Source organism: Ruegeria halocynthiae (assembly GCF_900106805.1).
GTDB classification, from domain to species: domain Bacteria; phylum Pseudomonadota; class Alphaproteobacteria; order Rhodobacterales; family Rhodobacteraceae; genus Ruegeria; species Ruegeria halocynthiae.
This window is the reverse complement of the sequence record NZ_FNNP01000001.1, coordinates 1,301,377-1,358,441: the sequence shown is the minus strand read 5'-3', so window position 1 is coordinate 1,358,441 and position 57,065 is coordinate 1,301,377. Positions and strand designations below refer to the sequence as shown.

55 protein-coding genes and 2 tRNA genes (1 of these 57 running past the window's edge) are annotated in these 57,065 nt (G+C 58.2%); 35 read left to right on the top strand and 22 right to left on the bottom strand.

Going from position 1 to position 57,065, the window contains the following annotated elements:
• The first annotated feature begins 108 nt into the window (after positions 1–108).
• The 3 genes from BLU89_RS06845 to BLU89_RS06835 all read left to right on the top strand — a co-directional run bounded on the left by BLU89_RS06845 (position 109) and on the right by BLU89_RS06835 (position 1,776).
• Positions 109–477, top strand: coding sequence for a YHS domain-containing (seleno)protein (locus tag BLU89_RS06845; RefSeq protein WP_083347684.1), 369 nt, complete (start codon positions 109–111; stop codon positions 475–477).
• A gap of 291 nt (positions 478–768) precedes the next feature.
• Positions 769–1,239: a CoA-binding protein gene (locus BLU89_RS06840; RefSeq protein ID WP_074735492.1), complete on the top strand. Its 471-nt coding sequence runs from the start codon at positions 769–771 to the stop codon at positions 1,237–1,239.
• A gap of 84 nt (positions 1,240–1,323) precedes the next feature.
• Positions 1,324–1,776 (top strand): GFA family protein, encoded by a 453-nt coding sequence (locus BLU89_RS06835; RefSeq protein ID WP_074735490.1) that lies wholly within the window; start codon positions 1,324–1,326, stop codon positions 1,774–1,776.
• 17 nt (positions 1,777–1,793) lie between these two features.
• Here BLU89_RS06835 and BLU89_RS06830 read toward each other — a convergent pair whose 3' ends face one another.
• From BLU89_RS06830 to hisF, 3 genes are all read right to left on the bottom strand, one after another.
• Positions 1,794–2,360: a hypothetical protein gene (locus BLU89_RS06830; RefSeq protein ID WP_074736461.1), complete on the bottom strand. Its 567-nt coding sequence runs from the start codon at positions 2,358–2,360 to the stop codon at positions 1,794–1,796.
• 74 nt (positions 2,361–2,434) lie between these two features.
• The gene (locus BLU89_RS06825) at positions 2,435–2,752 is read right to left on the bottom strand and encodes a phosphoribosyl-ATP diphosphatase (RefSeq protein WP_074735489.1); all 318 of its coding nucleotides are present in this window, start codon (positions 2,750–2,752) and stop codon (positions 2,435–2,437) included.
• Positions 2,749–3,510 carry an imidazole glycerol phosphate synthase subunit HisF gene (gene hisF, locus BLU89_RS06820; protein ID WP_074735487.1) on the bottom strand — a complete coding sequence of 254 codons (762 nt, stop codon included), beginning with the start codon at positions 3,508–3,510 and terminating at the stop codon, positions 2,749–2,751. Before hisF ends, BLU89_RS06825 begins: the two co-directional genes overlap by 4 nt.
• A gap of 174 nt (positions 3,511–3,684) precedes the next feature.
• Between hisF and BLU89_RS06815 the strand changes: the two genes are divergently transcribed.
• Entirely contained in the window at positions 3,685–4,077 is a 393-nt protein-coding gene (locus BLU89_RS06815; RefSeq protein WP_176797683.1) for a DUF302 domain-containing protein, read from the top strand.
• Between the two features lies 1 nt (position 4,078).
• On the opposite strand, the gene hisA is transcribed toward BLU89_RS06815, so the two are convergent.
• Positions 4,079–4,798 (bottom strand): 1-(5-phosphoribosyl)-5-[(5-phosphoribosylamino)methylideneamino]imidazole-4-carboxamide isomerase, encoded by a 720-nt coding sequence (hisA, locus tag BLU89_RS06810; protein ID WP_074735484.1) that lies wholly within the window; start codon positions 4,796–4,798, stop codon positions 4,079–4,081.
• A 133-nt stretch (positions 4,799–4,931) separates the two neighbouring features.
• On the opposite strand from hisA, the gene BLU89_RS06805 reads away from it, so the two are divergent.
• On the top strand, positions 4,932–5,333 hold the full coding sequence (locus tag BLU89_RS06805; protein WP_074735483.1) for a DUF2147 domain-containing protein: 402 nt from the start codon (positions 4,932–4,934) through the stop codon (positions 5,331–5,333).
• A 4-nt stretch (positions 5,334–5,337) separates the two neighbouring features.
• Here the strand turns inward: BLU89_RS06805 and hisH are convergent, their stop codons facing one another.
• Together hisH and hisB are read right to left on the bottom strand one after the other, a co-directional pair.
• Positions 5,338–5,976, bottom strand: coding sequence for an imidazole glycerol phosphate synthase subunit HisH (hisH, locus tag BLU89_RS06800; RefSeq protein WP_074735481.1), 639 nt, complete (start codon positions 5,974–5,976; stop codon positions 5,338–5,340).
• A complete protein-coding gene (gene hisB / locus BLU89_RS06795; RefSeq protein WP_074736459.1) occupies positions 5,977–6,564 on the bottom strand; it encodes an imidazoleglycerol-phosphate dehydratase HisB in 588 nt (195 codons plus the stop codon).
• A gap of 154 nt (positions 6,565–6,718) precedes the next feature.
• Here hisB and BLU89_RS06790 point away from each other — a divergent pair, with 154 nt between their 5' ends.
• Positions 6,719–6,958: an Lrp/AsnC family transcriptional regulator gene (locus BLU89_RS06790; RefSeq protein WP_074735480.1), complete on the top strand. Its 240-nt coding sequence runs from the start codon at positions 6,719–6,721 to the stop codon at positions 6,956–6,958.
• Here BLU89_RS06790 and BLU89_RS06785 read toward each other — a convergent pair.
• The 4 genes from BLU89_RS06785 to BLU89_RS06770 form a co-directional block, all read right to left on the bottom strand.
• Entirely contained in the window at positions 6,955–7,821 is an 867-nt protein-coding gene (locus BLU89_RS06785) for a GNAT family N-acetyltransferase (RefSeq protein ID WP_074735478.1), read from the bottom strand. The two genes, BLU89_RS06790 and BLU89_RS06785, sit on opposite strands and share 4 nt — an antisense overlap.
• Before the next feature lie 104 nt (positions 7,822–7,925).
• Entirely contained in the window at positions 7,926–9,143 is a 1,218-nt protein-coding gene (locus BLU89_RS06780; RefSeq protein WP_176797663.1) for a RidA family protein, read from the bottom strand.
• 113 nt (positions 9,144–9,256) lie between these two features.
• A tRNA-Gly gene (locus BLU89_RS06775) sits at positions 9,257–9,331 on the bottom strand.
• Between the two features lie 33 nt (positions 9,332–9,364).
• Positions 9,365–9,439, bottom strand: a tRNA-Gly gene (locus tag BLU89_RS06770).
• Positions 9,440–9,588: 149 nt separating this feature from the next.
• On the opposite strand from BLU89_RS06770, the gene BLU89_RS21505 reads away from it, so the two are divergent.
• Positions 9,589–9,741 (top strand): hypothetical protein, encoded by a 153-nt coding sequence (locus BLU89_RS21505; protein WP_176797662.1) that lies wholly within the window; start codon positions 9,589–9,591, stop codon positions 9,739–9,741.
• Between the two features lie 28 nt (positions 9,742–9,769).
• Here the strand turns inward: BLU89_RS21505 and BLU89_RS06765 are convergent, their stop codons facing one another.
• The 3 genes from BLU89_RS06765 to BLU89_RS06755 all read right to left on the bottom strand — a co-directional run bounded on the left by BLU89_RS06765 (position 9,770) and on the right by BLU89_RS06755 (position 15,837).
• Positions 9,770–10,153 (bottom strand): MAPEG family protein, encoded by a 384-nt coding sequence (locus BLU89_RS06765; RefSeq protein ID WP_083347683.1) that lies wholly within the window; start codon positions 10,151–10,153, stop codon positions 9,770–9,772.
• 76 nt (positions 10,154–10,229) lie between these two features.
• Positions 10,230–13,667 carry a pyruvate carboxylase gene (locus tag BLU89_RS06760; protein ID WP_074735475.1) on the bottom strand — a complete coding sequence of 1,146 codons (3,438 nt, stop codon included), beginning with the start codon at positions 13,665–13,667 and terminating at the stop codon, positions 10,230–10,232.
• Positions 13,668–14,040: 373 nt separating this feature from the next.
• The gene (locus BLU89_RS06755; RefSeq protein ID WP_074735473.1) at positions 14,041–15,837 is read right to left on the bottom strand and encodes a sensor domain-containing diguanylate cyclase; all 1,797 of its coding nucleotides are present in this window, start codon (positions 15,835–15,837) and stop codon (positions 14,041–14,043) included.
• 168 nt (positions 15,838–16,005) lie between these two features.
• On the opposite strand from BLU89_RS06755, the gene BLU89_RS06750 reads away from it, so the two are divergent.
• Positions 16,006–18,459 (top strand): ATP-dependent helicase, encoded by a 2,454-nt coding sequence (locus BLU89_RS06750; RefSeq protein ID WP_074735472.1) that lies wholly within the window; start codon positions 16,006–16,008, stop codon positions 18,457–18,459.
• A gap of 3 nt (positions 18,460–18,462) precedes the next feature.
• Here BLU89_RS06750 and BLU89_RS06745 read toward each other — a convergent pair whose 3' ends face one another.
• Complete coding sequence (locus BLU89_RS06745; RefSeq protein ID WP_074735470.1) at positions 18,463–18,753, bottom strand: DUF1330 domain-containing protein; 291 nt, start codon at positions 18,751–18,753, stop codon at positions 18,463–18,465.
• Between the two features lie 371 nt (positions 18,754–19,124).
• Positions 19,125–19,349, bottom strand: a complete 225-nt coding sequence (locus BLU89_RS06740) for a DUF1127 domain-containing protein (protein WP_074736456.1) — start codon at positions 19,347–19,349, stop codon at positions 19,125–19,127.
• A 937-nt stretch (positions 19,350–20,286) separates the two neighbouring features.
• Between BLU89_RS06740 and mraZ the strand changes: the two genes are divergently transcribed.
• From mraZ to BLU89_RS06690, 10 genes are all read left to right on the top strand, one after another.
• The gene (gene mraZ, locus BLU89_RS06735; RefSeq protein ID WP_245709670.1) at positions 20,287–20,754 is read left to right on the top strand and encodes a division/cell wall cluster transcriptional repressor MraZ; all 468 of its coding nucleotides are present in this window, start codon (positions 20,287–20,289) and stop codon (positions 20,752–20,754) included.
• A 4-nt stretch (positions 20,755–20,758) separates the two neighbouring features.
• Positions 20,759–21,751 carry a 16S rRNA (cytosine(1402)-N(4))-methyltransferase RsmH gene (rsmH, locus tag BLU89_RS06730; RefSeq protein WP_074736454.1) on the top strand — a complete coding sequence of 331 codons (993 nt, stop codon included), beginning with the start codon at positions 20,759–20,761 and terminating at the stop codon, positions 21,749–21,751.
• Positions 21,748–22,116 carry a cell division protein FtsL gene (ftsL, locus tag BLU89_RS06725; protein ID WP_074735467.1) on the top strand — a complete coding sequence of 123 codons (369 nt, stop codon included), beginning with the start codon at positions 21,748–21,750 and terminating at the stop codon, positions 22,114–22,116. The genes rsmH and ftsL overlap by 4 nt, the downstream gene beginning before the upstream one ends.
• The gene (locus tag BLU89_RS06720) at positions 22,113–23,900 is read left to right on the top strand and encodes a peptidoglycan D,D-transpeptidase FtsI family protein (protein WP_074735465.1); all 1,788 of its coding nucleotides are present in this window, start codon (positions 22,113–22,115) and stop codon (positions 23,898–23,900) included. Before ftsL ends, BLU89_RS06720 begins: the two co-directional genes overlap by 4 nt.
• A gap of 22 nt (positions 23,901–23,922) precedes the next feature.
• Complete coding sequence (locus BLU89_RS06715) at positions 23,923–25,404, top strand: UDP-N-acetylmuramoyl-L-alanyl-D-glutamate--2,6-diaminopimelate ligase (protein WP_074735464.1); 1,482 nt, start codon at positions 23,923–23,925, stop codon at positions 25,402–25,404.
• On the top strand, positions 25,401–26,795 hold the full coding sequence (locus BLU89_RS06710) for a UDP-N-acetylmuramoyl-tripeptide--D-alanyl-D-alanine ligase (protein WP_074735462.1): 1,395 nt from the start codon (positions 25,401–25,403) through the stop codon (positions 26,793–26,795). The genes BLU89_RS06715 and BLU89_RS06710 overlap by 4 nt, the downstream gene beginning before the upstream one ends.
• A 34-nt stretch (positions 26,796–26,829) precedes the next feature.
• Complete coding sequence (gene mraY, locus BLU89_RS06705; protein WP_074735461.1) at positions 26,830–27,912, top strand: phospho-N-acetylmuramoyl-pentapeptide-transferase; 1,083 nt, start codon at positions 26,830–26,832, stop codon at positions 27,910–27,912.
• A complete protein-coding gene (locus BLU89_RS06700) occupies positions 27,909–28,439 on the top strand; it encodes an AAA family ATPase (protein ID WP_074735459.1) in 531 nt (176 codons plus the stop codon). The genes mraY and BLU89_RS06700 overlap by 4 nt, the downstream gene beginning before the upstream one ends.
• Positions 28,440–28,451: 12 nt before the next feature.
• On the top strand, positions 28,452–29,855 hold the full coding sequence (gene murD / locus BLU89_RS06695) for a UDP-N-acetylmuramoyl-L-alanine--D-glutamate ligase (protein ID WP_074735458.1): 1,404 nt from the start codon (positions 28,452–28,454) through the stop codon (positions 29,853–29,855).
• Between the two features lie 103 nt (positions 29,856–29,958).
• Complete coding sequence (locus BLU89_RS06690; RefSeq protein WP_074735456.1) at positions 29,959–30,333, top strand: glycine zipper family protein; 375 nt, start codon at positions 29,959–29,961, stop codon at positions 30,331–30,333.
• 23 nt (positions 30,334–30,356) lie between these two features.
• Here the strand turns inward: BLU89_RS06690 and BLU89_RS06685 are convergent, their stop codons facing one another.
• The gene (locus BLU89_RS06685; RefSeq protein WP_074735454.1) at positions 30,357–31,535 is read right to left on the bottom strand and encodes a BaiN/RdsA family NAD(P)/FAD-dependent oxidoreductase; all 1,179 of its coding nucleotides are present in this window, start codon (positions 31,533–31,535) and stop codon (positions 30,357–30,359) included.
• A 643-nt stretch (positions 31,536–32,178) separates the two neighbouring features.
• On the opposite strand from BLU89_RS06685, the gene ftsW reads away from it, so the two are divergent.
• The 16 genes from ftsW to BLU89_RS06605 all read left to right on the top strand — a co-directional run bounded on the left by ftsW (position 32,179) and on the right by BLU89_RS06605 (position 48,910).
• Positions 32,179–33,342, top strand: coding sequence for a putative lipid II flippase FtsW (gene ftsW, locus BLU89_RS06680; protein WP_074735453.1), 1,164 nt, complete (start codon positions 32,179–32,181; stop codon positions 33,340–33,342).
• On the top strand, positions 33,342–34,439 hold the full coding sequence (locus BLU89_RS06675) for a UDP-N-acetylglucosamine--N-acetylmuramyl-(pentapeptide) pyrophosphoryl-undecaprenol N-acetylglucosamine transferase (protein WP_074735451.1): 1,098 nt from the start codon (positions 33,342–33,344) through the stop codon (positions 34,437–34,439). The genes ftsW and BLU89_RS06675 overlap by 1 nt, the downstream gene beginning before the upstream one ends.
• Positions 34,436–35,842: a UDP-N-acetylmuramate--L-alanine ligase gene (gene murC / locus BLU89_RS06670; RefSeq protein WP_074735450.1), complete on the top strand. Its 1,407-nt coding sequence runs from the start codon at positions 34,436–34,438 to the stop codon at positions 35,840–35,842. The genes BLU89_RS06675 and murC overlap by 4 nt, the downstream gene beginning before the upstream one ends.
• Positions 35,826–36,095 carry a DUF2484 family protein gene (locus tag BLU89_RS06665; protein WP_425441366.1) on the top strand — a complete coding sequence of 90 codons (270 nt, stop codon included), beginning with the start codon at positions 35,826–35,828 and terminating at the stop codon, positions 36,093–36,095. The genes murC and BLU89_RS06665 overlap by 17 nt, the downstream gene beginning before the upstream one ends.
• Positions 36,092–36,358, top strand: coding sequence for a DUF2484 family protein (locus tag BLU89_RS06660; RefSeq protein WP_074735448.1), 267 nt, complete (start codon positions 36,092–36,094; stop codon positions 36,356–36,358). Before BLU89_RS06665 ends, BLU89_RS06660 begins: the two co-directional genes overlap by 4 nt.
• Before the next feature lie 22 nt (positions 36,359–36,380).
• Complete coding sequence (locus BLU89_RS06655; protein WP_074735447.1) at positions 36,381–36,674, top strand: hypothetical protein; 294 nt, start codon at positions 36,381–36,383, stop codon at positions 36,672–36,674.
• Positions 36,671–37,594: a UDP-N-acetylmuramate dehydrogenase gene (gene murB, locus BLU89_RS06650; RefSeq protein ID WP_074735445.1), complete on the top strand. Its 924-nt coding sequence runs from the start codon at positions 36,671–36,673 to the stop codon at positions 37,592–37,594. Before BLU89_RS06655 ends, murB begins: the two co-directional genes overlap by 4 nt.
• 111 nt (positions 37,595–37,705) lie before the next feature.
• Positions 37,706–38,623, top strand: coding sequence for a D-alanine--D-alanine ligase (locus BLU89_RS06645; RefSeq protein WP_074735443.1), 918 nt, complete (start codon positions 37,706–37,708; stop codon positions 38,621–38,623).
• On the top strand, positions 38,611–39,615 hold the full coding sequence (locus BLU89_RS06640; RefSeq protein ID WP_083347682.1) for a cell division protein FtsQ/DivIB: 1,005 nt from the start codon (positions 38,611–38,613) through the stop codon (positions 39,613–39,615). The genes BLU89_RS06645 and BLU89_RS06640 overlap by 13 nt, the downstream gene beginning before the upstream one ends.
• Before the next feature lie 8 nt (positions 39,616–39,623).
• A complete protein-coding gene (gene ftsA / locus BLU89_RS06635) occupies positions 39,624–40,958 on the top strand; it encodes a cell division protein FtsA (protein WP_074736449.1) in 1,335 nt (444 codons plus the stop codon).
• Between the two features lie 4 nt (positions 40,959–40,962).
• Entirely contained in the window at positions 40,963–41,364 is a 402-nt protein-coding gene (locus tag BLU89_RS06630; RefSeq protein WP_143030517.1) for a hypothetical protein, read from the top strand.
• A 349-nt stretch (positions 41,365–41,713) separates the two neighbouring features.
• Entirely contained in the window at positions 41,714–43,321 is a 1,608-nt protein-coding gene (ftsZ, locus tag BLU89_RS06625) for a cell division protein FtsZ (protein WP_074735440.1), read from the top strand.
• A 213-nt stretch (positions 43,322–43,534) separates the two neighbouring features.
• A complete protein-coding gene (lpxC, locus tag BLU89_RS06620; protein WP_074735438.1) occupies positions 43,535–44,455 on the top strand; it encodes a UDP-3-O-acyl-N-acetylglucosamine deacetylase in 921 nt (306 codons plus the stop codon).
• Between the two features lie 127 nt (positions 44,456–44,582).
• Entirely contained in the window at positions 44,583–45,446 is an 864-nt protein-coding gene (locus BLU89_RS06615) for an outer membrane protein assembly factor BamD (protein WP_074735437.1), read from the top strand.
• Positions 45,447–45,482: 36 nt separating this feature from the next.
• Positions 45,483–47,132 (top strand): DNA repair protein RecN, encoded by a 1,650-nt coding sequence (recN, locus tag BLU89_RS06610; protein ID WP_074735435.1) that lies wholly within the window; start codon positions 45,483–45,485, stop codon positions 47,130–47,132.
• 92 nt (positions 47,133–47,224) lie between these two features.
• Entirely contained in the window at positions 47,225–48,910 is a 1,686-nt protein-coding gene (locus BLU89_RS06605) for a chloride channel protein (RefSeq protein ID WP_074735433.1), read from the top strand.
• Here BLU89_RS06605 and BLU89_RS06600 read toward each other — a convergent pair whose 3' ends face one another.
• A complete protein-coding gene (locus BLU89_RS06600; protein WP_074735432.1) occupies positions 48,911–50,281 on the bottom strand; it encodes a DUF3179 domain-containing protein in 1,371 nt (456 codons plus the stop codon).
• A gap of 189 nt (positions 50,282–50,470) precedes the next feature.
• Between BLU89_RS06600 and speB the strand changes: the two genes are divergently transcribed.
• Positions 50,471–51,442 carry an agmatinase gene (gene speB / locus BLU89_RS06595; RefSeq protein WP_074735430.1) on the top strand — a complete coding sequence of 324 codons (972 nt, stop codon included), beginning with the start codon at positions 50,471–50,473 and terminating at the stop codon, positions 51,440–51,442.
• A 31-nt stretch (positions 51,443–51,473) separates the two neighbouring features.
• Here speB and BLU89_RS06590 read toward each other — a convergent pair whose 3' ends face one another.
• The 5 genes from BLU89_RS06590 to BLU89_RS06570 all read right to left on the bottom strand — a co-directional run.
• Positions 51,474–52,694, bottom strand: coding sequence for an aminopeptidase P family protein (locus tag BLU89_RS06590; protein ID WP_074735429.1), 1,221 nt, complete (start codon positions 52,692–52,694; stop codon positions 51,474–51,476).
• 162 nt (positions 52,695–52,856) lie between these two features.
• Positions 52,857–54,068 (bottom strand): ABC transporter permease, encoded by a 1,212-nt coding sequence (locus tag BLU89_RS06585; RefSeq protein WP_074735427.1) that lies wholly within the window; start codon positions 54,066–54,068, stop codon positions 52,857–52,859.
• A 5-nt stretch (positions 54,069–54,073) separates the two neighbouring features.
• The gene (locus BLU89_RS06580) at positions 54,074–55,348 is read right to left on the bottom strand and encodes an ABC transporter permease (protein ID WP_074735426.1); all 1,275 of its coding nucleotides are present in this window, start codon (positions 55,346–55,348) and stop codon (positions 54,074–54,076) included.
• Between the two features lie 70 nt (positions 55,349–55,418).
• Entirely contained in the window at positions 55,419–56,510 is a 1,092-nt protein-coding gene (locus tag BLU89_RS06575; protein ID WP_074735424.1) for an extracellular solute-binding protein, read from the bottom strand.
• 102 nt (positions 56,511–56,612) lie between these two features.
• Positions 56,613–57,065, bottom strand: partial view of an ABC transporter ATP-binding protein gene (locus BLU89_RS06570; protein WP_074736447.1) — the end only. 648 nt of this gene lie beyond the right edge of the window; the window shows 453 of its 1,101 coding nt (coding positions 649–1,101); the start codon falls outside the window, past its right edge — the gene reads right to left on this strand; it ends in the stop codon at positions 56,613–56,615.

The following is a 57,065-nucleotide window of genomic DNA, read 5'->3' as shown; positions in this document are numbered from 1 at the left end:
GCCTTCTCGAAGCGTATTAATGAATCACTCATGCTGTCCCGACGTTCCTTTTTGACCAGTCTCTCCTGTATCGCAATTGCCCCAGTTGTTGGTGCACAGGAAGTGAAGATGTTCTACGCCGATAATGGGATGGCGATCTCGGGCTATGACGCTGTTTCCTATTTCAAGGCCGGAACTCCGATACTGGGTCAGCCCGACATCGCATTAATGTGGAAAGGTGCCACGTGGCGATTTGCTTCGGAAGAGAACCGCGATCGGTTCGAACGTAATCCGCGCGCCTTTGCCCCCCAATTCGGCGGTTATTGTGCCTATGCGATGGCGAAAGGCAGGCTCAGCAGTACTGATCCGCAAGCGTGGCAAATCGTGGACGGACGGTTGTATCTGACACATTCAGAAGCAATTGAACGCATTTGGGAAAAGAATGCGTCCAGAAATATCCGCGAGGCCGAGGAGCACTGGCCCGACGTTCTGTACTAATAGATCGCTTGGCAATTACCGCGTAAGGCTACCCGCCGCACCTCACTATGATCGACGGCGCAAATCCGGCAGAAGCACAGTACGTCCTGATTGGCAAGTTTCCGCCTTTTGTGAGCTGTCATCACAAAATTGCGCGCACCCTCTTTTTTTTAACAAACTCATGCTTAAATGTCACAGTGACCGCGGAATGGAACTGCCGCGGGTCATTTCACTGTCCCTCGTTCCAACAACTGGCGCTCAGGTCTGACCTGGGCGCTTTTTTCTTTCTGACGCGGTGTTTAGGGTAGGTCCATGCCTGACTATTCCGATCCATTTCTAACCACGATATTGAAGCGCACCAAAACGGTTGCCGTCGTTGGTGTGTCGATGAACCCGGTGCGACCCAGCTATTATGTGGCGCGTTACCTGTCGCTCAAAGGATATACGGTGATCCCGGTCAATCCCGGTCATGCGGGCAAGCCGCTGTTTGGTCAGACGGTGCGGTCCGCCTTGTCCGAGATTTCCGAGCCCGTCGATATGGTGGATATCTTCCGCCGGTCCGAGGCCGTGCCGCCCATCGTTGATGAGGCTATGGCTGTGTTTCCCGGTATGCGCACGATCTGGATGCAGATCGGAGTTGAACATGCCGAAGCAGCTGACAAAGCACAGGCAGGAGGCGTGGATGTGGTCATGAACCGGTGTCCAAAGATCGAATATCAACGTCTGTTCGGAGAACTGCGTATGGGTGGGTTCGCAACCGGTGTAATCTCATCCAAGCTGTGAGCGATTCGAACCTCGCGCTGGACCGCACCGAGTACGCCTGGCGCGTGGTGTAGGTCTGGCGATATGGAAGGTGTTTAACCATCGATGACGTTTCCAGAACCTCCATATACAGGTGCGTGCCTTTGCGGTGCGGTGCAGATTCGTGTGGCTGTGTCGCCGCTTTTGACGATGGCGTGCCACTGCCGGGACTGTCAAAAACTCAGTGCCAGCGCGTATACGCTCACTACGATGTTTCCGCGCGGCGGTTTCTCCTGCACTGGTGATCTGGTTCGCGGCGGGCTTGGGTCAGGTGGGCGCGTGCACTTCTTCTGTAAATCGTGCCTGAACTTTGTTTATTCCCAGATCGGGGGCACGTCCGAACGGATTAACCTGCGCACATCAATGCTGGAGCAAGCTGCGTCGTTTGAGCCGTTTGTTGAGGTGATGACAGACGAAAAGATGCCTTGGGCGCATGTTCCGACCATTCACAGCTATCCTCGTTTTCCAGAGTCACAAGAGGAACTGCAATCGCTCATGGATAGCTATTCCACGCGCTGATCTGCGTTGCGATGAGTTCAGTTCGCTGCCAGAGGTTTCAACCGGCCCATTTGCTCCTGACGGCGCTTTTCCAGAACCACCTCACGTGGGACCCAGTCATAGCGCGTGTCTTCAACCAGAGGTGACCAATACAGTACCCCGCCATAGCGCCACGGGTCCAGTACGACGCCATCATACATGGTTTCACCCTTGCGGCTGATGATGGCAGTGCTGTGATCGATGCGGAAAGGGTTGTCCGCATTGGCGATGGCGCGGTGCATCTCGAGGGTGCGGAACTGTTCCTGATTCAGACGGCGTTCGATATCCTCGGCCCAATGCCAGCAGAGACCGCGCGGACGCAGGCCCTTGTTGACCTTGGCGTTGTGGATCAGGGGCGGGTCGGTGATCTCGTATTCTTGAGCCAACTGAGCAGTATATGCATAAGCAATCCGCGCAGCGCGATCCGCCTCCTGCGGATCAATATCCGGTCCCAGGCTTTGGATTTCGTCGGACAGGCGCTGAACCTCATCCCCTGTGGAAGAAGGAAGGGCAGAGCAAGCGGTCATGATGGCAAGGGCTGCCGCAAACGCCAAAGCTCTGATCATGCCTGTGCCCTTCGCCCAATATGCAACCGAACCCGCAGTATAGCGGCCCGTGTCTTCACGTGTAACCCAGATGGTCAACCTTTTGGTCGGGCCGACTTTTCCGCGATTCCGCTTGTGCCCTGACGGCGGGCCAGTTCATTCAATACATCGTCCAGCGCCACATCGCGCGCGGACAGCATGACCAGAAGGTGATAGAGAACATCCGCCGCCTCGGAGGTCAGCTTTGTGCGGTCTCCCTTGGCGGCTTCGATGATCGCCTCGATGGCTTCTTCACCAAACTTCTCGGCACATTTCTCGGGGCCCTTGGACAGCAGCTTGGCGGTCCAGCTACTGTCAGGATCTGCGCCTTTGCGGGCCTCAATTGTCGCGGCAAGATCGTGTAAAATACTCATGTCAGCCTCATCGGAATGCCGGCGGCGACCATGTACTCTTTGGCCTCTTGGATGGTGTATTCGCCGAAATGGAAGATCGAGGCCGCCAGCACGGCACTTGCACCGCCTTTGGTGACACCTTCAACCAGATGATCCAGATTGCCGACGCCGCCGCTGGCGATCACCGGCACATCCACCTCGTCACTGATCGCACGGGTCAGCGGTAGGTTGAACCCGGCCTTGGTGCCATCGCGGTCCATCGATGTCAGCAGAATCTCCCCTGCGCCCTTGGCAACGACTGTTTTGGCAAATTCGACGGCATCGATGCCGGTGGGCTTGCGCCCACCGTGGGTGAATATCTCCCACTTGCCGGGGCTGACGGTCTTAGCATCGATGGCGCAGACGATGCACTGGCTGCCAAACTGGTCGGCTGCCTCAGCGATTACATCCGGGTTTGCCACGGCGGCCGAGTTAAAGCTGACCTTATCCGCCCCCGCTAGCAGCAGGGCGCGCACGTCATCTTTGGTGCGAACACCTCCACCTACGGTTAAGGGAACAAAGCACTGTTCTGCCGTTCTCTGAACCACATCGAACATTGTGCCACGATTTTCATGGGTTGCATGGATGTCCAGAAAACAGATCTCATCGGCTCCGGCTGCGTCATAAGCCTTGGCTGATTCCACCGGGTCACCGGCATCGCGCAGGCCCACGAAATTCACGCCTTTGACCACGCGGCCGTCAGCGACATCCAGACAGGGAATGATACGAGTTTTCAGCATCGGCCTTCCTTTGTTGGCCGCACCCTTACCGGCAAAGCCCCGCCGATGCCAGACTTGTGATTGCCATCTGTCACGAAGCCATGGAAATTAGAGGGGAAATTCATGAAAAGGAATTCTGATATGCGGCATCTTCTTCTGGCAACAATATTCACAATCGGGGGCGCTCTGTCCGCTATGGCTGACGACATTATCAAAGTTGAAACCAACAAATCCGTGAGCGAGGCGCTGGACGCACTCGAAGCTGCGGTGGGCAATGCAGGTGCGACCGTTTTTGCCCGTATCGATCACGCGGCTGGGGCCGAAAAAGTCGGCACGCCCATTCCGCCAAATCAAGTACTGATCTTCGGCAATCCCAAGCTGGGTACACCTGCGATGCAAATCGACCCGCGCGCCGGATTGTTCCTGCCGCTGAAGGTGCAGGCCTATGAGGATGCAAACGGTCAGGTCTGGTTGGCCTATGAGGATCCGAAAGAGACCATGGATGAGCTTGACGAGGTAGAAAATTCACCCGTGATCGAGAAAATGCGCGGGGCTTTGGCGAAACTTACAGCTGCCGCCGCGCAGTAACTTAGCTTAGGGCGCGAATGGCCTCGGCCAGGTCAATCGCGCCATCATACAGCGCGCGGCCTGAGATTGCGCCGTTCAAGTTCACACCGCAGTCACGCAGGGCGATCAAATCATCCAGAGAGCTGACGCCGCCGCTTGCAATCACCGGGATTGAGACCGCCTGTGCAAGTGCTGCGGTGGCTTCGATGTTCGGGCCTTGCATCGCGCCGTCGCGGTTGATGTCGGTGTAGATGATGGCGGCTACACCTGCGTCCTCGAAGCTGCGGGCCAGATCAGTGACCTGCACGTTGGTCTCTTCGGCCCAACCCTTGGTGGCGACCATGCCGTTGCGTGCGTCGATCCCCACAGCGACCTTGCCGGGAAAGGCTTTGGCCGCTTCGCGCACCAGATCGGGGTTCTCGACCGCAACGGTGCCCAAAATTACCCGAGCCAGACCTTTGTCGATCCAGGTCTCGATCGTGGCCATGTCGCGGATGCCGCCACCCAGCTGAGCGGGCACGTCGCAGGCCTTCAGGATCGCTTCGACCGGGGTGGCGTTCACCGGCTCACCGGCAAAGGCACCGTTCAGGTCCACCAGATGCAGCCATTCACAGCCTGCTTCGACAAAGGCGCGAGCCTGTGCGGCGGGGTCTTCGTTAAAGACCGTTGCCTTGTCCATTTCACCGCGCAGCAAGCGCACGGCATTGCCGTCTTTCAGATCGATGGCGGGGTAGAGGATCATGTCGGGCGGCCCTATATCACTGTTACACGCGCGGGATATCGCACAGGCGGGGCAGGGGCGCAACGCGACGCAAAGTCAATCTTGCCCGGCGTTGAACGGCAGGTCAGACTGACTGTAAAACAGGGAGACAACTATGAAGACATTTACTCTTGCGGCAGTATTCACTGCGATGGCTACGACGGCCCTTGCTGATGATCCGGTTGATGGTCTGTGGAAGACCGCTCCGGGCGATACCGGCGGCTATCTGCATGTGTCGATTTCCGAATGCGGCAGCGCCATTTGCGGTACCATCGACACAGCGTTTGATGCTGATGGGAATGAGCAGCTGGAATACGAGAATCTTGGCAAGCAAATCATCTGGGACATGGTGCCAGATGGCGGTGGTGCCTATAGCGGAGGCAAAGTCTGGGCGCCGGACCGAGATAAGACCTACAATTCAAAAATGTCCCTGAATGGACAGAACAAATTGACAGTGAAGGGCTGCGTCGCGGGCGGATTGATCTGTCGTGGGCAGGATTGGACCCGAGTTCAATAATCGATCAGGGGGTCCAGTTCAGGAAGTTCCCGATCATCCGCAGGCCGACGTCCTGGCTTTTCTCAGGGTGGAACTGCATCCCAACCATGGTGTCGCGGCCAATCACGGCCGTGACCTCTTGCCCATACTCCACATAAGCCAACCGTTGTGCCGGATCGGTTACGCGGAAATGGTAGGAGTGGACAAAATAGGTGTGATCACCTGATGCCACCCCGTCAAAGACCGGGTGTTCGCTTTCCAGAACCAGATTGTTCCAGCCCATATGCGGCACCTTCAGGGCGCTGTCTGAGGGCTCGATCTTTACGACATCTCCGGCAACCCAGCCCAGACCGTCGGTCTCGATGTATTCGTGGCCTTTGGTCGCCATTAGCTGCATACCGACGCAGATGCCCAGAAACGGGCGGCCCTTCTGCTCGACGGCTTCAACCATCGCGTCATAGATGCCCTTGTGGCCACGCAGTTCAGCGGCACAAGCCGGGAAGGCTCCGTCTCCGGGTAGGACCAATCGATCCGCACGCGCGACGACTTCGGCGTCCGAGGTCACGACAACCTCGCCCGCGTCCAACTCGCGCGCCATGCGTTGGAACGCCTTCTCTGCCGAGTGCAGGTTACCGCTCTCGTAATCGATGATTGCTGTGAGCATCTACAGCGCGCCCTTGGTCGAGGGAATCGCATCCGCCTTGCGCGGATCGGTCTCGACCGCAAGCCGCAACGCGCGGGCGACGGCCTTAAAGGCAGCCTCGGCGATGTGGTGGCTGTTGAACCCGTGCAACTGGTCGATATGCAGGGTGATGCCGCCATGGGTGCTGAGGGCCTGAAAGAACTCGCGCACCAGCTCGGTGTCGAACGTGCCGATCTTGGGTGTCGGCAGGTCCACATTCCAAATCAGGAACGGACGCCCCGACAAATCCAGCGCGCAGCGGACCTGCGCGTCATCCATGGGCAGGTGGCATTCACCATAGCGGCGGATACCCTTCTTGTCGCCCAGAGCCTGCGTTAGCGCCTGACCCAAGGCGATGCCGGTATCCTCGACCGTGTGGTGATCGTCGATGTGGTAGTCACCCTTGGCGCGGATCGTCATGTCGATCAGTGAATGGCGCGCAAGTTGGTCCAGCATGTGGTCAAAGAACCCGACGCCGGTCTGGTTGTCATACTGGCCGATACCGTCCAGATTGACCTCGACCGAGATTTCGGTCTCGGCGGTTTGACGGTTGATCTTAGCGCTGCGCATGGGCGAATTCCTTTTGCTACGAGGGCGCTTATAGACCCGGAAGGGCGGCCTATCCAGACCGCTTGATGCCTTCACCGTAAACTGTTGCAGGGGATTGCACACGGGCGCGGCCCGTGCCAGCCTGCGGGCAACACGAACCAACAAGGCTTGGCCCATGTCCACCTGCGTTTTCATCCAGATCCGCTGTAAACCTGGTACCACCTACAAGGTGGCCGAAGAGATCGCTCTGCGCGAAATCCACTCGGAACTGTACTCCACAAGCGGAGAGTATGACCTGCTGTTGAAGCTCTACATCCCCGAAACCGATGATGTGGGTCATTTCATCAACGAAAATTTGCTGGTAATTCCCAATATCGAACGCTCACTGACCACGATGACGTTTAAGGCGTTCTAGCCCAGCTCAAACGTTGTCACGCCGAAGATTCGATTCAGGTCAATCTCGGGTTCATGATCCGAATACATCCGTGCGGTTTCAAAGACCTTTTCCAGCCCCAGCGCATCAACCAACGCAAAGGCGGCGGTATTGGGTTGGGGTATGTCGATGAACACCTCGTGTGTTGCGTGGTCCTCCGGGATAGTGTCCAGAACCGAGGCCATCAGTGCCCGCGCAATGTCAGAACTATCCGCAAAAAGCGGCCCGATTTTATAGCCGGTTTGGCAAGGGCGCAGTGTCACATAGCCTTTGATGTCACCGTTTTCGATGAACGCGCGCGACGTATGGCTTGGTGCGCGCAGCCAATCGCGCAGGAAAACTCCGCGTGGGGCAGGGAACAGGGCGCGGTCATAGGTTAACAGGTTCTCAGAGGTGTTTGTCAGAGGCTCGATGCTAAACTCGTGTTGCGCCCCAAGTGCGGCCAAGATAGCGGTTTTTGTTCCAGTAAAACGATAGTTGTTATAGGCAAAATGAAAGCCTGACTTGCGATAGTTGTCCTGTTGCTCGATCACGCCATCCAGCCCCATATTGCGCCCCTTGCAATGGGCGAGCGCGTGCTGGGCGATTTTAAGCCCGTGGCCCGACCCGCGAAACTCGGGCCGAACGATGTAAAACCCCAAAAACGAGAACGCATCGTCGTAGTTCACCGCCGAAACCGAGGCGATCATCTCACCATCCAGAAACCCGCCCAAAAAACCATCCGGGTCAGTCGGGCGGAAACATTCGGCATCATGTACGCCCGGATTCCAACCCTCGCGGCCGGCCCAGTTCACGGCGAACTGGACCTCGGCCAGGGTGAGCGGGCGTATGTCATATTGCGGCATGGTCAGGCCTTTTTCTGATGCTGTCTTGGTTCAGAGTGTCCCAGACGATCAAAAAGAACCAGTGCTTTGCTGGTTCAACGTGAACGCGTCTTGCACGGGGCGGTTTAATCTAGAATCGCTATTGCCTCGATTTCGATCACCATGCCCTCATAGATAAGCGCGGGCACCGGTATTCCAGTCGTCGCAGGCCCGGGTGCGGTGTAGGAGTTCGAGCGTATCAGAAGGTTTTCGTGCAGTGCGTCCGCCGAAGCACTACCCTGGTAGAATGTCGTGACTTTCACGACGTGATCCAGCGTCGCATCAAACTCGGCCAGAACCTTGGACAGGTTATCCATCGCGATCCGAGTTTGCGCCACCATATCCCCGGATTGTAGGACATTCGCCTGATGATCCAATGCGACTTGCCCGCCAATATGGATGATATTACCGCACATATTGCCATGCTTGTAAGGAAGCGGAGCGGTCCAGTTCCAATGCCCGTCCGGCCATGAAAATCGCCTTTTTCGGTCATTCTCTGGCGCGCAAATTGCCGTTGCCGCAATTTTGGTTGTCAAACCTTCTTGTGCAAAACCGGGAACTGGTATTCCCGTCGCCGCAGGTCCGGGATCAGAAAAATAAGCGGACCTTAGGCCTGCTGCCTTCCGCCAGGCACTGCCATGTAGATCATCCTCATAAAATGTGCTGAGTTTGACAATATCCTGCAACTCCGCGCCAACAGCCGACAGCGCCCGCGTCAAACGCTCCATGGTTTTAGCAGTTTGGGTCGGAATGTCGCCGGGGGCCTCAACCGTACCATGCGATGTCAGGGCAGACATCTCGCTGGTAAAAACCATATCACCGGACCGTAGCACATGTGAAAAGCCGTCCGGTAAATACGGCATATCGTCTAGCCGATGGCACTGCTTTGGTACTCTGGTCCCGTCTGGGCGCCGCATGGCGACGCCTTCTATTTCGGTGAGCATGTCCGGATAACACAGCTCTGGCATGTTGATCATGCTGATCACGGGGCGTGCGGTGTCACCAATGATCTGAGACAGAAGCTCCATCAAGTGGGCCTCATCAGCCGCATCCCCCACATAATAGACGACTAAACGCACCAGATCATCGAATTCCACGTCGAGATCAGCAAACAGGTCGGCCATATACGCCATGGAGTTTTTGCACTGCGCTTCCAGATCGCCAATATTGCGTACGTTGCCATGCGCATCCAGATCGACCTGCCCGCCGGTGAAAATCATTTCACCTGCACGGACTGCGTGGTGATGGGTCAATTTGACGGGCCAATCCCAATGCCCTTCAGGAAAACTGTATCGTCTGGTCAAATCCATCCTCCGCGCCCGTTGTGGCGACTTTGGGATGGAAGTAATAGCGATGTCAAAGCAGAAAGGTGTTCCGCACAGCGTCGCATTCAAGCAGGTGTTGAAGGTCTGGTATCTGGAGCGGGCGAGGCGATTCGAACGCCCGACCCTAACCTTGGCAAGGTTATGCTCTACCCCTGAGCTACGCCCGCATCAGATACTTATGTGGTCCGAAGACCTCTCAATGGAGCGGGCGAGGCGATTCGAACGCCCGACCCTAACCTTGGCAAGGTTATGCTCTACCCCTGAGCTACGCCCGCGCCGTTGAGTGAGGCGTGAACTATTAATTCTGGGGCAAAGCTGCAAGAGGAAAAACGCAAAATCCAAAAAAATCTTTTGCGACGGAAGCTGTGTATTGCTGCGTTAAAGACTCAGAGATTTGAGAAACGCCAAAGGCAGAGGGATTTGAATGGCACAGGTTGAAAGCATAAAAATGGTTTTGCTAACAGCGCTTATCCTTTTGGGTGCCGCGCTTTGCGAGGTTGGTAACGATCAGCTGGGGGCGGTCGAACAATCTCCGGAACCCGCACATGGCATCGAAAACCGTATTGTGACCGGTTAGGCGATATCCAACCGGCCAACGCCCGGCTTTACAAAGCCAGGAAAAGACCTGCGATGGCGGCGACCAGAATGGCGGCAAAGGTCAGCAGCATACCGATCTGGCGCAAGATGATGATCTGAGGGGTGCGCCCGAATCCGTAGGCGTGCAGCAAACGACCAGCCAGCAACGACAGCCCCAACAGATTAACCAGTAGACCGCCAGCGCCCTGCAGTTCGACCATTGCGATCAGCAACAATGCGAATGGCGCATATTCGGCGCAGTTTGCCTGAATGCGCATGGCCTTGATCATCGCCTTGTCACCATGATCGCCAACCGAGATTTTGCCGCTGCGGCGCACCCGGATGACATTGACGCTGAGCGCAACAAACAAAATGGCGATCAGGGCGGCATAGATCGGGGTAATGGTCAGCATAAGTGGTCTCCGAAAATCTGAACAACAACAGGCCGCACAGTTTCCCATGCGGCCTGTCTGTCTGCCTTATCGCAGCTTATTCCAGCTCGACCAACAGGTCCTTTGCGTCAATCTGGCCGCCGGGCTGGACATGGACGGCCTTGACCACTGCATCGCGCTCGGCGTGGATGCCGGTTTCCATTTTCATCGCTTCGATGGTCAGCAGAAGATCGCCTTCTTTGACCTCTTGCCCAGCTGTGATTGCCACGGTTGCTACAACCCCCGGCATTGGCGCGCCAATGTGGTTGGCGTTCCCGATCTCGGCCTTGGGGCGCTGCTCGGTTGTCGCTTTGACCAGACGGTTCGGTACCCGGACCACACGGGGTTGGCCGTTGAGCTCGAAGAACACACGAACTTCACCATTCTCGTCGGTCTCGCCAATCGCCTGACAGCGGATTTCCAGCGTCTTGCCGGGGTCGATCTCGGCGGCGATCTCTTCACCGGGCTCCATGCCATAGAAAAAAGTCCGCGTGGGCAGGGTGCGGACCGGGCCATAGATCCGGTGGCGCCCCATGTAATCGAGAAACACCTTAGGATACATCAGATATCCGTTCAGGTCTTCGTCATCGATCTCTTTACCGTCCAACTGCTTGGACAGATCGGCGCGGGCGGTCTCAAGATCGACTGGCAGGACATGTTTGCCGGGGCGTTCGGTATTGGGGGTCTCATCCTTGAGGGCCTTCTTGATGATGGTGTCGGGGAACCCCCCAGGAGGTTGACCCAGATTGCCGCGCATCATGTCGATGACGGAATCGGGGAAGGCGACGTCTGTACCGGGGTTTTCGACATCATCCCGGATCAACCCTTGACTGACCATCATCAACGCCATGTCGCCGACCACTTTCGACGACGGTGTAACCTTCACGATGTCACCGAACATCTGGTTTACGTCTGCGTACATCTGAGCCACCTCGTGCCAGCGCTCTTCAAGTCCCAGAGACCGCGCCTGCGCCTTGAGGTTGGTGAACTGGCCCCCCGGCATTTCGTGCAGGTACACTTCGGAGGCCGGAGCCTGCAAGCCGGATTCGAACGCCGCATACTGACCGCGGACCGCCTCGAAATAATCGCTGATCTCGCGGATCGCCTTGATGTCCAGCCCGGTGTCACGCTCGGTATGGCGAAGTGCCTCGACCACGGTGCCCAGTGTCGCTTGGGATGTGTTGCCCGAGAACGCGTCCATCGCGCAATCCACCGCATCCACGCCGGCCTCAGACGCGGCCAGAATGGTGGCGCTTGCGATACCGGCAGTGTCGTGGGTGTGGAAGTGGATCGGCAGTCCGACCTCTTCCTTCAATGCCCGGATCAGGATGCGGGCCGAGGCCGGTTTCAGCAGGCCTGCCATGTCCTTCAGGCCCAACACATGCGCCCCTGCGTCACGCAGTTCCTTGGCCATACCCACATAGTACTTCAAGTCGTACTTGGCGCGATCCGGGTCGAGAATGTCACCGGTGTAACATACCGTTCCTTCGCAGATTTTGCCGTTCTCAACGACCGCATCCATCGCCACACGCATGTTCTCAACCCAGTTCAGCGAGTCGAACACGCGGAACACATCGATATTCTTCGAGGCCTGGCGAACAAACTCCTGCACCACATTGTCGGGATAATTGGTGTAACCAACCCCGTTCGCCCCACGCAGCAGCATTTGGGTCATCAAATTCGGCATCGTCTCGCGCAGGTCACGCAGACGTTGCCACGGGCACTCTTGCAAAAACCGATAGGCGACATCGAAAGTCGCACCACCCCAGCATTCGACGCTGAACAGTTGCGGCAGGTTCGCGGCAAAACTAGGCGCCACCTTGATCATGTCGATCGACCGCATCCGCGTTGCCAGCAGCGATTGGTGTCCGTCTCGCATGGTGGTGTCGGTAATCAGCAACTGCCGCTGCGCTTTCATCCAGTCGGCCACGGCCTGCGGGCCCTTTTGCTCCAGCAGGTTGCGGGTGCCCATCTGGGACTCGGCCTTGGGTGCAGGTGGGCGCGCTTCTTTCAGGTCAAGGCGCGGCATGGGGCGGTCCTTGGTTTCAGGGTGCCCGTTCACGGTGATGTCGGCAATATAGTTCAGAACCTTGGTGCCCCGGTCGCGGCGCTTTTTGAACTGGAACAGATCCGGCGTCTCGTCGATGAATTTGGTGGTGTATTCATTCGACAGGAAGATCGGGTGTTTTAGCAGGTTCTCGACAAAGGCGATGTTGGTCGACACCCCCCGCACACGGAACTCACGTAAGGCGCGGTCCATTCGGGCAATCGCTTTCTCAGGCGTCTGCGCCCAGGCTGTGACCTTTGTCAGCAGCGAGTCATAGTACCGCGTGATCACACCACCCGCGTAAGCCGTACCACCGTCCAGTCGGATGCCCATTCCTGTGGCTGAACGATAGGCGGTAATGCGGCCATAATCCGGGATAAAGTTGTTCAGCGGGTCCTCAGTGGTGACACGGGTCTGCAGCGCGTGGCCGTTCAGGCGGATATCATCTTGGCTGGCTTTGCCGGTTGCCTCGGCCAATGCCTTGCCTTCGGCAATCAGAATCTGAGCTTGCACGATGTCGATTCCCGTGACCTCTTCGGTGACGGTGTGTTCGACTTGTACGCGCGGATTGACCTCGATGAAATAGAACTTGCCGGTGTTCATATCCATCAGGAATTCAACTGTTCCTGCACATTCATAGTTCACATGAGCGCAGATGCGGCGACCCAATTCACAAATCTCGGCGCGTTGCTCATCGGTAAGGTAAGGGGCAGGGGCGCGTTCCACGACCTTTTGATTGCGCCGCTGGACCGAACAGTCGCGCTCATAGAGGTGATAGATTTCACCATGCTTGTCGCCCAGGATCTGCACTTCCACATGGCGGGCACGGGTGATCATCTTTTCGAGATACCCCTCGCCGTTGCCAAAGGCGGCTTCGGCCTCTCGGCGTCCTTCCAGCACTTTTTCTTCCAGCTCATCCTCGGACAGGATCGGGCGCATCCCACGTCCGCCGCCACCCCAGCTGGCTTTCAGCATCAGCGGATATCCGACCTCGGCCGCTTCGGCCTTGATGGATTGCATGTCGTCGCCCAGCACTTCGGTCGCAGGAATGACCGGAACGTCGGCCGCAATAGCTACCTTTCGTGCGCTGGCCTTGTCACCCAGTGCACGCATGGTCTCGGCCTTGGGGCCGATGAAAGTGATTCCGTTCTGAACACAGGCATCCACAAAGTCCGGGTTTTCGGACAGCAGCCCGTAACCGGGATGGATGGCGTCGGCGCCGCATTCCTTGGCTACCCTGATGATCTCGTCAATCGACAGATAGGCCGCGACCGGTCCCAGATCCGTGCCAATGCGATAGGCCTCGTCCGCTTTGAACCGATGCAGGCCCAACTTGTCTTCCTCGGCGAAGACCGCGACGGTACGCTTGCCCATCTCGTTGGCTGCGCGCATGACGCGGATGGCGATCTCGCCGCGGTTGGCGATCAGGATTTTCTTGAAGTCAGTCATTTCAGGTCCCGGTCTTTGTATGAGTGGCCCAGTGAATAGGCAGACAATACGACCACGTACATCTGTAGTTCTGGGTAGAACCGGCATGTTATCGCTCGCAAACGCCGCCTTTTGGCGCTTTTCTTTTACACTTGCTGCGCCGCAGCATCAAATTTTATCTTTTTCTGAAAAAATGACCGACTTCAGCTGCGCCAAGTGCCAGCGGTATTTTAAGGCTCGGCCGTAGATAAGATGCATGTCCACGACCGCACGCTGCCGTCTTGGGTATCCAGATCGGATCGCATTCGTAAGTGTCTGGCAGTTTACAGTTCGTCCGGGAACCTGAAATCATCTGGACGATGCGCTTAGCTCAAACGGGGGCACCCAACGATGGTCAGGTCGCCGCGGACTTGCGAGCGCCTTTGGTTTCCGGCGTCTTTTGGCCGCTCAGTTCTGCCGTTGAAGCGGAGATTGCCCCGAAATTTGCCACCTGCACTTGATTGCGCCCCTTATCCTTGGCGGCATAAAGTGCGTCGTCAGCAGACCGCATCAGGTCCTGAGGCATCACCCCATGCGCCGGGTAATGGGCAACTCCGACCGAGATGGTGATGCGCGGCAGTGACTTTTCACCATACCGAACCGAGATTCCCTCGACCGCCTGCCTTACCTGTTCGGCCCGGGTCATTGCATCGTCAGGCGTGTTGTCCGGCAGGATCAGCATAAATTCCTCACCCCCGATCCGGCAGGCAATCTCATCCCGGTCGCACCCTTGTTCAAGGGCCGATCCAACAGCGCGCAGCACCATGTCCCCCGCATCATGCCCATGGGTATCGTTGAATTTCTTGAAGTGGTCCACATCCACAGCAATCAGGCTTATCGGAGAACCATTTTGCTGACTGCGGTTGATTGACTTGCGCAACGTTTCGGTCATGTGCCGACGATTGAAAAGACCTGTCAGGGGATCGCGCACCGACTGATCGTGCAATTGATCGCGCATTCGCACGTTGGCGATGGCCATACTGACTTGCTCGGCGCAGAGCTGTGCTAGTTTCTTGCTGTCGTGAAACGCTTCTTCTCGGCCGTCGTGGGCGCGCAGATGCAACAGGCCCACCGTTTCGCCATGAGCCAGAATGGGAAAGCAGAAATAGGGCCGCCCGTCATGCGGTTCGGCATGTTCGCAGATAAAATCAATCTCGGAGGCACCAAATTCATAGGTTCGCCCGCGCCGCAGCCCCCAGCACCCTTCGGGGTGAATATGCGCCTTGTGCGATCCTTCGTTCCAACTGGCGCATCCGTCCAGCACGTCGCGCGAATTTGAATAGACATACACGCTGCCCTCGGCTTCGGGCAGGATATGGGTCATGAAGCGCGACACCATATCGAACAGCTCATCCAGAGAGCGGCTGGATTGCAGCCATTCATTCAATTCACCCAGCAGGCGCACCTCGCGCGCCAGGCGCAGCTGATCATCCATCAATTCGCGTTCCTTGGCGGCGCGCGCCCGTAGATCACGAACCTGTCTGCGGTTTGTACGATAAATGACCAGAATTACCGCGGTCAGCGCCAGTAATGAGACACCGGACAAAACAGCCAACGACCACCGGACACGGGTGATGAACAAATCCCGTTGTGGCGTAATATCCGAATAAAACGCAATCGCGCCCAGAAACTCTCCGTCGATGACAACGGGTGTATAAATCTCGGCCACATGGCAGGTTTTCTTGCCAGAACCTGCCATCACCTCGTGGTTCAGCCCGCTGACCTCGGCAATCGGTTTTTCTTCGTGCTTATAATAAGACCCGCCGGTTGCGAGGATTTCCTGAAAATAAGGCTTGGTGTTTGTCGTCCCGACATCCGGGGCGCGGGTCGACCAGAACACACGCCCGTTTCTATCGAACAGCTTGAATCGGTAAATTTCTGAGGTTTCAGGCAAAAGCTCCAGAAACTCCTGATCGTGATCGTCCATGATGGCATGTTTGAACGTGGCTTCGACATCGTGCAGATGAGAAGCGATATGTTGATTTAACTGCGACGCACGTAGCCGCAGATCTGATTCCAACATGCGGTCAACCACCGGGGCCGGGATCGCGTATATTCCCCAGCCGGCCAAAGCCGTCAGCATCATGAGCATTAGCGAGATGCCCGCGATTTTCAGGCCCGAGGTCTGGCCTGTCTTATCTATCTGTTTCATGTCCCGCGCTCCCACAGCAATAGGCCAAGCATCATTGGCTATGTTTGACAGAGGGTTAATGACGCAAAGGTGTTTCTTTAGAATTGAGCAGATAGGCTGACGAACTCCCGGCGAACAAGCCGTGAACAAACCCTTTCCCTCCGCACGCATCCAGCGTAGTTTGGACTTATGAGCAGTTTTGACGAAATGGACGCCTTCGAAGGCGCATCACTGTCGGCGCGGGCCATGCCTGCGGCGTCGGTCGATTACCTCAAAGATCTCAATCCGGCGCAGCGTGAAGCGGTTGATCGGCTGGATGGTCCGGTGCTGATGCTGGCTGGGGCGGGGACTGGCAAGACCAAGGCGCTGACCGCGCGGATCACCCATCTGCTCAAGACCCATCGGGTGCGCGAGAATGAGATTCTGGCAGTGACCTTCACCAACAAGGCCGCACGCGAGATGAAAGAGCGGGTAGGGCGAATGTTGGGCAGACCCGCTGAGGGGATGCCGTGGTTGGGCACATTCCACGCGATTTGCGTCAAGCTGCTGCGTCGCCATGCGGAACTGGTCGGGTTGAAATCAAACTTCACCATTCTGGATACCGATGATCAGAAACGGCTTATTAAACAATTGGCTTCATCAGTTGATGTTGAAGTGCGTACTTCAACTGCCCGTTGGCTCGCTTCGATAATCGATAATTACAAGAACAACTCGTGGTTGCCTGACCAAGTACCCGCCAGCAAAGAACTCTGGATCGACCTTGAAACGGGTGCCGAGTTCGAGGAACTCGACGCTCCTAAGAAGCGCAAAGGCGTGATGTCTAGCATCGACTTTTACAAGTTGTATCAGGCCCGCCTGCGCGTGTTGAACGCGGTGGATTTCGGGGACCTGCTGCTGCACATGGTCACGATTTTCCAGACCTATCCGGACGTGCTGGAACAATACCAGCGCTGGTTCCGCTACATCCTGGTGGACGAGTATCAGGATACAAACGTCGCCCAATATCTCTGGCTGCGTCTGCTGGCCGGGGGGCACAAGAACATCTGCTGCGTCGGTGACGACGACCAGTCAATCTATGGCTGGCGCGGGGCTGAGGTGGGAAACATCTTGCGGTTCGAGAAGGACTTCCCGGGTGCTTTCGTCGTGCGGCTGGAGCAGAACTACCGCTCGACCCCGCATATTCTTGCCGCTGCGTCCAATGTGATCCGGGGCAATGAAAACCGTTTAGGCAAAGAGCTTTGGACCGACCGGGAAGAGGGCGAGAAGGTTCGCCTGATTGGCCATTGGGATGGCGAGGAAGAGGCGCGCTGGGTCGGCGAAGAGATCGACGCGATGCAAGTCGGGACTCGTGGTGTCCGTCCGATGAACCTCGATGAAATCGCGATCCTCGTACGCGCGTCGCATCAGATGCGGGCGTTTGAGGATCGGTTCCTAACCATCGGTCTGCCCTACAAGGTGATCGGAGGCCCCCGGTTCTATGAGCGGATGGAGATTCGCGATGCCATGGCCTATTTCCGACTGGTGGTCAGCCCCGAGGATGATCTGGCGTTTGAGCGCATCGTGAACACACCGAAACGCGGTCTTGGAGACAAGGCACAGCAGACGATTCAGGTGGTGGCGCGCGAGAACGGGGTGTCTCTGGTCGACGGCGCGCGGATTGCTGTCGACAATGGTCTGATCAAAGGTAAGGGCGGCAAGGCGCTGCGCGAGTTGATCGACGGGTTGGCGCGCTGGAACGGGATGACACGTGGACCTCGGATCGAAGTGGATGATGACTCGGTGATCGATGATGGCGTGTCGACGATCCGCTATGGCGCGCCCGAGCATACGCATATTGAGCTGGCGCAGATCATCTTGGACGAATCCGGTTACACCGCCCATTGGCAGAACGAAAAGACGCCCGAGGCGCCCGGGCGGCTGGAAAACCTCAAGGAACTGGTCAACCAGTTGGACAATTTCGAGAACCTTCAGGGGTTTCTGGAGCATGTCAGCCTGGTGATGGACAATGAGCAGGACAGCGACGGGGCGAAGGTCTCGATCATGACCCTCCACGCGGCCAAGGGATTGGAATTTCCCGCCGTATTCCTGCCGGGATGGGAGGATGGGTTGTTCCCCTCGCAGCGCTCGATGGACGAATCGGGCCTCAAGGGCCTCGAAGAGGAGCGGCGGTTGGCCTATGTCGGTATTACGCGCGCCGAAGAGGTCTGTACGATCTCATTCGCGGCCAATCGGCGGGTGTTCGGGCAATGGCAGAATTCGATGCCGTCACGATTCATCGATGAACTGCCCGAGGACCATGTTGAAGTCCTGACGGCTACGGGGCTCTATGGTGGTGGTCAGCAGAGTGCGAGTATTGAAACGCGTGCGGCTGAGGCGAATGTCTATAACTCTCCAGGTTGGAAGCGGATGCAGGCGCGGCAGGGGCAATATGGCATGTCGCAACCGCGCGAAAGCCGTAATACAGTGATCGATGCGACCGCAATTGCCAGCTTTACGCTGGGCGAACGGGTGTTTCACCAGAAATTCGGCTACGGCGCGGTGATCGGTATTGAGGGCGACAAGGTTGAGGTCGAATTCGAAAAGGCGGGGACAAAGAAAGTGGTCTCGCGCTTTCTGACTGCTAAAGACGACGTGCCGTTCTGACGCTTATAGCCCCTCGACCAACACCATATTCGCCTTCGCGGTTCGTTGCCTGATCTTAGCCAATTTAAGATAGTCCGGGTCGTCCTTCCACGCTTTGGCGGCGGCTATGTCCGGAAACTCCATCAGGACAATACCATCTTCTGCCCAATTGCCTTCGATCACTTCGATAGGCTTAGAGGATACGGTCAGCAGGCGCCCGCCATACCGGTCAAAGATCGGCATAAAGCCTTCGAGATATTTCTGGTAGCCATCCGGATCATGGATGGAAATCTGGGCGATGAAATAGGCGGCCATGAGACACTCCTGAAAATCGTTCACAGCCCCAACCTACATCTTGTGCACCAAAACGAAAAACGGCGGTTCCCAGGGAGGAGAGGGAGCCGCCGTTCTTTTCTACATCAAGGCAGGGAGGAGGAAGCCCGGATGTATCTGAACCCGGGTTTGATCCCGGTATGAGGAAGACGCGGCGACGTCAGGGAGGAGGAAGGCGTCGCCGCGCGCTTTCAACACCAAGGCAGGGAGGAGGAGAGCCTCAGTGTATCAGGTTCCGGCTGTCGGGGCCGGTATAGGGTGCGACAACATCAGGGAGGAGGAGAGATGTTGCCGCAGAAATACAGATCCGAAAGGGAGGAGTACGGATCTGATCTCGGTGTTTTGTGGCGCTCTTACTGAGCGACTTGGTCTTCTGTGGCCTGCTGGGCCAGACGGCGGATCATCGAGCGATGCAAGCCCAGATCGGCCAGTTCGCGGTCTGACAGAGCCGACAGTTCGTTGACTGTCTGGCGGTACAGACGATAGCGTGCAACGCGAGTTAATACGGTTTCAACCAATGCGACGATTCCGAATGCCGGAGCGCCTTTCAGGGTGGTATGTGTGCTTGCTACTGCCATCTTCTTCATCCGTTCATTCGTGCTGTTGCCGATCTCGTTCGGCGCTTGCTTGAGGGTGAAAATAAGTAAATGCTGCAATTGCACAATAGCTCGCGTCGTCAATGCCGCTATGCAGCAAATGCATGGATTATCGGGATATTCCGGTCCAACCCAATAACTGCCAATAAAACATGTGTTTTATCTCGTCGTTGGTGTTTCGCCTGTTCGGTCACCATGACTAAGGGTGTTAATCCTGTGAGCGGGATTAGCGTTTGTCTGAACGTCTTGTGTCAAATCAAGTCGGGTTGGGGCTCTCATCGCTGATCCCAACCCGCGGCATGGTTGTGTTGTGGGAAAGCATGGGTCGGGTATGGGGATGGCTTGCCGGTGGCCTGTGATTCGTGTGGGATAGTTGGTTCATAAGGCCTTGAGCATTGGATCTGCCTCGTCTTTAGAAAATTTATGGGAAATCGTGGGAGGAATATCTCTGGCATCAAATTGCGCATATGTGGTGTGTATTGACCTATGGATATCTATTTGTGGTACATTTTGCTTCGATTTTGATTGCTTTAACCTAATTTCATTACTGGAATCACTTCCGTTGTTGCAAAATTTCTATTGATTTCCATGATTTCCCATGGCATCCCTAGTTTACCCGATGAGGGCGAGCACAGTTAAAGGGGCACCAAACGACCCCGAACCAAAAATATAAAAATAGGTTTCATACAGGCATCTCGCTTTCATCGTTTAACAGATCCGGCGCGCGGGCGAGCAGACATCCCCCCAGGTGGCGCGCGCAGCTGGACATCCCGCATAGCGGGTCAATGCGGCGGGTTGATCAGTGGCAGCAGATCAACCCGCCGTTTTTCCTTTCGGGGGAACGTGAAATTCTGGTGGGGCGCAAGCGAAAGGGACAGTCGTCTTGGCGCGCAGGTTTAGAGGTGAAAGCCACCATAAGGTGGACACGAAGGGCAGGGTCTCGATCCCGGCCTCGTTTCGCCGTGTGCTTGAAACGTCCGATCCAAACTGGCAGCCCGGTGACAATCCTGAACTGGTGATTGTCTATGGCGACCACCGCCGCAATTTCCTTGAATGTTATACGATGCAGGCGATTGATGAAGTCGACGCCAAGATCGATGCGCTGCCGCGCGGCTCGATGCAGCGCCGGATGCTGCAACGTATGTTCCACGGTCAGTCCTTCCCGACCAATGTGGATGAAACCGGGCGACTGGTTTTGCCTGCCAAGCTGCGCAACAAGATCGACCTTGAGAATGAGGCGTTCTTTATTGCTGCGGGTGACACGTTCCAGATCTGGAAGCCCGAGACTTATGAGGTCGAGGAACTGGCCAAGACCGAAGAGTGGATCGACGATCTGCCGGATGATTTCGATCCGATGCAGTATCTCGATGGCATCGGGGACGGGTGACGGCATGTCCGGCGCTTTGACCCCTTCGGAAAAACCTCACATCCCTGTTCTGTTGCGCCCGTTGCTGGCCGCCGTCGCTCCGGTTTCGGGTGTATGGCTGGACGGCACTTTTGGGGCAGGTGGGTATGCGCGTGGATTGCTTGAGGCCGGGGCTGAGAAGGTCATCGGCGTGGACCGCGACCCGCTGGCCTTTGAGATGGCTGCGGATTGGGTCGGACAATACGGTGATCGGCTGGAAATGCAGCAGGGCGTGTTCTCTCGCATGGATGAATACGCACAGGATCTGGACGGCGTGGTGCTGGATCTCGGCGTCTCGTCCATGCAATTGGATCAGGCTGAACGCGGATTCTCCTTCATGAAAGATGGCCCGCTGGACATGCGCATGAGCCAGGATGGCGAAAGCGCTGCCGATCTGGTCAACACTGCGACCGAAGCACAACTGGCTGATATCCTGTTCCATTTTGGGGAAGAGCGCGCCAGCCGTCGTATCGCGAAGTCCATCGTCAAGGCGCGGGCAGAGGAGCCGATTACGACGACGCTGCGTCTGGCCGAGATCGTCGAATCCTGCCTGCCGCGCCCGAAACCCGGTCAATCGCACCCGGCAACGCGCAGCTTTCAAGGACTGCGGATCGCGGTGAACGCGGAATATGAAGAGCTGTTTCAGGGCCTTATGGCTGCCGAGCGGGCGTTAAAGCCTGGCGGGCTACTGGCCGTTGTCACATTCCATTCTATCGAAGACCGGATGGTCAAGCGGTTCTTGCAATCGCGCGCAGGCAAGACAGGTCGCGCCAACCGCTATGCGCCAGAGATGCAGGAAGACCAGCCGCAATTCACGCTGAAAACCCGCAAGGCCGTAGGCCCGGATGAGCAGGAGCTACAAGAAAATCCGCGCGCGCGCTCGGCCAAGTTGCGGGTCGCCATTCGTACGGATGCCCCGGCGGGGGAAATTGAGGCCCGCGTCATAGCGATGCCGCAAGTGGGGGGAAAGGCAAGATGAAGAGTATATTGTATGTGTTGACCGCCTTGTCCGTGTTTGGGTTGGCGCTGTGGGCGTACCAAGAAAACTATCGCACGCAGCAAGTGGTCAAAGAAACCCAGTCATTGCAGCAAAAGATTGGTGTGGCGCAGGCGCGACTGGCGGTGTTGAATGCCGAGTGGGCCTATCTGAACCGGCCCGATCGCCTGCGTGAACTGGCCGACCTGAATTTCGAACGTTTGGCTCTGCTGCCCCTTCGTGCCGAACAATTTGGCCGTGCCAACCAGATTTCCTACGGCGAAGACCCGGATCTGCCCATCGTGGATCCGCTGGAACTGCAGGCGATCACCGAGACGCAGGCACTGGGTGAGGTGCAGTTCCCATGACTCGCACTCCGCTCCGCCCTCTGGCTCGAATTCTTGATGCCCGTGCCCGAGGTGAAAACCCGAAGGTGATCGAACGTGAGAACATCCGTCAGCGTCACGAAGACATGAAAGACCGCGCCCGCGCCCGTGCCGAAGGCCGTCTGCTGGTGTTGGGGCTGTTCTTCTTCTGCGCCTTCTCGGTTGTCGGTTTCCGTATGGGCGCGCTTGCGACGTCCGAAGCGCAAGAGCCGCTGGCCAACGCGCCCGGGGCATCCATCGCCATGCAGCGGGCCAACATCGTGGACCGTGAGGGGCGAATTCTGGCGACTAATCTGGACACATACTCGGTCTATGCCCAGCCACCCCTGATGATCGACCCGATTGCCGCCGCCGAGCAGTTGGTCTCTATCTTCCCCGATCTGGACAAAGAGCGTTTGGTCAACGACTTCACCGGCAAGCGAAAGTTCCTGTGGATCAAAAAACGAATCTCACCGGAACAGAAGCAGGCTGTGCATGACATTGGTGATCCGGGCATTCTATTCGGGCCGCGTGAGATGCGGCTTTATCCAAATGGCCGTCTGGCCGCGCATATTCTGGGCGGTTCGGGCTTTGGTCGCGAGGGCGTCAGTGCGGCCGAGGTGATCGGCGTTGCTGGGGTAGAAAAGCAGTTCGACGACTATCTGCGCGATCCGGCCAATGGCAACAAGCCTCTGCAACTGTCATTGGATCTGACCGTTCAGGCAGCCGTTGAACAGGTGCTTTTTGGTGGCATGAAGATCATGAACGCCAAGGGCGCCTCGGCGGTTCTGATGAACGCGCATACGGGTGAGGTGGTCTCGGCGGCCTCGCTGCCTTCCTTTGATCCGAACGACCGCCCACGCCCGCCGACCTCGGGGTTTGATCCCTCCGACAGCCCGCTGTTCAACCGCTATGTGCAGGGTGTTTATGAGCTGGGATCGGTGTTCAAAATCTTCACTGCCGCGCAGGCGATGCAGTTGGGTCTGGTGAATTCCAACACGATTATCGACACGTCTGGTCCGATGAAAATCGGGCGCTTTCCGATCGGCGAGTTCAACGGCAAGAACTATGGCGAAATCAGTGTCACCGATGTGATTGTCCACAGCTCGAACCGAGGCACCGGGCGGTTAGCGCTGCAGATCGGGGCCAAGCGGCAGCAGGATTTTCTGAATGCGTTGGGCATGTTCGACCCAACCCCGTTCGAGATTGTGGAGGCAAAAGGGGGTGAACCGCTCAAGCCCAAGAAGTGGGGTGAACTGAGTACAGTGACCATTTCCTATGGTCATGGCCTGTCGACCAGCCCGATGCACCTTGCTGCGGGATATGCGGCGATTGCCAACGGAGGGCATTATGTCAGCCCGACTGTAATGCGCCGAAATGGTCCGCAATACGGCCCCCGCGTGATGTCCGAAAACACGGCCAAGCAGGCACAAGCGATGCTGCGCAAGGTGGTCACCGATGGCACAGCCAGCTTTGGCGACGTGGCGGGGTATGACGTGGCGGGCAAGACCGGTACTGCCGATAAGCCTAAGCCGCGCGGTGGCTACTATGATGACAAGGTGATTGCGACCTTCGCGACGATCTTCCCAGCCTATGATCCGAAATATGTACTGATCGTCACGCTGGATGAGCCATCCATCGTTGCCTATGGCGAAAAGCGCCGCACCGCGGGTTGGACGGCCGTCCCCGTCGCCGCAGAACTGATCGCACGTATCGCGCCACTGCTGGGCCTCAGACCCCGCCTTGAGCCTGAGGCGCGCGCTGCTATAACGCTGACCTCAAATTAGGCTGTCCGACAAGAGGTGGGTCATGGGTAATCGGTCAAAGAAACTCAGCCAACTGGCCCTGACTGCGCGAGGTGGCGCAAATCCTGACATTACCGGTTTGGCTGTCGATAGCCGCGAGGTCAAAGACGGCTTTCTTTTCGCAGCGCTCCCCGGCACCCGCGTTCATGGCGGAGAGTTTATCCAATATGCCCTGCGCATGGGGGCCGCTGCCATCCTGACTGACGCCAAAGGGGCTGAGATTGCCGCCGATGAACTGGCCGCATCCGACGCGGCCCTGATCGTGACCGAAGACCCCCGTCAGGCGCTGGCGGGTGCTGCCGCCTTGTGGTTCGGCGCGCAGCCGCAAACCATCGTGGCCGTCACCGGCACCAATGGCAAAACATCCGTGGCCAGTTTCGTTCGCCAGATATGGACCGAGCTGGACCTTGCTGCCGTTAACCTCGGCACCACCGGGATCGAGGGCGCATGGACCGCCCCACTGGCGCACACCACGCCCGAACCGATCACCCTGCACCGCTGCCTGGCCGAAGCCGCCGAGAACGGCGTGACGCACGCAGCGATGGAGGCATCCTCGCACGGTCTTGAACAGCGCCGGCTGGACGGGGTGCGTCTGAGCGCTGCCGGGTTTTCGAACTTCACGCAGGACCATCTGGACTATCACGACACGTTCGAGGCCTATTTCGCCGCCAAGGCGGGCCTGTTTGACCGGGTGCTGCCCGAAGATGGGGTCGCGGTGATCAACCTCAGCGATCCCAAGGGCGCCCAGATGTGCAAGATTGCCGAGGCGCGTGGTCAGAACATAATCACTGTGGGGTCAGAAGAAGCCGACCTTTGCCTTCTGAATCAACGCTTTGACGCGACCGGGCAGGACCTGCGCTTTTCGTGGGAGGGAAAGACCTATCAAACCCGACTGAACCTGATCGGTGGTTTTCAGGCAGAAAACGTGTTGCTCGCCTGTGGTCTGGTCATCGCGGCAGGCGAGGACCCCAATCGCGTGTTCGAAACTCTTCCTCACCTGACAACGGTCCGGGGGCGGATGCAGCTGGCCGCCACCCGTGACAACGGCGCTGCCGTTTTCGTCGATTACGCCCATACACCGGATGCGGTCGCCACTGCGCTAAAAGCGATGCGCCCCCATGTCATGGGCCGTCTGATCGCCATCGTCGGTGCAGGGGGCGACCGTGACGCCACCAAACGCCCGCTTATGGGCCACGCGGCGGCAGAAAACGCCGATCTGGTCTTCGTCACCGATGACAATCCCCGCAGCGAGGACCCCGCCATCATCCGCGCTGCTGTCATGCTGGGCGCGCCTGAAGCGACCGAAGTGGGCGACCGAGCCGAGGCCATCCTGCGCGGTATCGACGCTTTGCAGCCGGGTGACGCCCTGTTGATCGCGGGCAAAGGCCATGAAACCGGCCAGATCGTCGGCGATCAGGTCCTGCCATTTGATGATGTGGAGCAGGCCAGTATTTCGGTCGCCGCATTGGACGGGAGGGTTGCATGACGCTCTGGACAGCAGCCGAGGCCGTCGAGGCGACCAACGGGCGTGCCACCACCGATTGGCAAGTGACTGGCGTCTCGATCGACACTCGCACCCTGCAACCGGGCGATTTGTTTGTCGCGCTCAAGGCCGCCCGCGACGGCCATGATTTCGTCGCCCAAGCTCTGGATAAAGGCGCGGGCGCCGCGCTGGTGTCCCATATCCCGGAAAGCGTGCCCGGGGATGCCGCACTCTTGATCGTTGACGATGTGCAGGCTGGGCTTGAGGCGCTGGGGCAGGCGGCTCGTGCCAGGACAGATGCACACGTGGTGGGGGTCACCGGTAGCGTTGGCAAGACCTCGACTAAAGAAATGCTGGCCAGCATACTGGAAACTCAAGGCAAAACCCATGCCAGCGTTGCCAGCTACAACAACCATTGGGGCGTGCCCCTGACGCTGGCGCGGATGCCGCGTTACACTGAATTTGCCGTCATCGAGATCGGCATGAACCACCCGGGTGAAATCGCCCCTCTGGTGCGTCAGGCCAGGCCACACGTGGGGTTGGTAACGACCGTGGCTGCAGTGCATCTTGAAGCCTTCGAATCGGTTGCAGGCATTGCCCATGAGAAGGCCGCGATCTTCAACGGGCTGGCCAAAGGTGGAGCTGCTATCGTCAATACCGATATCGAGCACGCTGACATTTTGCGTAGCTGTGCGCGGGATCGTGGCGCAAAAATTGTCGAATTCGGCCGTACGGCGGGTGACTATGCGCTGATTCATGTTGAGCAGGGGGCCGATAGCCTGCAGGCAAAGGGCAGAGTGGGCGACAAGGAATTCTCTTTCGAGGTCCAATCCGCAGGTACGCATTTCGCCATGAATGCGCTGGGCGCTCTGGCATCTTGTGTTGAACTGGGCGTTGATCTGGATCAGGCCATTGCTGGCCTGCGCCGCTGGTCTCCGGTCAAGGGGCGCGGGGTGCGCGAAGTGATCGCGTTGCTGAATGGGGCACAGATCGAACTGCTGGATGATAGCTACAATGCCAACCCGACCTCGATGGAGGCCGCTTTGGACGTGCTGGCTGCGTCGGCGGGTAGACGCAAGATCGCGTTCTTGGGGGACATGAAAGAACTGGGCGCGCAGGAATCTGCCATGCACGCGACGATGGCCGATTTGGCTGCAATGGCGCAAGTTGATCAGGTTCATTGCATCGGCCCGCTGATGCGGTCGCTGCATCATGCACTGCCCGAACACAAGCGCGGGCTGTGGACTGCGACCAGCGTCGAGATGGCCAAACATTTGCCCGAGCTGATCCGCGATGGCGATGCGGTACTGGCCAAGGGATCGCTGAGTATGGCATTGGCGCAGATTGTTGACGGTCTGCGGAAAATGGGGCAAGGGGGCGCGCTTGAGTCGTAAGCGCCCGTGATGCCCGTGTGAGAAAGGTTTTGGAATGCTCTATTGGTTGACCGCCCTATCGGATGGAGGAGACTTCTGGAACCTCTTCCGCTATATCACGTTCCGGGCGGGGGGCGCCTTTCTGACTGCGCTGATTTTTGGATTTTTGTTCGGAAAACCGTTGATCAACGTATTGCGCCGCAAGCAGGGAAAGGGCCAGCCGATCCGTGATGACGGGCCAGAGGGGCATCTGTCCAAAGCCGGGACGCCAACCATGGGTGGGCTGCTGATCGTTGGTGCGCTGATGACATCGACCCTGATCTGGGCGCGTTGGGATAATCCATATGTCTGGATGGTCTTGTTTGTGACGCTCGCGTTTGCCGCGATTGGTTTTGCTGACGATTATGCCAAAGTGTCGAAACAGAACACCAAGGGCGTTTCGAGCAAAATGCGTTTGGCTCTGGGTATTCTGATTGCAGTTCTGGCGTCGCTATGGGCGGGGTTGCACCACCCTGCAGAACTACAGAACCAGCTCGCCTTACCGGTGTTCAAGGACACGCTGATCAATTTGGGCCTGTTCTATATCCCGTTCGCGGTCATCGTGATTGTGGGCTCTGCCAACGCAGTGAACCTGACGGATGGGCTGGACGGGCTGGCCATCATGCCTGCGATGATCGCGGCCTCGACGCTGGGCGTGATCGCATATGCGGTCGGGCGGGTCGACTTTACCGAATATCTCGATGTGCACTACGTGCCGGGAACGGGAGAGATATTCATCTTCACCTCGGCGCTCTTTGGCGCGGGGCTTGGGTTCTTGTGGTACAACGCCCCTCCGGCGGCGGTGTTCATGGGTGATACGGGCTCGCTGGCACTGGGTGGTGCACTGGGTGCGATCGCAGTGGCGACCAAGCACGAACTGGTGTTGGCCATCGTAGGCGGGCTGTTCGTGGTCGAGGCGCTGAGCGTGATCATTCAGGTGCTCTATTTCAAGCGCACTGGAAAACGGGTATTCCTGATGGCCCCGATCCATCATCATTACGAGAAAAAGGGCTGGGCTGAGCCCACCATCGTGATCCGCTTCTGGATCATCTCACTGATCCTGGCGATGATCGGGTTGGCGACGCTGAAGGTCCGGTGAGCCCGCGTTTCGTTGTACTTTCGGGATGCTCCGGCGGTGGTAAATCTACCCTGCTGGACGAGATGGCCCGGCGTGGATATTCAACAGTTCCCGAGCCGGGTCGCCGTGTCATTGCCGAGGAAAGACAATGTGGTGGCCGTGCTCTGCCATGGATCGATCCCGAAGCATTCTGCCGCCGGATCATTGAAATTGCGACGTCAGACATCCAAAGCGTCACAGATGATCTGGTGATTTTTGATCGTTCCGCGCTGGATGCGATGATTTGGTATGACCGAACTGATACGCCACTGGCACCATCAGTACGCGAACAGATACTGCACTTGGGCTACGAATCGCGCGTGTTTCTATTTCCTCCTTGGCCTGAGATATTCGAACAGGATGAAGACCGGCGGCACAACTGGGCCGCAGCTATTGCGGAATTCGAAGCATTGTGCGACCGGTTACCAAGCTATGGGTTTGAAACAGTTCTTGTTCCAAAAGGGTCTGCCGCTTTGCGGGCGGACTGGCTGGAAGAACAACTGGGATAAAAGGTGGGCAACATGATCCCGGTCAAAGGATTTTCAGGGCAGAAAGTTGCGGTTCTGGGGCTGGGGCGGTCAGGCCTGACCACGGTGCGGGCGCTGCGCGCAGGCGGGGCTGAGCCGATTTGCTGGGACGACAATCCCGCCGCGCGCGAAACCGCCGAGGGCGAGGGATTCTCGTGCGTCGATCTGCGCAGTCATGGCGTGTTTGAGGATATCGCCGCTCTGATCGTCTCACCCGGCATTCCGCACCTTTATCCGGCGCCGAACCCGGTAGTTACCGCCGCACAGGAGGCGGGTGTGCCGGTCGACAATGATATCGGCCTGTTCTTTCGATCCTTCGCCGGGCCAGAGTGGAACAATTATGACACCCCGCCGCGGGTCATTGCCGTTACCGGGTCGAACGGCAAGTCGACCACCGCTGCGCTGATCCATCATATCCTGACCGAGGCCGGGCGAGCCTCGCAACTGGCGGGCAATATCGGGCGGGGCGTGCTGGATATCGATCCGGGTGGCGACGGCTCGGTCGTGGTACTGGAACTTTCCAGTTATCAGACCGAACTGGCCCGCGCGCTGACCCCTGATGTGGCGGTGTTCACAAATCTCTCACCCGATCATCTGGACCGGCATGGCGGCATGGGCGGTTACTTTGCAGCCAAACGACGCCTTTTTGCCGAAGGTGGGCCGGACCGCGCCGTGATCGGGATCGATGAGCCCGAGGGAGCATTTCTGGCGGGCCAACTGGCCGAGGGGCCGACAGATGACCGAGTGATCCGCATCTCGGTTGCGCGCAAACTGACCGGGCCAGGCTGGCAAGTCTTTGCCCGCAAGGGGTTCTTGTCGGAGTATCGAAAGGGCCGCCAGGCCGGGGCCATTGACCTGCGCGAGATCAAGGGGCTGCCCGGTGCCCATAATCATCAAAACGCCTGCTCTGCCTATGCCGCCTGTCGGGCGCTGGGGCTTGCACCTCGGGTGATTGAGAGTGCCTTGCACAGTTTCCCCGGGTTGCCGCACCGCAGTCAGATCATTGCCGAGGCGGATGGCATCACCTATGTGAATGATTCCAAGGCGACCAATGTAGACAGCGCCATAAAGGCGTTGAGTGCGTTCGGGAAAATCCGCTGGATTTGTGGCGGACTTGAGAAAGAGGGCGGGCTGGACGCGTTGAGCGAGGCGTTGGATCAAGTCGTCCGCGCCTATGTGATCGGGCGAGAGGCCGCAGAATTCGCCATGAGGTTGAAGGCAGATGCAATGGTCTGCACGACCATGGCCGAAGCCGTGAAGCAAGCCATGGCCGATGCGCTTCCCGGCGAAACCGTTCTGCTGGCCCCGGCGGCCGCGAGCTTCGACCAGTACGACAACTTCGAGCAGCGCGGTGACGATTTCGCCACCGAGGTGAAATCACGGCTCGCAAAGGGATGAGTTTGCAATTGACCGCCGGTTTGGCCAGTCTGTACGCATATCTGCTTGACGTTCCATATTTATTGGTTTTGCCTTTGGAAAATTTAAAACGAGGTCATGGAATATGCCAAACCGTAAACTCTTTCTGATCGTTCCCGCCATTCTGGTGGCCGGTGCGTGCACCAACACAGGTGCCAACTATCAGCCGATCATCGATGGTCCGGTAAGCCCGAACTACAACGTTGATTTGCAACAGTGTCAGCAACTCGCTGCATCGCAAGCCAGTGTGGACGGGTCCACCGCCGGTAACGCGGCCATCGGTGCGGCAGGTGCCGCTGCCGTAACGGGTATCGTTCAGGACAGCAGCGATAATCTGGGTCGTGCAGCGGTGGCCGGTGCACTGGTTGGTGCAGGCGCCGATGTGATCAACAAGAACCAGAACAAAGAAGTGATCGTACGAAACTGTATGCGTGGACGCGGCTACAACGTCGTCGGCTGAGGTCGCACAGTTAAGGCTGTCGGCTATCGGTTGGCAATCGCAACTCCGGCGGCGTGGCCCGAGGACCACGCCCACTGGAAGTTGTATCCGCCCAGCCAGCCAGTGACATCCACCGCTTCACCAATTGCATAGAGGCCGGGGACATCCCTGGCCTCCATCGTTTTCGACGACAAACCATCGGTGTCGATACCACCCAAAGTCACTTCGGCGGTACGATAGCCTTCGGTGCCAGAGGGCGTCAGCTTCCAGTCTGATAAAGCAGTCTCGAGCTCAGACAGCGCGGCGTCGCACTGATCGGCCAGATTGCCCTGCAACGGAATATGGTGCCTGAGGTAGTCCACCAGCCGCGCGGGCAGATGGCGCGCCAGCTCGGTGGTCAGCGCCTTTCGTCCACCCGCCTGACGCTGATCGCGCAACAGATCAAGCAACGGCAAATCCGGGATCAGATTAACTCTGATCACCTCACCTTCGCGCCAGTAAGAAGATAGTTGCAGCACCGAAGGTCCGCTCAGCCCGCGGTGGGTGAACAGCATTGCCTCGTCAAAACTGATGCGTTCGTTGGTCAGTCGCGCGGGCACAGAAACCCCTGACAGCGCTTTGAACCGTCCGTCTGTGAAGGTGAACGGGACCAGCGCCGCCCGCGTCTCGGTCACTTGCAGCCCGAACTGCTGCGCGATGTCATAGGCCAAACCAGTCGCGCCCATCTTGGGGATCGACTTGCCGCCCGTGGCTAGCACAAGGTTGGTGCAGATGAGGGGCAGGCGTTTCCCGTCGCGCTCAACGCTTAGCGCAAACCCGCTCTCGGTCTTGCGCAGGTCTTTCACTGAGGCCTGCACCCAGAGTTCAGCCCCGGCGCGTTCCATTTCAGCCAACAGCATCGAGATGATCTGCTTTGATGACCCATCGCAGAACAGCTGTCCCAATGTCTTTTCATGCCAGGTAATGTTGTGGCGGTTTACAAGATCGACGAAATCCCACTGCGTATGGCGCGCCAGCGCGGATTTGCAGAAATGCGGGTTCTGCGACAAGAAATTACCGGGACCCGCGTACATATTGGTGAAATTGCACCGCCCGCCACCCGAGATGCGTATCTTCTCTCCCGGCGCTTTTGCGTGGTCGATCACCAGCACGCGCCCGCCACAATGGGCGGCGCACATCATGCCAGCCGCACCGGCGCCAAGGATGATCGTGTCGTAGGTCATGCGCGGCGCATGGCTTGGATTGCCAGCGAAGGCAAGGGGACAGGGGCCTAATAGAGAAAATTCTATCGCTGGTTGGCCTCCGTTTTAATCTGATCGGTGGTCGCTATCGGGATGCAGATGCCTTCATGTGTTACACTAAGTCCTTCCGTACAATTCACTTCAGACCCCAGGAGGTGCTGCTACGGCCAAGCATAATTTCCAAGTCGTGGGTCGCAAAGGAAACCAAGCGGAGTTTTTTAAAATTCTTCCATGAGACAGCTGTTCCAATAATGCAAAGCGAGGAAGTACTGTTCAGGTGTTGCCGTTCGTTCTGAGTTCTGACTCGTTGCGGGGATTCAGTTTCGTCTTGATCTGGCGGAACATGGGCGCGCTGACTGCACTCGTAGGCTAAGACTATGACAGCCCGCAGATTGATCCGGCAGAAGCCGAATTGGTCAATTCGCGCACGATCAAGTATTAAGAACTCGTTACTTGAATAGGCTCGGTGACGAAGGTGCGTCCTCGAATATCGAGTGACCGTCCCTGGGGCCGCAATTTCCAGCTTCCAGTCTTATTCTGCTAGCCCAAACACCAAAACATCTGTAGACTCTCAATCAGATCCCGACAAACGGGGCGTTAACGAGGCAGATAGTGGCGGTATCTCATGACTGAGATGGTGTATGGCGCGGTCCAGGACCGGCGCGGCGAACCGATTCTTCCGAAGTGGTGGCGGACGATTGATCGTTGGACGATGTCCTGCGTTCTGATCCTATTTGTCATCGGGCTGTTGCTGGGGCTGGCCTCATCGCCTCCCTTGGCTGGGCGAAACGGGTTCGATCCGTTTCATTATGTTGAGCGCCAGGCGCTGTTTGGCGGGCTGGCGCTGGTTGCAATGCTGCTAACCTCGATGATGTCGCCCACACTGGTACGGCGGTTGGCGATTTTGGGTTTTCTGGCCTCGTTCGTAGCGCTTGCGTTCTTGCCGGTCTTTGGCACCGATTTCGGCAAAGGCGCAGTGCGCTGGTATTCGCTGGGCTTTGCGTCGCTGCAGCCGTCCGAATTTCTTAAGCCCGGTTTTGTTGTTGTGGCCGCATGGCTTCTGGCCGCCTCGCAGGAAATCAACGGCCCGCCAGGGAGGCTTTGGTCCTTTGCACTATGCATGGCGATCGTGGCGATGTTGGTGATGCAACCTGACTTTGGGCAGGCCTGCCTGATCCTCTTTGGCTGGGGCGTGATGTACTTCGTAGCAGGCGCTCCGATGCTGCTGTTGGTCAGCATGGCCGGAGCAGTGGTTCTGGGCGGTATGCTAGCTTATTCCAATTCGGAACACTTCGCCCGCCGCATTGATGGCTTCCTCAATCAGGAGGTCGATCCGACCACGCAGCTTGGTTATGCCACCAACGCCATCCGCGAAGGTGGGCTGTTCGGCGTTGGCGTGGGGGAAGGGCAGGTGAAATGGTCTCTGCCTGATGCGCATACGGATTTCATCATTGCAGTGGCGGCTGAGGAATACGGGTTGATCCTCGTTCTCATCATCATCGCGCTCTATTCACTGATCGTCGTGCGCTCGCTGCTGCGGCTGATGCGGGAACGGGATATGTTCATCCGTCTGGCCGGGACCGGTCTGGCCTGTATGTTTGGTGTTCAGGCGATGATCAACATGGGCGTCGCCGTGCGGCTGCTACCGGCCAAGGGCATGACGCTGCCTTTCGTCAGCTATGGCGGCTCGTCTCTGATCGCGGGCGGCATCGCTGTTGGCATGTTGCTGGCCTTCACCCGCTCACGCCCACAAGGCGAGCTTGGCGACATTCTGCGCGGACGAGGTTGATGAGCACACCCTACCTTCTGATCGCGGCGGGCGGCACCGGGGGGCACATGTTCCCCGCGCAGGCGCTGGCCGAGGCGATGTTGCTTAGGGGCTGGCGCGTGCGCCTCTCGACCGACCCGCGCGGTGCGCGCTACATCGGAGCGTTTCCAGAAGGTGTCGAGATTGTCGAGGCATCCTCGGCAACATTTGCCCGTGGCGGTCTGGCGGCTAAGATATTGGTCGGGCCGAAGATCGCTGCTGGCGTAACTGGCATGGCTGCGCAGATGATGCGCGACAAACCCGACGTTGTGGTGGGCTTCGGTGGCTATCCGTCGATCCCGGCGCTGGGTGCGGCGACGTTACTGAAAATCCCACGCATGATCCACGAACAGAACGGAGTTCTGGGCCGGGTGAATCAGCTGTTCGCGACCCGCGTGGCGCAGGTGGCCTGCGGCGTCTGGCCCACCGATTTGCCCGAAGGGGCCAAGGGCGTTCACACCGGCAACCCGGTGCGCGCCGCCGTGTTGGAGCGTGCCGGAGCGCCATTCATTCCGCCAGGTGACTACCCGATGTCAGTCCTTGTGATGGGCGGCAGCCAGGGCGCACGCATCCTCAGCGATATGGTGCCCGGTGCAATTGCAGCGCTGCCCGAAGCGGTACGTGACCACATACGTGTCTCACATCAGGCCCGCGATGAAGATGGTGAGCGGGTCAAGGCCTTTTACGCCGAACATGGCATTCGTGCCGACGTGCAGCCCTTCTTTGATGATGTTCCGCGCCGCATGTCCGATGCGCAGCTTGTGATCAGCCGTTCGGGTGCGTCCAGTGTCGCCGATATCTCGGTGATCGGACGGCCCTCGGTCCTGATCCCCTTCGCGGCGGCTGCGGGTGATCACCAAACCGCCAATGCACGTGGGTTGGTTCAGGCAGGCGGGGCGATCATGATCCCTGAAAACGCCCTTGACGTTCCCGCTCTGACACAGCAAATGACCACGGTTTTGACAAACCCAGAAGCTGCACAAAAAATGGCCCATGCCGCGCTGTCCGTCGGGACCCCGGACGCAACTGAGCGTCTGACGGCCCTCGTCGAGCAATTGGCGCAGAAGGAGACCTCATGAATCCAGCAACCAAACTGCCGCAGGACGTTGGGCCGATCCACTTCGTGGGTATCGGCGGGATCGGAATGTCGGGCATCGCCGAGGTGCTTCTAAACCTTGGCTACCGCGTGCAGGGGTCTGACCTGAAGGCCTCAAAAATCACCGACCGTTTGGCGTCGCTGGGGGCTGAGATTTTCGTAGGCCAGCGGGCCGAGAACCTGCAGAATGCCGCGGTGGTTGTGGTTTCGACCGCAATCAAGCCGGGCAATCCCGAACTGGACGAGGCGCGCGCACAAGGCCTGCCAGTGGTCCGTCGCGCCGACATGTTGGCCGAACTGATGCGCCTGCGTTCCAACATCGCCATCGCCGGAACCCACGGCAAAACCACAACGACCACAATGATGGCTGAGCTTATGGTGGCTGGGGATTTTGACCCAACAGTCATCAATGGCGGCATCATTCATGCCTATGGCTCGAATGCCCGTATGGGGCAGGGCGAATGGATGGTGGTAGAGGCCGATGAGAGCGATGGCTCGTTCAACCGCTTGCCCGCAACCATCGCCATCGTCACCAATATTGACCCCGAGCATATGGAACATTGGGGCGATTTCGATCAGTTGCGCGATGGATTTCACGAATTCGTTTCGAACCTGCCATTCTATGGTCTGGCCGTGTGCTGCACGGATCATACTGAAGTGCAGGCACTCGTCGGTCGCATCACCGACCGCCGTGTGCGCACCTATGGTTTCAACGCACAAGCCGATGTGCGCGCCGAGAACCTGACCTACAAGGGCGGCGTTGCGCATTTCGACATCCACCTTCGGCACGAGGACACAGTGATCGAAGATTGCACTCTGCCTATGCCTGGTGATCACAACGTTTCGAACGCTCTGTCGGCTGTGGCGGTTGCCCGCCATCTGGGTATGAAAGCCTCGGAAATCCGGGATGCGCTGGCAAATTTCGGTGGCGTAAATCGCCGTTTTACCAAGGTTGGCGAAGTTAACGGTGTTACCATCATCGACGATTACGGTCATCACCCGGTTGAAATCGCCGCGGTTCTCAAGGCCGCGCGCCAAGCCACCGAGGGTCGCGTCATTGCTGTCCATCAGCCGCACCGATATTCTCGCCTGTCCAGCCTGTTTGATGATTTCTGTACGTGCTTCAATGATGCTGATGTGGTCGCCATTGCCGAGGTCTTTGCCGCTGGTGAAGACCCGATCGAAGGCGCCAGCCGCGACGATCTGGTTCAAGGTCTAATCCGCCACGGCCACCGCCACGCCCGCGCGATCATAAATGAGGAAGACCTTGCCCGCCTCGTCCTCGAACAGGCGCGTCCGGGGGATATGGTTGTCTGCCTCGGCGCGGGAACGATCAGCACTTGGGCCAACGGGTTGCCCGACCAGCTGATTGCCAAAGCAAGCTGATCCGGTGGCGTTGTCTCTCATAATTGCCTGCGGCTGGGTCTTTGCCTCAACTATCGTTGCTATGTTGCCGATGCGACTACAATTTCCCCCGGGCGTGGTGCTATTGGCCAGCGCGCCCGTTCTGATCGTGTGGCTGGGATATGATTATGGCTGGTTCATTGGAGTGCTGGCCTTTGCCGCGTTCGTTTCAATGTTCCGCAATCCGATCCGCTATTACTGGCGTAAATGGACGGGCAAAGAGGTGTCGGAATGAACTGGTCGATTGCGCTTGCCGGTCTTTGGGGGATTGTTGCCAATGTTCTGGCGATGCTTCCCAGCAAGGACAACCACTGGACCCGCGCCTATATTCTGATCGCCGTTGGTGTCCCCATTCTGGGCTATGTTACCTATGAAAATGGCCCCTGGATCGGGTTGATCGTATTGGCCGCTGGTATGTCGATCCTACGCTGGCCAGTGATTTACCTGACCCGTTGGACAAAGGCGAAAATGCAGGGCATGAAGGCGGCCAACAAGTAACCGACCATTTCAGGAGGTCCCCATGGTCGACATCGCCACATTCGCATATTTGCCGCTAATAACACTCGTACTCGGAAGCGTTGCCGGTTTTGTCGCCGGACGCTGGATCGGTATGAAAGGACTGTTGTGGCTCATTGGCCTGACCTCAGCCTTGGGGTTGGTCCTGATCGTCATGCTTGCCGGTATCGGAACCGGTGAGGAGGAACAGGCCTTTGGTCCCTTCGTCTGGCTCACCGGAGCGGTACTGCCCTTCCTCTTTGCCGCCATTATGGGTGGTGTTGGCGGGCGAAGCCTGGCTGCACGCGCAAACGCATGAACCCGTTGCCCACTGTTCGGGGGCGGCTATCCAAGGCGCGTGCGCTGTCCGAACTGACATGGCTTCGTGTTGGCGGCCCTGCCGACTATTTGTTTCAACCCGCCGATGTCGAAGATCTGCAAGGCTTTTTGCGTGATCTTCCCGAAGACGTCGCAGTTTTTCCGATGGGTGTGGGGTCAAATCTCATCATTCGCGACGGGGGGCTGCGCGCGGTGGTGATCCGCCTTGGGCGCGGTTTCAACGACATTGCCACAGATGGTGACATCGTGACCGCCGGTGCTGCCGCGTTGGATGCTCATGTGGCGCGCAAGGCCGCTGATGCCGGTATCGATCTGACGTTTCTGCGCACCATTCCGGGGTCCGTCGGCGGTGCGGTGCGCATGAACGCGGGGTGCTACGGCAGCTATACGGCAGATGTTCTGCAAACGGCCATCATAGTTACCCGGCAAGGAGAACTCGTCGAGCTTACCCCGAACGATCTGAACTTTCGCTATCGTCAGTCCGACCTGCCCGAAGGTTCGGTCCTGATCGCGGCGGCGTTCAAGGGTCCATTGGGGGATCCCGAAGAATTGCACACCCGTATGGGCGCGCAACTGAAGAAGCGTGATGAAACCCAGCCGACCAAGGATCGAAGCGCAGGGTCGACCTTTCGTAATCCCGCCGGATTTTCTTCAACTGGGCGAGAGGATGACGTGCATGATCTCAAGGCGTGGAAAGTGATTGACGATGCCGGTATGCGCGGCGCTGCACAAGGCGGCGCACAGATGAGCCCAAAGCATCCGAACTTTCTGATCAATACCGGCACAGCCACCGCCGCCGACCTCGAAGGTCTGGGCGAAGAGGTGCGAAAAAAGGTTTACGAAACAAGCGGCATCACGCTAGAGTGGGAAATCATGCGGGTCGGTGATCCGCTAGAATAATAAAGCCCCGACCGTCAGACCATAACAGGCAATTAACGGCGACGGATCAAAGGCATAAACGCAGTACGGACCACTACATAAGGTCCGGGGACATTGAGGCGCACGTTGGGTATGTCGAGCAGGACAAACCCCAAAGTGGCGGTATTGATGGGCGGCCCCTCGGCTGAACGCGAGGTGTCTCTCAGCAGCGGGCGCGAATGCGCAGCCGCCCTTGTGGGAGAAGGTTTTGAAGTGGTCGAGCTGGACGCTGGTCCCGACCTCTATGCGCGCCTTTTGGACATTAAACCGGATGTAGTTTTCAACGCCCTGCATGGTCGTTGGGGCGAGGATGGCTGCGTGCAGGGGCTGCTGGAGTGGATGCGTATTCCATATACGCATTCCGGCGTGCTGGCCTCGGCGCTGGCCATGGACAAGCAACGCAGCAAGGAAATCTACCAGACCGAAGGTCTGCCGATCGTGCCCAGCGTGATCGTCCCGAAGGTTGAGGTGGTCGAGGTCCACGTGATGGAGCCGCCTTACGTGGCAAAGCCTAACAACGAAGGCTCCAGCGTTGGTATCTATATCGTGCATGAAAACGCCAACGGACCGCCGCAGCTGGATGAGGCGATGCCCGATCTGGTGATGGTCGAGAAATATGTGGCGGGCCGTGAGCTGACCGTGACCGTGATGGACGACCGCCCGCTGACCGTGACCGAGATCATGACCGATGGCGGCTGGTACGATTATGACGCCAAATATAAACCCGGCGGTTCGTGGCATGTCCTGCCCGCCGAGATTCCGCAGGATATTTTCGACCGCTGCATGGAATATGCGGTGCGCGCGCACAACGCCCTGGGATGCAAAGGTGTGACGCGCACGGATTTTCGCTGGGATGATCGCGATGGCGTGGATGGGCTTTTCCTGTTGGAAACGAATACCCAGCCCGGCATGACACCGACTTCTCTGGTGCCTGAACAGGCCGCGTTGATCGGCATGACGTTTGGGCAGTTGTGCGCATGGATGGTGGAGGGCGCCTCATGCGACCGCTGACCGCCACCCGCGCGCCGGTGATCCACCGACCCAAAGCTGTTGCGGGCCCTGATGCAGATTTCGCCGCTGCCCCAAGACCTGAACCCAAGGCCGAGCCCAAGCTGCGTCTGCGCGGCGCACGGATGTTCGGTCGTGACAGGCAGTCCGATCCCGCCCCTTCACGCCTTAGCTACCGTTTTCAGCGCTGGATGCTCACCCCCGGCATCCGGCGCGGGCTGAAGATCGGCCTGCCGGTTCTGGCGGTTGTTGGCCTGATCGGTGGGTATTTTGCCTCGGAAGAGCGGCGCGATGCGGTCGCGGCTTACATCGCCGACATTAAGACCTCGATCCAGGAACGCCCCGAGTTCATGGTCAATCTGATGGCCATCGACGGTGCAGGGACCGCCTTGTCGGAAGACATCCGCGAGGTTGTGCCGCTCGATTTCCCGCTTAGCTCGTGGGATTTGGATGCCGAGCAAATCCGCGACACCATCACCGGTCTTGATCCAGTGAAATCAGCCACTGTGCGTATCCGGCCAGGAGGCATCCTGCAGGTAGATGTGGTCGAGCGACAGCCGATTATCGTCTGGCGCACCCGCAACGGGGTTGAGCTGCTGGATGAAACGGGCGCACATGTGGATCGTGTTGCGGCGCGGTCTCATCACGCGAACCTGCCACTGATTGCGGGCAAAGGGGCGGACATGCATGTGCCCGAAGCGCTGCAGATCCTGACCACCGCCCGCAGCCTGGGCGAGCGGGTACGCGGTCTGGTGCGTGTTGGTGAGCGGCGCTGGGATCTGGTTCTGGACCGCAACCAGCGCATCATGTTGCCAACCGAACGCCCCGCGCGCGCATTGGAGCGCGTACTGGCGGTGAACGAAGTGCAGGACCTTCTGGAACGCGATGTGGCTGTGGTTGATATGCGCCTCGGCCAACGGCCGACCATCCGAATGAACAAAACGGCCAGCGAAGACTGGTGGAATACAAAAGTAGATGTGAGTAGCGGGCAGTAACGAAAATGATGACCGATCTTTATCAGTCCCAACGGGCCATGAGGCAGATGCGCCGACAGGCGATGCAACGCGGCGTTGTCGCCATTCTGGACGTGGGCAGTTCCAAAATCGCGTGCCTTGTCCTGCGGTTCGATGGCACCGGGCGCTTATCCGACGACAATTCGATTGGCTCCATGGCCGGTCAAACCGGGTTCCGAGTCATTGGGGCCGCGACCACCCGCTCGCGTGGGGTGCAGTTCGGCGAAGTCACCGCGATGCAGGAAACCGAACGTGCCATCCGTACGGCGCTGCAAGCGGCGCAGAAAATGGCTGATATCCGCGTGGATCACGTTATTGCGTCGTTCTCTGGGGCCAATCCGCGCTCCTACGGTCTGGACGCGCAGGTCGATCTGGAAGGCCAGTTGGTAACCGAGGCCGAGGTTGGCCGTGTCCTGAACGCCTGCGACGTGCCCGATTACGGCGAAGGGCGTGAGGTACTGCACGCCCAACCGGTGAACTTTGCGCTCGACAACCGTTCGGGTCTGATTGACCCGCGTGGCCAGTTGGGTCAGTCGCTGGCCGTAGACATGCACATGCTCACCGTTGATGCAGTGGCGATCCAAAACATCGTTCGCTGCATCAAGCGCTGCGATCTGGAACTGGCGGGAATTGCGAACTCGGCCTATGTTTCGGGCATCTCTGCGCTGGTCGAGGACGAACAGGAACTGGGTGCGGCTTGTATCGACATGGGTGGCGGCACGACAAGCATTTCGATTTTTATGAAGAAACACATGATCTATGCCGATTGCGTGCGCATGGGTGGGGATCACGTGACCAGCGATATTTCCATGGGCCTCGGCGTGCCCGCAGCGGTGGCCGAACGGATCAAGACATTCAACGGCGGCGTCCACGCCACTGGTGCCGATGACCGCGACTTGATCGACATCGGCGGTGATACCGGCGATTGGGAGCACGACCGCCGGACCGTCAGTCGCGCCGAACTGATCGGCATCATGCGTCCGCGTGTCGAGGAAATCCTTGAAGAGGTTCGCACTCGCCTGGATGCTGCTGGGTTTGATCACCTGCCCAGCCAGCAGATCGTTCTGACCGGTGGAGGCAGTCAAATCATGGGGCTTGATGGGTTAGCCAGCCGTATTCTGGGTCAACGTGTTCGATTGGGTCGTCCGCTACGCGTCCACGGTCTGCCGCAATCCGCGACCGGTCCGGGATTCTCATCGGCGGTGGGGCTCAGCCTGTTTGCGGCACATCCGCAGGATGAATGGTGGGACTTCGAAATCCCCGTCGACACCTACGCCGCGCGCCCGTTCAAGCGTGCCGTGCGCTGGTTCCGTGACAATTGGTGAATTCTTGCGGTGGGCAGTCCTAGGTGCAGCCTGTTGGCCCGCCGTTACCTCGGCCCAAACCCTGATCCCTCCCGAGGCGTTTTTGGACGCTGTGGTCGGTAAAACCATCACTTTTCACGAAATCCGCAGCGGTATGCTGGTCGGAACCGAGGAGTTTCTCAGCCCAAACCTCTCGGTTTGGCGGATGGAAGGGCGGGGCTGCGTTTACGGCCAAATCACCACGCCTAACGGTCAGATATGCTTTCTTTATGACGATGCGCCCGATGGGCTGCCAGTCTGCTGGTGGCCCTTCTTGCACAATGATCGTCTGATGGTCCGCTTGGCCAGATTTGTCGGCAGCGAAACGCAAGAGGTCCGCAGTATTACGCAGGACAGTCTGAACTGCCCAAGTGTCCCGGTGGGCTAAAGAAATCGGTTGCGGCGTAGATCGATTTCCCGCAATATGAAGCCAGGGCCCGGCAGAGGCCCAGCGGCAGGACATTGAGCAGTTTTCCGCGACCAGAACAAGTGATCAGCCGATTATCGCACCCCCGTCAGGCGGGTGGGGTCTGTCGGTGCGTAGTGCTGCATTAATCTTCTGTCGCAACATGTGGCGCTAACAGCGAAATGCGGCTGTTTGTTGCCTTATTTCTTCCATATTTTGTGGTTTCCTGCGATTTTTCTGGTGACGTTTAGGAAATGAAACGATAAAATCATCTGTGGATAGGTCAGAAAAAACCGCATTTTGCGGCAACATAAAAACAGGCGGACAGAGCATGACATTAAATCTTTCGATGCCCGGGCACGATGAACTGAAGCCTCGGATTACCGTATTTGGCGTTGGTGGGGCAGGTGGCAACGCTGTCGACAACATGATTGAAAAACAGTTGGACGGTGTTGAGTTCGTCGTTGCCAACACCGATGCGCAAGCACTGCAGCAAAGCCGCTCGTCGGCGCGAGTGCAGCTTGGTGTCAAAGTCACCGAAGGGCTGGGTGCAGGCGCACGCCCCACGGTGGGTGCCGCAGCTGCCGAAGAAAGCATCGAACAGATCGTCGACCATCTGGCAGGCGCTCACATGTGCTTTATCACCGCTGGCATGGGCGGTGGCACCGGCACGGGTGCGGCTCCGATCATCGCGCAAGCAGCGCGAGAGCTCGGTGTGCTGACTGTTGGTGTTGTGACCAAACCCTTCCAATTCGAAGGGGCCAAGCGGATGCGTCAGGCCGAGGATGGTGTGGATGCGCTGCAAAGGGTAGTCGACACGCTGATCATCATCCCGAACCAGAACCTGTTCCGTCTGGCCAATGAAAAGACCACGTTTACCGAGGCGTTTTCGATGGCCGACGATGTGCTGTATCAAGGCGTCAAAGGCGTGACTGACCTGATGGTACGCCCGGGCCTGATTAACCTCGACTTTGCAGATGTTCGTGCAGTGATGGACGAGATGGGCAAGGCGATGATGGGCACCGGCGAAGCTACCGGCGAAGATCGCGCCATTCAGGCCGCAGAAAAGGCCATCGCCAACCCGCTGCTGGACGAAATCAGCCTCAAAGGGGCCAAGGGCGTACTGATTAACATCACCGGTAGCCACGACCTGACCCTGTTCGAACTGGACGAGGCCGCCAACCGTATCCGTGAGGAAGTGGACCCCGAGGCCAATATCATCGTCGGTTCGACCCTCGATACCGAGATAGAAGGCGGAATGCGTGTCTCGGTCGTCGCTACCGGCATCGACGCCAGCGAGAAAACTGACGATGTGCCGGTCGCGCGCCGCTCGATGTCGGCGCCGCTGACCCGGACCGTATCGGCGGAAGAGGCAGAACTGGAACAGGTTGCTATTGCCGAAACTCCGGCTGCTGCTGAGGAAAACATCGCTCCGACGTTGTTCGAGTCGATTGAGGATGTCGAACTGAACGAGGGCTGGCACGAAGAACAGCCTGCCGCCGCACAGCAGGATGACGGTCTGCCGCCCCCTGCTTACCAGCCGCAGGTCGCTCAGTTCGAGCCCCAGCCCGAAGTTGAAGAAACCGCTGAATCCTACGCCGCCCCGCATGCCTCGACCCCCGGGACACCATCGCCCGAGGCGATGCAGCGACTGCAGGCAGCTGTTCAGAAGGTGCCTTCAAACCGGCTGCGTCCGGCGCCCGAGGCCCCCCGCGAACCAGCCCCCCAGCCGCAGCAGTCCGGCGAAGATCGCCCCCGGTTTGGTTTCAACCGGCTGATCGACCGCATGACTGGTCACGCCGCTGATACGCCGGCGCAAGCAGTGCGCCAGCAGCCGGCGATGCGCTCAGTTGACGCTACGGCACCTGCGCAGGAAGAAAGTGATCCGGATCAGGACCGCATCGAAATTCCTGCATTCCTACGGCGTCAGGCCAACTGATCGCGGTAACAAAATCACCCAGAAGGGCCGCCATCGTGCAGCCCTTTTTTATTGAATCACAAGGTGTTGAGTCCGTGTAAGCAGGGATTTGCCGATGTGTCACATTCATGTTTCATTCGGTTGCAAAGAGTGAGTTGAGCCTTGACGCCCCCTTCCTTAGGTGAGGTGCAACACAGCCCCGGATAGGCTGGACACAATTCACTGAGGCTCACATTGCAACATACGCTCAAATCTTCGGTCACGTTTACAGGCGTCGGGCTGCATAGCGGCAAGCCTGCGACGATGGTCCTGAAGCCAGCGGCAGCTGGTCATGGGATCTGGTTCAAGCGGACTGATATTGAGCTGGGCAATGCACTGATCCCGGCAATCTATGACATTGTCGAGCGTACTCCTCTGTGCACCCGCCTGGTCAATGACGCAAATGTGTCGGTTTCGACCGTCGAACACATCATGGCCGCGCTGGCCGGTTGTGGAATCCACAATGCGCTGATCGAGATTGATGGCCCCGAGGTTCCGATCATGGATGGCTCATCGGTTGCGTTCGTTCAGGGTATCATGGTCAGAGGTGTACGTCGCCAGGCCAGCCCCGTTCTGGCCTACGAAGTGGTCAAACCTGTTTCCGTCGAACGCGAAGGTGCAACGGCCTCGATCGCTCCTGCTGAAGGGTTGGAGATCGAATTCCATATCGATTTCGAGGATGACGCTATTGGCAGCCAGACCAAGGTTCTGGACATGCGCAATGGTTCATTCGCGCGTGAACTCTGTGACAGCCGCACCTTCTGCCGCCGCACCGACGTTGAAGCGATGCGCGAAAACGGATTGGCTTTGGGCGGTACGCTGGACAATGCCGTTGTCGTACAGGGCGACGAAGTTCTGACCCCGGGTGGTTTCCGTCACGAAGATGAAGCTGTTCGCCACAAAATGTTGGATGCTCTGGGGGATCTCTATCTGGCAGGGGGACCGATTCTCGGGCGCTTTGTTGGCGAGAAGTCGGGTCATTCGATGACCAACACCCTGTTGCGCAAGCTGTTTGAAACGCCCGGTGCTGTACGTCCGATCCTATGTACCCCCGAACAAGCTGCGCGTTTGCCCGGTCAGGGCCTTGTTCGCAGCGAAATCCCGCAGGTTGCGTGATCCGATCAACTCTGGCGACATTTGCGTCACGAGGGTGGATAAGGCGTTTTGCACCGGAATTTTATGTGCTAGACCGATGCCCGATAAGGGATAAATCCCGCTAAGTAGAACGACAAGGATGGGCGGAATGGTTGGCACCAAAGCGGCAGTCAGAATCGCAGGCGCGTTTCTTCTGGCAGCAACTTTGACGGCATGCGGCAATGCCGGTGGCCTGTTTGGGAACAAGGGTGCGGATCGCAGCCAGAACCTCGAAGGCTTTACACCCGAACAGATTTACACGCGCGGTGAATACGAGCTGTCGCAGAATCGCTCGGACGATGCGGCTTGGTATTTCTCAGAGGTCGAGCGCTTGTACCCCTATTCCGACTGGGCAAAGCGCGCGCTGATCATGCAGGCGTTTTCGTTTCACTCTGATCAGAACTACGAAGAAAGCCGTGCTGCTGCGCAACGGTACATCGATTTCTATCCTACGGATGAAGATGCCGCCTATGCGCAGTACCTACTGGCGCTCAGCTACTATGATCAGATCGACGAAGTAGGCCGTGACCAGGGCCTGACTTTTCAGGCGCTGCAATCCCTGCGTACTGTGATCGAAGTTTATCCCGACAGTGAGTACGCCTCGTCAGCCGTCCTGAAATTCGATCTGGCCTTTGACCATCTGGCGGCCAAAGAGATGGAGATCGGACGCTACTACCTGCGTCAGGACCACTTCACCGCTGCGATCAACCGTTTCCGCGTTGTGGTCGAGGATTTCCAGACCACCTCGCATACGGCCGAAGCGCTCTATCGTCTGATCGAGGGGTATCTGGCGCTGGGTCTGGTCGATGAGGCGCAGTCTGCAGGTGCGATACTGGGTTACAACTACCAGTCTTCGGAATGGTATGATGCGGGCTATGCTCTGCTGACATCGCGTGGGCTTGATCTTAAGAGCCGCGGCAACAACTGGCTCAACACGATCTACCGCCAGACCATCAAGGGTGAGTGGTTGTAACCGCCATGGCTAAAGGCTTGGGACGCTAAAGACCCGATGCTGCGCGCCCTTGATATCCGCGACATGCTGATCATTGATCGGCTGGAATTGACGTTCCAGCCGGGCCTGAATGCGTTGACAGGTGAAACCGGCGCGGGGAAATCAATTCTTCTGGATTCGCTTGGTTTCGTATTGGGTTGGCGCGGGCGTGCCGAATTGGTTCGCCAGGGCGCCGCACAGGGCGAGGTAGTGGCCGAATTCGAATTACCCGAAGGCCACCCTGCTCATGCCGTCTTGGCCGAAGCTGGTTTGCCCGGCGGCGAGGAACTGATCCTGCGCCGGGTCAACACGGCTGAGGGGCGAAAGACCGCTTGGGTGAACGATCGTCGTTGCTCGGGCGAAGTATTGCGGGCTTTGTCGGAAACCCTGATCGAGTTGCACGGTCAGCACGATGACCGGGGTCTGCTGAACCCGCGCGGCCATCGGGCGATGTTGGATTCTTATGCCGGGGCAGGCGATCAGCTGGTCGCCGTGCGTTCTGCCTGGGGCCAGATGTCCACCGCACGCAAAGCACTGGCCGCAACAGTGGCTGCGCTTGAAACCATGCGCGCCGAGGAGGAATTTCTGCGCCATTCCGTGGCCGAGCTGGATCAGCTTGACCCGCAGCCGGGCGAGGATGCCGATCTCGACGCCCGCCGCCGAATGATGCAGGGGGCTGAGCGTATCCGCGACGACGTGGCCCGTGCTTTTGCCTTGTTGGGCGGTGACGGGGCAGAAGGCGCGATGGCCGATGCGGTCCGCTGGCTCGAAGGCGTGTCGGACAATGCGGGTGGTCAGTTGGAACAGCCGATTGCTGCACTCGGCCGTGCCCTGATCGAACTGGGAGAAGCACAAGACGGCGTAAACACTTGCCTGCAAGCGCTTGATTTCAACCCGGCTGAACTCGAACAGACCGAAGAACGCCTGTTTGCCATCCGAGCGCTGGCCCGCAAGCATGACGTCGCTCCCGATGATCTGAGCTCCTTCGCCCAAACGCTGCGCGACAGGCTAAGCAAGCTTGATGCTGGCGATGCCGATCTTTCGGACAAGCGCGCTAGCGTGGATGCCGCGCAGGCCACTTATGACAATGCTGCAGCTGCGCTCAGCATTATGCGACATTCGGCGGCCAAAGCACTGGACAGCGCGGTCATGGCCGAACTTGCGCCGCTGAAAATGGAACGTGCCTTGTTCCGATCCGAAATCACACCCTCTGATCCCGGACCCGAAGGCACCGACGCTGTAGCGTTCACTGTGGCCACCAACCCCGGCGCGCCCTCAGGACCGTTAAACAAGATCGCCTCGGGCGGTGAGCTCAGTCGGTTTCTTCTGGCACTCAAGGTTTGCCTGACCGGAGATGACAGCGCCCGCACGATGATCTTTGACGAGATCGATCGCGGTGTTGGTGGTGCCACCGCCGATGCGGTTGGCCGCCGTCTGGCCGCGCTGGCGCAAGGCGGGCAGGTTCTGGTCGTGACCCATTCACCACAGGTGGCCGCACGTGCTGCGCATCATTGGCGCGTGAAGAAACAGGTAACCGGCGATCAGACGCTGTCGACCGTGATCCCACTGGCCGACCTTGACCGGGTAGATGAGATCGCCCGCATGGTCGCAGGCGATACCATCACAGACGAGGCTCGTGCGGCAGCCCGTGCCCTGTTGGATGCATAACGCGCATTCTGTAAACATCTTGTCGTGAACCGACTTTTCTCAGGCCGCTGCGTGGCTTACTAAGGGTCAGGCGACCACCCAACCGAGGGCCAATGACCCAATCCACCCGCACCGTGCTGCGCAATCAGCTCCATCAAGCCCTCTCGGCGCTGCGGGATGCTTGGCGGGTATTACGCCACCGGGGGCCAAGTCAGATTCAGTTCTGGTTCATCGCTCTGGTTATCGGGATCGCCGCAGGTTTCATGGCACTTGGATTCCGCATGGCCATCTCGTCCCTGCAGGCCTACCTCTACAGCACCGACAATGTACTTTTTCTTCACAGCCATGCAGAAAAGTTGCATTGGCTCTGGATCTTCCTCACCCCCGTGATCGGAGGGTTGGTCGTTGGGATCATCCTGAACAAGTATACCGATGATGGCCGCGTGCGTTCGGTCGCGGATGTGATCGAAGGCTCTGCCATTACTGATGGCCGGGTTGAGAAAAAGGCCGGAATCGCCTCGTTCGCCGCATCACTCATTACGCTCAGTTCCGGCGGATCTACGGGGCGTGAAGGACCTGTCGTACACATGGCCGGGGTCATCTCGACATGGGTCAGTGACCGCATCCATGCCGACGGGATTACAGGGCGCGACCTGTTGGGCTGTGCAGTGGCCGCTGCGGTTTCTGCCAGTTTCAACGCCCCTATCGCCGGAGCTTTGTTCGCGCTCGAGGTCGTATTGCGCCATTTCGCCGTGCACGCCTTTGCACCCATCGTCATCGCGTCGGTGGCCGGCACCGTTATCAACCGGCTCGCTTATGGTGACGTGACCGAATTCACACTGGAAACGCCCGGTTCGCTGCAATTCTACGTCGAATTGCCGGCCTTTCTCATCCTCGGCCTGATCTGCGGGTTGGTGTCGCTGTTGCTGATGCGCTCGATCTTCTTCGCCGAAGATATCGGCACCCATATCCAGAACCGCCTGTCCCTGCCACGCTGGCTGCGCCCGGGCGTGTCGGGGGCGATGCTGGGCCTGTTGGCGATCTGGTTCCCTCATATCATTGGCGTCGGGTACGAGACCACGATCCGTGCCCTGACCGGAGACCTCTTGCTGACCACTGCCATTTTGTTTGCGGTCATGAAAACCGTCGCTGTGGCAATCACCATGGGCGGGCGCATGGGCGGTGGCGTATTTTCACCATCGTTGATGATCGGAGCATTGACCGGATTGGCCTTTGGCCTGATTGCCACCGGATTGCTGCCGGATGTGTCTGGCACTCACACGCTTTATGCCTTTGCCGGAATGGGAGCTGTGGCGGCGGCGGTGTTGGGCGCGCCGATCTCGACCACGCTGATCGTTTTTGAGTTGACTGGAGACTGGCAGATCGGCCTAGCCGTGATGGTCTCGGTCTCGATGTCCACCGCGTTGGCCTCGCGACTGGTAGACCGGTCATTCTTCCTGACTCAGCTGGAGCGTCGCAATGTGCATCTGGCCGCCGGACCACAGGCCTATCTGCTTGCCATGCTGCGCACAGGCGCGGTTATGCGGCCTTTGGGCGACGCGCGATCAATCACCAGAGACGAAGCGATGGCGCTGATCGAACAGGGTCTCTGTGTCAAGGCCAGCGCCACGCTTGAGGCCGCGATGCCCTATTTCGACCGAGACGATATCCCCTGCATTCCAGTGGTGATCATCGACAAGGAAGGGTGTGAGAATCCTGTTGGCGCGCTTTATCACATCGACGCACTCAAGGCCTATAACCGGGCGTTGGCCGCAACGGCGGCTGAGGAGCATTCCTGATCACCCGCCATAGACGCTGGCTGCATCACCCAGATAGTTGTCCCAGGCAAACCAGTAAGAAATATGCCCGGCCACCCGCGGCAACTGAGTGCCGTCCGGGGCCACCAGTGCCTCTTCGGTTATGGTCCATTTGTTGCCTGCCTCGTCCAGCAACACGCCATCCGTGGTCGTGCGAAACTGGTGCGCGCCGCGCTCATAGGCGCGCACACTGCGTTTGTCCGGATCGCCCATCAGCATCAGCGCCCGCCCACCAATCGCGTCATTGATCACCGGCTTGCCTTTGAAAGCCGCCAACGGCCACGCCCTTGCTGCGCCGAATTGGCGCACGGCAAACACGTAATCCTTCTGTCGAAACTTGGATTGATCCACCAGGACCGGAAACATCAAATTGGGTGAGGCAAAATACTCGCGATACACAACACCCGATCCATAGTTCCTCCGATATCCTGTTTTCAGCGACAGGACCCTGGTGTCGGGATGGGACTTCTTCCAGGTGTCCCACCTCGTGATCACTACAGGGTGCTGCTTAAGCTCGATCCCGCTGCTGGCCAGAGGGCCAACAACCGGCTTGCCCGTATATTGGTTCCACAGCGATTGGGTCTCACGATCAAACATCAGCTTGTTCGACCGATACAGGAATCCGGAAGATCCAAACACAAACGGTTTCTGCCGCCCCGCCACCTGTGTTTCGAATAAAATCCCCGAACCGCAGAGCGTGCAGTAGGCGAGCGCCACCGGAACGCCTCCGATCACCTCGTTGAACATCTCGTGCCACCCCATGATCCGCAGAGGATAGGCGCGCTCGTCCCCATTGATCGCAACCCCAAAGACCAGATCATCGTCTTTCAGATAATCCGCTCGTGCCGCCGATATTAGTTCAGGGTTGTCCAATGACGGGATGCCGTCCTTGGTAACACCACCCCAGCTGATCTCTTCAAACCGGATCTTCATCCTGTCGCGCTGCAGGTATTCGGGGCGCAAAAACACGTCGAAGTTCTGATCGATGCCCAACAGAACCTCGCGTTTGAATGGCACCAGCGACGGGTGCGGTATGATCTGGGGGTTCCGTTCTTGCCACAGCATCCACTCAAACCAGTCAGTGCCATGTCGCACTCCGGTCAGCGTTTCCATCACCTTGGCTATGTCATGCTCTCGCGACCGGCCATATCGCATCCCAGTCAGAAGCGCGGGTACTACGTCCGGATTGCCGCGTTCAACCAGATAGGTCATCCCGGCCTCGAAATCGGTTCGCCCCCCGTACAGGGTAGAACGGACAGCCTCATAAACCGGGTCGTCCTGCGCCCAGAGCGCGGTCGGCGCGATCGCTCCCACTCCCAGCAGGCTGGCAAAGCTGCGACGTGTGATCGACATGGCGTCCTCCGATTGGGTCCATGTTCAATTCTGCCCTTAATGCTGCTCACATTCACGCAACACTCGCGTGAGCAGGCCATATTCATGTAATAGCAATCAGGGCATCTCGACATTGGGACGGTCCGTGCACATGATGATCCAGCGATTGATGGCATCGACTGCGACAGCAGCAATGAAAGGGAAATTCTCATGCAGGATCATGGATATGAGGCAGGGCGTCTGAATCTGCCCTTTGTCGGAATCTCAACCTTCGCGAAATCTCCCTACGTTGAAAATTGGAACGAAATCGATGCCGACGTTGCAATTCTGGGGGCACCGTTTGACTTTGGTACCCAGTGGCGGCCGGGCGCGCGGTTCGGGCCGCGGGCTGTGCGTGAGGCTTCGACGCTGTTCAGTTTTGGTCATGCCGGGGCCTATGATCACGAGGATGACGCGACCTATCTTGATAGCTCGGTGCAGATGGTTGATCTTGGGGATGCGGATATCATCCACACCAGGACTGACGAGAGTCACGCCAACATCGCTCTGGGGGTGGGCAAGATTCTGCAGGCGGGGGCTTTGCCTGTGACTATCGGCGGGGATCATTCGATCAATATCCCCTGCATCAATGCGTTTGCCGAGGATTGTGCACAGAACGGGCCAATCCATGTTGTTCAGATCGATGCGCATTTGGATTTCGTAGATGAGCGCCACGGGGTGACCACAGGGCACGGCAATCCGATGCGACGTGCGATTGAAAAAGATTATGTCTCGGGCATGACGCAGCTGGGCATTCGTAATGTCTCATCCACCGCGAAGGAGGGGTACGAAGACGCCCGTGCGCGTGGCTCGGATATTCTCTCGGTGCGGCAGGTGCGTAAGCTGGGAACCGAGGCGGTGCTGGCGCGTATCCCGGAAGGGGTGCGGTATTATGTGACGATTGATATCGATGCCTTCTGTCCCTCGATCGCCTCAGGCACGGGAACGCCCAGCCATGGCGGGTTTCAGTACTATGATGTGCTGGAGATCTTGCAGGGATTGGCCAAACGCGGAGACGTGGTGGGCATCGATTTGGTCGAAGTCGCGCCTGCTTACGATCCGACTGAGAGCACTCAGGTTCTGGCCGCGCAGCTGTTGCTGAACTTTCTAGGCTTCATCTTTCACGAACGCGCCCAGCAGTAAAAAGGTGGGGCCAGAAGCCCCACCCATTGTGCTATGCACCGATGATGTTGTGTCCGGGGCCATAGGGGAAACCGGTGATGTTCTCGGCGCCATCTTCACCGACCACAAGGATGTCATGTTCACGATACCCCCCCGCGCCGGGCTGGCCTTCGGGGATCCACAGCATTGGCTCGATGGATACGACCATGCCGGGTTCCAGCACCGTGTCGATATCTTCGCGCAACTCTAGCCCGGCCTCTCGACCGTAATAGTGGCTAAGAATACCGAAGGAGTGGCCATAGCCGAAGGACCGGTATTGCAGCAGGCCTTCATCGGCGAAGAACCGGTTGATCTCGGCGGTGATGCCCGAGCAGGTCGCGCCGGGTTTGATCAGGCTCAGGCCCAGTTCGTGCGCGGCGACGTTGGCCTTCCACATGCGCAGGCTGTCTGCATCTGGCTCACCCAGAAACAGAGTGCGTTCCAGCGCGGTGTAATAGCCCGATATCATCGGGAAGGTGTTCAGCGACAGGATATCGCCCTTTTGCAGCGCGCGCTTGGTGACCGGGTTATGTGCGCCGTCGGTGTTGAGACCCGACTGGAACCAAACCCATGTGTCGCGGTATTCGGCCTCCGGGTAGGCGCGGGCGATCTCGGCCTCCATCGCGTCGCGTCCCGCCATGGCGATCTCAATCTCGGTCGCGCCTTCGCGGATTGCGGCGTGGATCGCGGCCCCGCCTACGTCAGCGGTGCGCGCGCCGCCTTTGATCAGCGCGATCTCTTCAGCTGACTTGATCATACGCGCAGCCATAGTGTCGGGGGCGATGTCGATCAGTTCCGGGGCGCCCAGCATGGACATCGCGGTGTCGCGTGTGACCAATGTCATGTGATCGCCTTCAATGCCGACCCGCTTGGCGTCACCGATCAGGTTGGCCACCGCGCGCCAGTAGTTGTCGCGCTTCCAGTCGGTGTAGATGACGTTATCTTCGACCGAACGGCGCCACGGCTGACCCGCGTCGATATTTGCGGAAACCGTGGTGCAGGCATTCTGCGTCACTACGCACCCATAGGGGCGGCCAAAGGCGCAATACAGAAAGCCGGAATAATAGGCGATGTTCTGCATCGAGGTCAGCAGAACGACCGGGATATCCCGTGCCGCCATGATCGTGCGCAGTTTGCCCAGTCGGCGTTCATATTCACCCTTGCTGAAGGGCAGGGGCGCTTTGTCGCCGTTATGGCAGGTAAAAAATTCGGGGCGTTTGGTTGTGTCTGTCATCACAGGTTCTCTCATCTATGCCGGGCGGCAATACCCGGCCACATGTCCCGGCGTTCAGGACAGGTGGTCTCGGGATCCGAGAGCCGATCACCCCCGATGATGCCGCGACGCCATCGCGGCTGAGGTGAACGGGTGAATCGTTAAATCAGGTGTGGGCCTTCGTCAAGCCGGAGAAAGCCCTCGCAAACGCTCGGACCGGCGGCGCAGCAGTTCGACCGTGGTCAGCAGCGCGATCGACAGGACCACAAGGATGGTTGCAACCGCCAGAATTGTCGGGCTGATCTGTTCCCGCAGGCCGGTGAACATCTGCCAAGGCAGCGTTTTCTGGCTGGCCGAACCTACGAACAGCACCACAACCACCTCGTCGAACGAGGTGATGAAGGCGAACAAGCCACCCGAGATCACGCCGGGCAGGATCAGGGGCATCTGGATCTTGAAGAACGTCCGCACCGGGCCCGCGCCCATATTCGCCGCCGCCCGCGTCAGCGAGCGATCAAAACCCACCAGCGTTGCGGTCACGGTGATGATGACGAACGGAATGCCCAGAACGGCGTGGGCAAGGACAACTTTCACATAACCCACAAAGTTCTTGTTCATACCCAACGTGCCTTCGAGGAAGCGACCGATATCGCTGTAGAAGAAGAACATGCCAGTCGCCGAAATGATCAGCGGCACGATCATTGGCGAGATCAGGATGCCCATGATGGCGCGGCGACCGGGAACGTGGCTCTGGCTGAGTCCGATGGCTGCCAGCGTACCAAGCGAGACTGAGATGATTGTCGCAATCGGGGCGATGATCAGCGAGTTCTTGAAGCTGCGCTGCCATTCATTGTTGGTGAAGAAATCGCGATAGTGCTTCAGTGAGAATCCTTCGGGATCCAGTCGCAACATCTCGGGCGTAAAGGTAAAGAAATCCTGCGCGTTGAACGACAGCGGCAGGACTACGAGGATCGGTGTGATCAGGAAGACGAAGATGGCCCCGCAGATAACTCGGAACAGATAGTGATAGAACACCTGTTTCGGAGTCAGATAGCTGAGTAATTTGCGGCGATATCTGCCCTCATAAAGCCAATAGATGAAGAAGATAAAAAACCAACCGCCCAACAGGCCCAAAACGCCACCCATCGGACCTGACATCAGGAAGCCGATGATGCCAAAGCCCAGGATGTTGATCCAGCGCGCCAGTTTTTCGTTCTTCAAAACGTTGATGTAGACCCAGGCCAGCCCGGCGATAAGCACCGCTCCTGCTAAGATGCCCAACAAGATTGAGCCGTTGCCCGCGCCGACAAAGATGCCGGCGAAAGCGCCTGCCAAGGCAACGCTGGGCAGAACCATGGACATGGGTTTGCGGGATATCGGTGTAAGTGCAGCCATGTCGATTATCCCAACTTCACGTTATCAATGCCCACGATCTTGTCGTAGACCCAGTAGAGCAACATTACGACACCCAGCAGAATTGTGCCCAAGGCCGCAGCCAGTCCCCAGTTCAGCGAGGACGAGATGTGATAGGCAATCCGGTTCGAGATGAAGACACCCTTGGTGCCGCCCACAATTTCAGGTGTGATGTAGTAGCCAATCGACAGGATGAACACGAGGATTGACCCCGCGCCGATGCCCGGAATGGATTGCGGGAAGTAGATGCGCCAGAACGTCGTCCAGTTGGTTGCGCCCATGGATTTCGCGGCCCGCGTATAGGTTGGCGGAATGGTCTGCATCACCGAATACATCGGCAGGATCATGAATGGCAGCAGGATATGCGTCATCGCGGTGATCGTGCCGATCTGATTGTTGATGATCACCAGCCGCGCATCGTCGGCCACCAGCCCAAGCCAGACCAGCGTTTCGTTGATCACGCCCTGTTGTTGGAGCATTACTTTCCACGCCGACGTGCGGACCAGCAGTGAGGTCCAGAAAGGCAACAGCACAAGGATCATCAGCAGGTTTGACACACGCATCGGCAAGGTCGCCAGCAGGTAGCTGACCGGATAGGCCAACAGGATGCAGGCCCCGGTGATTACCAGTGACATGAACAATGTACGACCGAACAGTTTGATCAGGATCTGTTTGTCTTCGGGCTGCGATTGCGCGCCTTCAGGGGTGCGGCGCATGTCCACGGCGTTCAAGAAATAGCCATTGGTCACTGCAGGCGAGTGAGTCTTGATCACCGCCCAGGTGTTCGGCTTGCCCCAGCCTTCGTGGATTTCGATCAACTGTTCCTTGAAAGGGCCGTCTGTTTCGGGGTCCAGCTTCTTGAGCTTTCGCCCTGACTTTCGGAACAACGAAGACATACCGGTTTCTTCATAATTCAGACGCGAGCCAAGGCGAGTGTGTTCTTTGTTATCGATGGCAACGACCATATCGCGAACGAATGCATCGTACACCGCTTCATCCGGCAGCTCACCACTTTGGGAGTCCCAGCTTTGTAACGCTTCCACCGTGAGCGGAAGGGTATCCGACACCATGCTGTTTTCGACCGATCGGAACAGCATCGACGCAATCGGCACGATAAAGGAAAACATGACGAAAAGCAGAAGCGGAGCAACGAGCATCAATGCCCGCAACTTCTGCCGCCGCAGTGAACGTGCCAGAGATTGCTTGAGCGGCGTTCCGTCCGCTGCCAGCATCGGTCCCGCATTTTGGCTTGCGTCAGTCATCTGTGCCCCTTGGTTCAGCTTGGGTCTGGGGGCGGCGCACCGCCCCCGACTGTTTCATGAAATCAAAAGCTTATTGCGCCAGCCATGCCTGGAACTTGGCTTCGATATCGTCGCGATAGTCAGCCCAGAACTCGTAGTTATACAGGAACGTGTTCTTGGCATTTTCAGGATCGGTCGGCATGTGCGGCGCCATGTCGATACCCAGGTCGGCATGCTGACCCACCAGCGGAGCCGAAGAGGCACGGGCCGGACCGTACGAGATGTACTTGGCCTGATCCGCCAGACGCTGGGTGTCGGTTGCGAACATGATGTAGTCCAGCGCGCGCTGTTGACGCTCTTCGCTCAGACCGGCAGGAATGATCCAGCCGTCCAGGTCAAAGATCTGTGCGTCCCACAGCATGGCAACAGGCTGCTTCTGCTCTTCAATCACGCTGAACAGACGACCGTTATAGGTCGAGCCCATGATGATCTCGCCATCGGCCAGAAGCTGCGGCGTGTCCGCACCGGCAGACCACCAGACAACGTTGTCCTTGATGGTGCCCAGTTTTGCCAACGCCTGATCCTGACCTTCAGGGGTGGCCAGAACGTCATAAACGTCATCTTTCGCAACGCCATCACAGATCAGAGCCCATTCCATGTTGTTGATCGCGCGCTTTTCAAGCGAACGCTTGCCCGGATAGGTTTCCAGATCAAACACGGCACAAACATCGCTGGGCGGTGTGTCACCGACCAGATCGGTGCGATAGCCGAACGTGGTCGAATACACGATCTGCGGGATAAAACAGTCGCTGACCAGCAGGTCACCGAAATCATCCGCAGCAGAGGTGCCATCGGGTGCCGGAGCCAGCATGGTGTCAGGGTCGATCTCCATGGCCAGACCTTCGTCACACAGGCGAATCGCGTCCGCAGCCACAACATCAACCACATCCCATGTGATGTTGCCCGCTTCGTTCATCGCCCGCAGTTTGGCGACTGCTTCGGCCGAGCTGTCATCGTTCAGGATGGTGATGCCTGATTTTTCCGAATAGGGCTCGTGATACGCCTTAAGCTGCGATTTGGAATAGGCACCGCCCCACGAGACGATCGTCATCTCTTCGGCGGAAACGGCACCAGCTGCCGTAGCAAGCGCTGCTGCCGTCAGCAGAGTTTTTGTTGGTTTCATGTGTTACTCCCAGTACTTCCCGTTTGTTGTCTTGTCAGCTAGCGCACGGGTTCTCGCCAGCCGGTCCCTCGGTTAAGTCGCACTTGTTGTGTGCGACTTGGTCTATGCGTCAAGCGCGCGGCAATCCTTGGCCAGCCAGCCAATGTCGATTTCCTGACCGGGCTGCAGTCGGACGGCATCGGGCGCGTTTCGTGTTTTGACAATGAACTCGTCATTGCCAGCTACCGACATACGGAAGCGGAACACGTCACCCATGTAGATGAATTCCTTGACCGTCGCCTTCAGCGTATGCGCATCGGCGTGCAGGCGGTCCTTGTTGAATTCCACCCGCTCAGGCCGGATCGAGACTTTGGTGCGGTCGCCCGGATTGTGAACGTTGATCGGCACGGCGTCGATTTCCGATCCGTCATCCAACTGCACCAGGCAGGTGTCACCGTCGATGGATTTAACTACACCTTCCATGGTGTTGTTTTCACCGATGAACTGAGCGACAAAGCTGTTCTCAGGCTCTTCGTACAGCTGATCTGGCGGGGCCAACTGCTGAATGCGGCCATC

Bases quoted from the DNA above. Each gene is read 5' to 3' on its own strand.
- BLU89_RS06845 (WP_083347684.1), top strand. From the start codon at position 109: ATGTTCTACGCCGATAATGGGATGGCGATCTCGGGCTATGACGCTGTT.
- BLU89_RS06840 (WP_074735492.1), top strand. From the start codon at position 769: ATGCCTGACTATTCCGATCCATTTCTAACCACGATATTGAAGCGCACC.
- BLU89_RS06835 (WP_074735490.1), top strand. From the start codon at position 1,324: ATGACGTTTCCAGAACCTCCATATACAGGTGCGTGCCTTTGCGGTGCG.
- BLU89_RS06830 (WP_074736461.1), bottom strand. From the start codon at position 2,360: ATGATCAGAGCTTTGGCGTTTGCGGCAGCCCTTGCCATCATGACCGCT.
- BLU89_RS06825 (WP_074735489.1), bottom strand. From the start codon at position 2,752: ATGAGTATTTTACACGATCTTGCCGCGACAATTGAGGCCCGCAAAGGC.
- hisF (WP_074735487.1), bottom strand. From the start codon at position 3,510: ATGCTGAAAACTCGTATCATTCCCTGTCTGGATGTCGCTGACGGCCGC.
- BLU89_RS06815 (WP_176797683.1), top strand. From the start codon at position 3,685: ATGGCTGACGACATTATCAAAGTTGAAACCAACAAATCCGTGAGCGAG.
- hisA (WP_074735484.1), bottom strand. From the start codon at position 4,798: ATGATCCTCTACCCCGCCATCGATCTGAAAGACGGCAATGCCGTGCGC.
- BLU89_RS06805 (WP_074735483.1), top strand. From the start codon at position 4,932: ATGAAGACATTTACTCTTGCGGCAGTATTCACTGCGATGGCTACGACG.
- hisH (WP_074735481.1), bottom strand. From the start codon at position 5,976: ATGCTCACAGCAATCATCGATTACGAGAGCGGTAACCTGCACTCGGCA.
- hisB (WP_074736459.1), bottom strand. From the start codon at position 6,564: ATGCGCAGCGCTAAGATCAACCGTCAAACCGCCGAGACCGAAATCTCG.
- BLU89_RS06790 (WP_074735480.1), top strand. From the start codon at position 6,719: ATGTCCACCTGCGTTTTCATCCAGATCCGCTGTAAACCTGGTACCACC.
- BLU89_RS06785 (WP_074735478.1), bottom strand. From the start codon at position 7,821: ATGCCGCAATATGACATACGCCCGCTCACCCTGGCCGAGGTCCAGTTC.
- BLU89_RS21505 (WP_176797662.1), top strand. From the start codon at position 9,589: ATGGCACAGGTTGAAAGCATAAAAATGGTTTTGCTAACAGCGCTTATC.
- BLU89_RS06765 (WP_083347683.1), bottom strand. From the start codon at position 10,153: ATGCTGACCATTACCCCGATCTATGCCGCCCTGATCGCCATTTTGTTT.
- BLU89_RS06760 (WP_074735475.1), bottom strand. From the start codon at position 13,667: ATGACTGACTTCAAGAAAATCCTGATCGCCAACCGCGGCGAGATCGCC.
- BLU89_RS06755 (WP_074735473.1), bottom strand. From the start codon at position 15,837: ATGAAACAGATAGATAAGACAGGCCAGACCTCGGGCCTGAAAATCGCG.
- BLU89_RS06750 (WP_074735472.1), top strand. From the start codon at position 16,006: ATGAGCAGTTTTGACGAAATGGACGCCTTCGAAGGCGCATCACTGTCG.
- BLU89_RS06745 (WP_074735470.1), bottom strand. From the start codon at position 18,753: ATGGCCGCCTATTTCATCGCCCAGATTTCCATCCATGATCCGGATGGC.
- BLU89_RS06740 (WP_074736456.1), bottom strand. From the start codon at position 19,349: ATGGCAGTAGCAAGCACACATACCACCCTGAAAGGCGCTCCGGCATTC.
- rsmH (WP_074736454.1), top strand. From the start codon at position 20,759: ATGTCCGGCGCTTTGACCCCTTCGGAAAAACCTCACATCCCTGTTCTG.
- ftsL (WP_074735467.1), top strand. From the start codon at position 21,748: ATGAAGAGTATATTGTATGTGTTGACCGCCTTGTCCGTGTTTGGGTTG.
- BLU89_RS06720 (WP_074735465.1), top strand. From the start codon at position 22,113: ATGACTCGCACTCCGCTCCGCCCTCTGGCTCGAATTCTTGATGCCCGT.
- BLU89_RS06715 (WP_074735464.1), top strand. From the start codon at position 23,923: ATGGGTAATCGGTCAAAGAAACTCAGCCAACTGGCCCTGACTGCGCGA.
- BLU89_RS06710 (WP_074735462.1), top strand. From the start codon at position 25,401: ATGACGCTCTGGACAGCAGCCGAGGCCGTCGAGGCGACCAACGGGCGT.
- mraY (WP_074735461.1), top strand. From the start codon at position 26,830: ATGCTCTATTGGTTGACCGCCCTATCGGATGGAGGAGACTTCTGGAAC.
- murD (WP_074735458.1), top strand. From the start codon at position 28,452: ATGATCCCGGTCAAAGGATTTTCAGGGCAGAAAGTTGCGGTTCTGGGG.
- BLU89_RS06690 (WP_074735456.1), top strand. From the start codon at position 29,959: ATGCCAAACCGTAAACTCTTTCTGATCGTTCCCGCCATTCTGGTGGCC.
- BLU89_RS06685 (WP_074735454.1), bottom strand. From the start codon at position 31,535: ATGACCTACGACACGATCATCCTTGGCGCCGGTGCGGCTGGCATGATG.
- ftsW (WP_074735453.1), top strand. From the start codon at position 32,179: ATGACTGAGATGGTGTATGGCGCGGTCCAGGACCGGCGCGGCGAACCG.
- BLU89_RS06675 (WP_074735451.1), top strand. From the start codon at position 33,342: ATGAGCACACCCTACCTTCTGATCGCGGCGGGCGGCACCGGGGGGCAC.
- murC (WP_074735450.1), top strand. From the start codon at position 34,436: ATGAATCCAGCAACCAAACTGCCGCAGGACGTTGGGCCGATCCACTTC.
- BLU89_RS06660 (WP_074735448.1), top strand. From the start codon at position 36,092: ATGAACTGGTCGATTGCGCTTGCCGGTCTTTGGGGGATTGTTGCCAAT.
- BLU89_RS06655 (WP_074735447.1), top strand. From the start codon at position 36,381: ATGGTCGACATCGCCACATTCGCATATTTGCCGCTAATAACACTCGTA.
- murB (WP_074735445.1), top strand. From the start codon at position 36,671: ATGAACCCGTTGCCCACTGTTCGGGGGCGGCTATCCAAGGCGCGTGCG.
- BLU89_RS06645 (WP_074735443.1), top strand. From the start codon at position 37,706: ATGTCGAGCAGGACAAACCCCAAAGTGGCGGTATTGATGGGCGGCCCC.
- BLU89_RS06640 (WP_083347682.1), top strand. From the start codon at position 38,611: ATGCGACCGCTGACCGCCACCCGCGCGCCGGTGATCCACCGACCCAAA.
- ftsA (WP_074736449.1), top strand. From the start codon at position 39,624: ATGACCGATCTTTATCAGTCCCAACGGGCCATGAGGCAGATGCGCCGA.
- ftsZ (WP_074735440.1), top strand. From the start codon at position 41,714: ATGACATTAAATCTTTCGATGCCCGGGCACGATGAACTGAAGCCTCGG.
- BLU89_RS06615 (WP_074735437.1), top strand. From the start codon at position 44,583: ATGGTTGGCACCAAAGCGGCAGTCAGAATCGCAGGCGCGTTTCTTCTG.
- recN (WP_074735435.1), top strand. From the start codon at position 45,483: ATGCTGCGCGCCCTTGATATCCGCGACATGCTGATCATTGATCGGCTG.
- BLU89_RS06605 (WP_074735433.1), top strand. From the start codon at position 47,225: ATGACCCAATCCACCCGCACCGTGCTGCGCAATCAGCTCCATCAAGCC.
- BLU89_RS06600 (WP_074735432.1), bottom strand. From the start codon at position 50,281: ATGTCGATCACACGTCGCAGCTTTGCCAGCCTGCTGGGAGTGGGAGCG.
- speB (WP_074735430.1), top strand. From the start codon at position 50,471: ATGCAGGATCATGGATATGAGGCAGGGCGTCTGAATCTGCCCTTTGTC.
- BLU89_RS06590 (WP_074735429.1), bottom strand. From the start codon at position 52,694: ATGACAGACACAACCAAACGCCCCGAATTTTTTACCTGCCATAACGGC.
- BLU89_RS06585 (WP_074735427.1), bottom strand. From the start codon at position 54,068: ATGGCTGCACTTACACCGATATCCCGCAAACCCATGTCCATGGTTCTG.
- BLU89_RS06580 (WP_074735426.1), bottom strand. From the start codon at position 55,348: ATGACTGACGCAAGCCAAAATGCGGGACCGATGCTGGCAGCGGACGGA.
- BLU89_RS06575 (WP_074735424.1), bottom strand. From the start codon at position 56,510: ATGAAACCAACAAAAACTCTGCTGACGGCAGCAGCGCTTGCTACGGCA.